Source organism: Limnothrix sp. FACHB-881, assembly GCF_014698135.1.
Lineage (GTDB): Bacteria > Cyanobacteriota > Cyanobacteriia > CACIAM-69d > CACIAM-69d > CACIAM-69d.
In genome coordinates, this window is sequence record NZ_JACJSN010000015.1 from 1 (window position 1) to 57,671 (window position 57,671).

Here is a 57,671-nt window from a genome sequence, read left to right on the forward strand (position 1 = left end):
ATCCCGAACTCGGTTGTGAAACGCTGTTACGGCGACGATAGTTGGGGGGTAGCCCCCTGCGAAAATAGCTCGATGCCAGGTTAATAATTGAAGAGAGGGGAGGGGGGTTCTAGAGCATTATCTAGAACCCCTTCCCTTGTTTCGCGATGTTTAATGAATGATGAGATTTGACCAATTTTGAGACTTTCTTGGTTCTCTTTAATAAGAAAATAAACTGAGCTAGTCTGTACCGTAGGCTGTAGCAGTCCCGGTCTGTGTTGTTCAGAGATGATTGATAATGTTATTACTCAGCGATCAGCAAGTTAAGCAATTAGGGTTGTTGCGTGCTCTAGTTGTTCGAGACTTGGAGGCTAAATATAAAGGATCAAGTTTGGGAAATTTGTGGACGATCGCCCATCAAATTTCCCAAATTTTTATTTATACCTATGTTTTTTCAATTGTTCTCAAAGTTAAGCTCAATCTCGTTGGAGTTGATTCAAATAGCTTTACGTTTGGTCTATGGCTCTACGCGGGACTATTGCCCTGGACTGCGATTACGAATGCGCTTGTTCAAGCGTCTACGGTTGTTTTAACCCAACCGAATCTAGTTAAGAAGGTTGTTTTTCCTTTGGGGTTACTACCCCTTGTTCCTGTACTATCTGCATTTATGGAGAGCTTTGCAGGGTTTCTTCTTTTGGTGGCGATGTTAGCAGTAAGTCACCAGGAACTACAGTTAACTTTAATTTTGATGCCGTTGATTTGGATTCCACAACTATTGCTGACGATCGGGCTGAGTTATTTGGTTGCTGGCTTAACGGTTTTTATTCGAGATTTAGCACAGTCTTTGCTGGTTGTGCTGAGTATGCTGTTTTATTTGACCCCAATTGTTTATCCACTCTCGGCGGTACCGGCTGAATGGCGTGATTGGTTGCTGTGGCTGAATCCAGCAGCGGTAGTCGTTGAAATTTACCGAGAGCTGGCGATTGTGGGGCAGATCACGCATTGGGGAGAATGGCTGGCAACGGTTGGCTACTCGCTTGCGGCCTATGGTGTAGGGCGTTGGGTTTATCGTCGGTTGCGTCCAGGGTTTGCGGATGTGCTTTAGGAGATGCTGGATCCGACCGGGCGAATGCATCAATGCTGAGTAGTTTCTGCTAAGGTGTTTGGAACCTGTAAATTTGCGGGTTACCGGATCTGTGTCGTGGCACGAAGATCTGGTGATTATCCTTGGTTGGAGTCTGACTGTCCTTAGCCCTAATGAACGATATTGTTATTTCGCTTCAGAGTGTTTCCAAATCGTTTCAGCGGTATGCAAGGCCGGTCGATCGCTTGAAGGAGTTGCTGTTACCGAATCGTCAGCAAGCGGATGTGTTTTGGGCGGTTAAAGATCTCAACCTTGAGGTTCCCCGAGGACAAACCTTAGGCATTGTGGGCCGAAACGGTTCCGGGAAAAGTACAACCTTGCAGATGGTTGTGGGAACGTTGCAGCCCTCCAGTGGTTCTGTGCAAGTGCAGGGGCGAATTTCCGCACTTTTGGAGTTAGGAAGTGGCTTTAACCCAGAATTTACGGGTCGGCAAAATGTATTTTTCAATGCTCAAATGTTGGGTCTGTCACGCCGAGAAGTAGAGGCAAAGTTTGACCAAATCGCTGCATTTGCGGATATTGGCGAATTTTTAGATGAGCCAGTCAAAACTTACTCGAGTGGCATGTTTGTACGGCTAGCATTTGCCGTTGCCATCCATTCGGATCCTGATATTTTGGTGGTTGACGAAGCTCTCTCTGTAGGAGATGAGGCTTTTCAGCGAAAGTGTTTTGCGAAGATTCATGCAGTGCGAGATGCAGGAGGAACGATTCTCTTTGTTTCTCATGGAGCATCGACAATTATTGAGTTGTGCGATCGCGCTATCTTGCTGGATCGCGGTGAATTGCTATTAGATGGTAATCCGAAATTAGTTGTTGATAAGTATCAAAAACTTAGCTACGCTCCACCCAATAAAGCTCAGGAGCTACGAGAAGAAATTCGGCGCTTAAACGGCTCAGAAGCTAATGTTTTTAGCCACAAAGAACTGACCATTATTGAAAGCATGGCAGCTTCAACGGATCTACTGCAACCGGTTGCGCCCCGGACTCCGCAGAAGCACCTGGGAACAACTCGGCTTAAGGCCTACTTTGATGCTCAGATGCAGCCGCCACAAACGATCACCTATATTTCTCGGGGCGCGAAGATTCAGGATCCAAAAATTACAACTTTAAATGGCGAGGTGGTGAACTATCTTGTTGGTCGGGATGAGTATCTGTACACTTACACCGTGAAATTTGAGCAAGATGTGACGCAAGTTCGCTTCGGAATGCTCATTAAAACTGTGAGCGGCTTGGAGTTAGGTGGCGCATCGTTGGTGGGGCGTAACTTTGCGATTGAGCAGGTGAAAGCTGGCTCGGTGGCCAAGGTCAAATTTCGATTTAAGTGTCTGTTAAATGCAGGTGCTTACTTTATGAATGCTGGAGTTTCTGGAACAATTGATGGGCATTTTGGTTATTTAGATCGCTGGATTGATGCGGCCATGTTTAAGGTGCAGGTGGAAGATTTTTCCCATGCTAGTGGCATTATTGATTGGGTAGTGGATCCTGATGTGACGGTTTATGCGGGGCCTGCATCTACCGTGACATTGCCGCTCAAGGCTTCAGAACCGTGAGGGTTTTGAAGGTTTAATTGGTTTAAGGATTGACATTTTTCTGAATCATTTAACCCATCGGGCAATTTGCATCCTACTGGAAGTATTGCCATCGTTTTTTTGATTCATCTGTTGATTTATTTGTTAATGGTTATGGCTCATTCGGGATCTGAAAATTTACTGCCCAATAACATGCCGCTGATTGTGTCAGGAATGCATCGATCGGGCACTTCTCTGATGACGGCGGTAGTGGGAGCGCTCGGTGTAGATTTGGGCGATCGCCTGTTAGATGGCGATATTCATAATGCCAAGGGCTATTTTGAGGATGTTGATTTCCTAGAATTTCAACGCCGAATTTTGCAGGAGCGATCGCCTGCGAATGATCTGGGTTGGCCAGATTGGGGCTGGACGGAAAGCGAGCAGCTCAATTTACAAAATCTGGATGCTTATCTGCCGGATGCTAAAGCTTTAATTGCCAGTCGATCGAGTCAAGGATTGTGGGGATGGAAAGACCCGAGAACAACGCTACTCTTAGATTTTTGGGCTGATTTATTGCCCAATGCTCGCTATCTGCTGGTGTATCGATTCCCTTGGGATGTGGCAGATTCAGTGTTGCGAGTCAATCATCCAACATTTGTGGCAAACCCCGATTATGCGCTACGAAGTTGGTATGTTTATAATCGATCGCTCCTGCGCTTTTATGAAAAACATCAAGACCAAAGTTTACTGATTAATGTCAACGCTTTTTTAGAAAACCCAGAAACTGGGCTAAAGCTACTACAAACTAAGCTGAACTTAGCTATTCAAGCAGATCAAGCTGAACCCGAAGTTCTTTCTCAAATTTTTGACCCTAAACTGTTTGCAAGCTTGGGTTGGGATTACCCGCTGGCGCGATCGCTCTATACAATTGCGCCGCGATACTTTTCACTCTTAAAAGCCTTAGATCAAGTGGCAGATCTATCCAGTTCTATGCCGAATTGGGTCACTGTTGCGCCCAGTATTGATGACAATCCACCGACTTATGACGGTGTACCGCCAGAACGTGCTGTGTTGGCCCTGCATGGTTGCTTGATTCAGAATAATTTTCGCCATCAACAGGAAATGCATCAACTATCTCAGCAGTTTGCGGAAAAACTAGATCAGACGCAAGCGGAGCTCAAAGCGGTTGAGCAATCTAAAGGTTGGCGGATACAGCAAGCTTTGAAACGTCTGAAAGCCAAGTTTATGTAGGGCGATTAGATCATGAACTCAGGTATGCCTCAACAGGAATTCGTGATTCCTTCGGTTGTTGAAAAGCCAGTGCTGTTATCTGTGGTGATTCCCTGCTACAACCATGGCGAATTTCTGAATGAGGCGATCGCCAGTGTGGAAAGCTGTGGCGGGAGTCATTGGGAAATTATTGTTGTGAATGATGGCTCAACGGATCCACTGACTCTTGAGCAACTCTCAGTTCTTAAAGCTCAGGGCTATCAAGTTATTGACCAGGAAAACCAGGGTTTATCGGCGGCCAGAAACTGTGGAATTCGAGCAGCAAAAGGTTGTTATATTTTGCCCTTGGATGCGGATAATTGTGTCAAGCTTCCATACCTGACTCGGGCGATCGAACTGTTAGAACAACATCCGGAAGTGGGTGTCGTTTATGGCAACCTAGAGCGATTTGGAGCCGAATCTGGGTTGGTGCAAGTGCCTCAATTTTCAGTGGATTTGCTGCTGCGCGGTAATGCGATCGATGCCTGTGCGGTGTTTCGTCGCTCAATCTGGTCAGACATTGGCGGTTATGACTCCAAAATTCCCGATCAATTGGGCTATGAAGACTGGGATTTTTGGCTTAGTATTGCTGAACGGGGCTGGCAGTTTTTGCACTTGGAAGCGGTGGGGTTTGCCTATCGTTGTCGCCCGGCTTCGATGGTCAGTGGTTGCAATATTCCCGAGCAACGATCGCGCCTGTTTGAATATATTTGTGCCAAACATGCCAAGCTTTACGCAACACATTTTCCTGCGGTATTTGCGGGCAAGGAGGCGGAAAGACTAGCGGCGGTGATTGAGTGTGAGCGGCTGCAAAATGACTTGTTGGATGCTCAAGAGGCGTTAACCTTAGAGCGCGATCGACTGCAACAGTTGCGCGATCGCCAAGTCAGTCACCTGGCTGAGTTAGCTGAGTTGCGAAAATCGCAATCGTTTCTGAAAGCGGAACTCGATCGCCTGCTTGTACATTGCGCGGCTCAGTCAGAGCAAATTCAAGCGCAACAAATGCAACTTCAGCAAATGTCTACCACCCTCGAATCAACCCGAATAACGGCACAAATGTCTTGGTGGCGGCGGCTCAAAAGACGGCTTAAACGTGGTCTAATGCTTAACTAGTTTTGGGTTAATTTTTGGTCAATTTTTGACCAATCAATTCTTTGAAGAGTCTATTCATTAACTCAAAGCTGATTGCCAGGTTGAAATCAGAAAAATTCCTAACTCATCAACCATTTCAGTCACAAGTAGTTTCAAGAAACTAGTTTAGTATGAAGCCTAGCTTTTTAATTATTGGTGTGCAAAAGGGAGGAACCACTTCTCTTTATCAATATTTGCTGCAACATCCTCAAATTCAATCAGCAGCAACTAAAGAAGTCCATTTCTTCGATTTGCAGTGGAACCAGGGAATTGATTGGTATCTGCAACAGTTTCCTGCCAATTCAGAACCTCATGAAATGACTGGTGAAGCCAGTCCCTACTATATTTTTCATCCTTTGGTGGCTCAACGGGCTTGGAAATTTGATCCAAGCTTAAAAATTATTGTTCTATTACGAAATCCAGCCGATCGCGCCCTGTCCCACTACTACCATGAGGTGCGGTGGCAGTTTGAATCTTTGGACTTGGAGGCGGCTTTGAATGCGGAATCGGAGCGCTTGGCCGGCGAACCTGATCGTTTTCTATCTGATCCAGCCTATCAAAGCTATGCCTATCAGCATTACAGCTATGTGGCTCGGGGACGCTACGCCGAGCAGCTCGAACCTTGGCGATCGCGCTTCGGATCTGATCAACTGCTGATTCTGAACAGTGAAAAATTCTACCAGCATCCCCAAGGAACCCTGGCGCGAGTTGTGCAATTCCTAGGATTGCCAGCCCATGAATTTTCAGGATTTACTAAATATAATGCCGGTGACTATCCCACTCCGGATCTCGTAATTTATGAGCGCCTTAAATCACGATTTCTTGAAGCCAATCAAGATCTCAAGCATTACCTAAAGCAGCATTTTCCAGAAACTTGGCAAGCTGAGTTTGCTAATCAATCAGATTGGTTAATTGAATAAGACCCCTTAAAAGCTAATCACCAGCTCAGAAATTTAAGCTCTAACATCATCTTGCTGCAAAGCGTGATTTTCAGGACTATTGCAGGCAAAATAGAAAGGTTGTCTTGCGATTTTCCCTGAGCGAACCGCAATGTCTAGCGCCTCTCCCTCTGACCAGACCAAAGCGCCCAAAATTATTGTTTTGGACGATGACCCAACAGGATCCCAGACGGTTCATAGTTGCTTGCTGTTAATGCGTTGGGATGTGGAAACCCTTTGTTTGGGGTTGGAGGATGCGTCGCCAATTGCATTTGTGCTGACTAATACGCGGGCTTTGACGGCGGAGGCGGCCGACGCGGTGACGCGGGAGGTTTGTCGTAATTTGAAGCAGGCGATCGCCCAAGTGGGGCTGACGGATTGGCTGGTAGTGAGTCGATCGGACTCAACCCTGCGTGGCCACTATCCCGTGGAGACTGACGCGATCGCGGAGGAGTTGGGGCCCTTTGATGCTCATTTCCTGGTGCCGGCCTTTTTTGAAGGGGGGCGCGTCACCCGCGACAGTGTGCATTATCTGAAGGTGAACGGTGTGGATACCCCCGTCCACGAGACGGAATTTGCCTGCGATTCGGTGTTTGGTTATCGCCACAGCTACTTGCCGGATTACGTGGCGGAAAAAACGGCGGGGCGCATTCCCGCAGACCATGTGGAGCGGTTTCAATTGGCCGATTTGCGCGGCGATCGGCTGACCCTGGAGCAGCGACTGCAAGCCTTGACCGGGAATCGATGCTGCGTGGTGGATGGGGAAGTGCAGGCTGATTTAAATCAGTTTGCGGCGGCCCTGTTGTCTCAGGCAAGCCAGGGGAAGCGATTCCTGTTTCGATCGGCCGCTAGCATCCTGACGGCCTTAGCGGCCCTGCCACCCCAGCCGGTGGCCGCTGAAGCGATGGCCCAGTATGTCCGAGACGGGCGATCGGGAGTGGCGATTGTGGGTTCCCATGTGCGCAAAACCACCGAACAGCTTCAGCAATTGCTGGCGGAGCCGGGGGTGGTGGGCATTGAAGTGCCCGTGGCAGAACTGCAAGGGCCCGATCGCGCTGCTATTGCCGCTAGCCTGTGCGATCGCGCGTTGACAGAGGTGCAGCGGGTGCGTGCTGATGGTAAAACACCTGTGATCTACACCAGCCGCCAGGAGCTGACCTTTGAGACGGTGGACATTCGCTTGGAATTCGGGCAAGCGGTCTCGGCCCTGCTGATGGCGATCGAGCGGGGGCTGCCGGAGGATATTGGTTACCTCATTAGCAAAGGGGGCATTACCTCCAACGACACCCTCAGCGACGGTTTAGCCTTGCGATCGGCTCGACTGCTAGGCCAGATCTTGCCCGGTGTTTCCGTCGTCAAAACCGCCGACCATCATCCCCAGTTTCCGAATTTGCCTGTGGTTTTATTCCCGGGCAATGTGGGCGATGCCAATGCGCTGGCATTGGTCTATCGCCGTCTCAGCCAAATTTAGTGCAATTTCTCGGTCTGAGCGATTGCTGTTCAATCACGGTTCAGTGACTGCTTAGGTGCTGTTCGGCTTTTGCGCGATCGGTCGCGCTAGCCCAGATTTCCTCGCCCATGACTGGCGATTGAAGGGGCCCGACCCACCAACAACGCCTCGGAGCACTGAAGTACAACAGAAAAAGAATCAGGAGGTTTAAATTTGCCTCAAAACCCTGAAATCTCTTTGAAATCCCCCGATCCCATCCTTTTGCAATTGCCATCGACGATGATCCGACTGAGGAGGACACCTTGACTGACAATCCACGGCTTGCCCTGATTGAACGGATCGCCACCGCGAGACGTGAGTGGCGCTGGGCTAATTCTGAGCTGGTGCATTTGGAAAAAGGGGTGAACGCTTGGAACCACTGGCGCTCTCGTCAGTCGGAGGCGAAACCCGACCTCAGTGGCATTGATCTGCGTGGTGTGGATCTCAAGGGGGTGAACCTGAGCCATGCCAAGCTAATTCGGGCAGATCTCTCGGGGGCAGACTTAACCGGGGCCAACCTGACCGGGGCGGATTTGGGCCAAGCAAACTTGACCCGGGCCAATTTGCAGGGAGCGATCTTGGTCGATACGGATTTGATTTGGGCCAAGTTGGTGGAAACCAATTTGCGCAAGGCTGATTTGCGGCGATCGAAGCCGATCGAAGCGGAATTTATCGGGGCTGACCTCAGCGAAGCGAGCTTGGCCGATGCCAAACTCAGCCGCGCCAGTTTTATGGACGCGGTGCTTTGTCGGACGGATTTCAGTCGATCAAAGTTGCTGGAAGCCAACTTTAGCGATGCCATCTTGGCCCAGTGCAGTTTTGCCGATGCCATTTTGATTGGGGCGGATCTGTGGCGTGCCCAGTTAACCGGCGCGAATCTGACCAGTGCGACCTTGACGGGAGCCAAGCTGAATAAGGCTGATTTCACCCGAGCGAATCTGTCTTCGGCGGATTTGACGGAGGTGGAAGCAAGGGGCGCAAGGTTCATGGGAACGGTGCTGACGGGGGCTTGCATCCAAGGCTGGGAAATTGATTCTGAAACGTCCCTCAGTGACGCGGTTTGCGATTATCTGTACCTGACGAGGGGCGATCGCCTGCCGGAAGGAACCCGATCGTTCATGCCCGGCGAGTTTGAGCAAACGGTTCGCAACGAGCTGATGGCGATCGAGTGGACGTTCCCCCAGGGAATTGACTGGTCTGCTTTTGTGAGTGCCTGTCAATCCGTGAGTGCAGTGAATCCCGACTTACAGTTGGGCTTACAGTCTTTTGAGCAGCGGGCCAGCGGAGAGCTGGTTGTGCGGCTGGATGCCACGGGGGCACGCGATCGGGCGGCGGTGTTCCAGCAACTGCGCACGGCCTATCAGGCGGCCCTGCCTTCTCCCAAGCCTTCCGCCAAGGGAGCACCCCCGGAACAGGAACCCAGTTGCCATAGCCTTTGGGCGATCGCTCAAACCCTGTCGCGGGTGCAGCATCTGCCCATGGTTCCCTAGGGGCGAGATCGGGGCGATCGATCCCTGGTTGCCCACTTCCCCGGGGCCGAAATGGAGAAACCACCCGCAGAACCCCCTTTGGGGCCAGGGGGTTCAACAATGGTTTGGTATCCTAGAGACGGCCATCTGTGCAGTCGTCCTATTTTTTCCATCGATTATTGTCAGAATGTTGCCCAGCGGATCTTGTTAACCTCCTAATCAGATCTGGTTGATGGCGCAATTGATGACCCGAATTGATGCAATTGGGCGCTGTGCCGCTTGCCTAATCCATCCGAAAGCCTGAGAATTTTGCAGCCTTTCTACGCATCCTGAAGCATTCCCAATGGCATCCATCCGCGAGCTACACCAACAACTCGTTCGCAAAGAGCGCTCGGCCGTCGAGATCGCCCGCGAAGCGCTTGACCACATTGCCCAGACCGAGCCACGGGTGAAGAGTTTCTTGACCCTCACGGCTGATTTGGCCCTGGAGCAAGCCCAGCGTGTGGATGCCAAAATTGCAGCGGGCGAGTCGATCGGCCCCCTAGCTGGCATCCCGATCGCCATCAAAGACAACATGTGTACGCGCGGCATTCGCACCACCTGCGCGTCCAAAATGTTGGATAACTTTGTGCCGCCCTACGAATCCACCGTGACCCAAAAGCTCTTCGATGCGGGCGCGGTGATGGTCGGCAAGACCAATCTGGACGAGTTTGCCATGGGCAGCTCCACGGAAAACTCCGCTTTCCAAGTGACAGCGAACCCCTGGGACTTGGAGCGTGTGCCTGGTGGTTCCTCCGGTGGGTCGGCGGCGGCCGTCGCAGCAGGCCAATGTCTGGTCTCGATCGGTTCTGATACCGGTGGCTCGATCCGTCAGCCCGCTGCCTTCTGTGGCGTGGTTGGCCTGAAACCCACCTATGGCCTGGTGTCCCGCTATGGGCTGGTGGCCTTTGCCTCTTCGCTGGATCAAGTCGGGCCCTTTGGGCGATCGGTGGAAGATACGGCCCTGCTCTTGGGGACGATCGCGGGGTATGACCCCAAAGATTCCACTAGTTTGAATGTGCCGATTCCCAACTATGCCAAGAGCCTGCTTCCGGATTTCCGCCCCAAGAGCAAGCTAAAGGTAGGGGTGATTCAAGAAACCTTCGGTGCTGGCCTGGACGCGGAAGTGGAAAAGGCCGTTGAAGATGCCCTGAAGGTGCTTCAGGAGCTGGGTGCTGAAATTGAGGTGGTCTCCTGCCCCCGATTCCGCTACGGGCTGCCAACCTACTACATTATTGCGCCGTCGGAAGCTTCAGCGAACCTGGCGCGTTATGACGGGGTGAAGTATGGTTTCCGGGCCCCCGGCGAGAACCTGCTCGAGATGTATGAAAAGACCCGCGCCGCCGGATTTGGCTCCGAGGTCAAACGACGGATTGCGATCGGGACTTATGCCCTGTCAGCGGGTTACTACGATGCCTATTACCTGCGGGCCCAAAAGGTGCGCACCCTGATTAAGCAAGACTTTGAGCGAGCTTTTGCAAGGGTGGATGTGCTGATTTCGCCCACGGCCCCAACCACGGCCTTCAAGGCGGGTGAAAAGACTGATGATCCGGTGTCCATGTACCTGTCGGATTTGATGACAATTCCGGTGAACTTGGCCGGCTTGCCTGCCCTGAGCTTGCCCTGTGGTTTTGATCGCAACGGGATGCCGATCGGGATGCAAATCATTGGCGATGTGCTGCGGGAAGATTTGGTGCTGGAAGTGGCTCATGCTTATGAACAGGCAACTCACTGGCATGTGAAACGACCGGAGATCGCCCCCGACTAATGACGCTTCGTTTAGCGGTTTTCGACAGACTCCATGGGCTATCCCCGATCGATTAACGATCCTTCGCGACCGGTTTTGCGTGCTGTGGTGTTAGTAGCCCATGGCAGTCGCGATCATCGTCCCCGTCAAGCGGTGGAGTTGTTGGCGAGTCGGCTTTCGGCAACGCTGGCGGCGGCCAACGTGCGATCGATTGTGGCTGTGGCCCAGTTGGAGGGGGCTAGCACGCCGCTGCATCAACAGTTAGTGGGGTTTGCCCAACGCGCGCGATCGGCCGGGGCAGTGCGGGTGGAAATCATTCCCCTCTTTTTGTCGATGGGAGTCCATGCCACGGTGGATGTCCCCGAGGAAGTGGCCTTGGCAACCCAGAGCATGGGGCCCCAATGGGGCGATCGATGGCAGCTCTATCCTCCCCTGGGCGTATGGCCCGGCTTAGATCGGGTCATGACGGAGGAGTGGCGCAAGGTTGCGGTGGAGTTGCCGCGCCGGGCTTGGGTGCTGGTGGCCCATGGCAGCCGGAACCCGCTGGGCAATCAATTGGTGGAACAGTTGGCGGAGCAACTGGGCATCACGCTGGCTTACTGGGCGATCGCCCCAACGCTGCTCGATCGGCTCACGGAGTTTGCCGCTGCCGGCCACCGGGCGATCGGCATCTTTCCCTATTTCCTGTTTGCCGGTAGTCTCACCGATGCCTTATTTGAACAGGTATATAGCTGGCAGCGCGATCACACCGATGTGGATGTGCAATGGCTGGAGCCGATCGGCCCGGCGGCCTCCTTGGTTCGGCTCATGGCCAGTCAGTTGCTCGACGACCTCAACGACTGAACGCTTTTCTTGGGAAAGCAATTCCTTGAGGAACAAAGTCCAAGCAACCAAAAACAAGACCAAAATGCGAAAAACAAAATCGGGCTAGCCACAAGGACTAACCCGATTGTTTGTTCAAAAAATAAATTGTCGAACGAGATTCAGTGGTCTGCCGGGTCACAAGGGGCCGTGACCCCTTGCAACCGAACATCCAAGCTGAGCGTTGGTGCGGGAATTAGCCGAGCAGGGCCTTAGCCTTGTCCAACACGTTCTCGACGGTGAAGCCGAACTTCTCCATCAACACGCCACCGGGAGCCGAAGCGCCAAAGGTGTCCGTCCCGATCGAAGCGCCGGCCGAACCCACGTAGCGGGCCCAACCGAAGGTCGTGCCAGCTTCCACCGACAACCGCTTGGTGACGGCAGCGGGCAGCACCGATTCCTTATATTCGGCGCTTTGCTCGTCGAACAGTTCCATGCAGGGCATCGACACCACGCGCACCTTGTGGCCGGCAGCGGTCAGTTGCTCGGCGGCGGCGACGCAGAGGCTGACTTCCGAACCAGTACCGATCAGGATCAGTTCGGGCGTGCCTTCGCAATCGGCGATCACGTAAGCACCTTGGGCCACCTTGTCAGCGCTGGAACCGGCCAGGTTGGGCAGGTTTTGGCGAGTCAGGGCCAGGGCACTGGGACGCTTGCGGTTAGCCACGGCCACCTTGTAAGCACCGGAGGTTTCCGTGCCGTCGGCGGGGCGCAGGGTCAGCATGTTGGGGATGATCCGCAACGAGGCGATCGTCTCCACCGGTTGGTGGGTCGGGCCATCTTCACCCAGGGCGATCGAGTCGTGGGTCAACACGTAGATCACACCGGCTTCCGCCAGGGCCGACAGACGCATTGCGCCGCGCATGTAGTCGGCGAACACCAGGAAGGTGGCGCAGTAGGGAATCAAGCCCGAGTTGTGCAGGGCGATGCCGTTGCAGATGGCGGCCATGCCGTGCTCGCGCACCCCAAAGCGGACGTTACGGTTTTCGTAAGCGCCCTTTTGGAAGTCGCCGGAGCACTTCAGCTCGGTCAGGTTGGAGTGGGTCAAGTCCGCCGAACCGCCAATCAGTTCGGGCAGCTTGGGGGCGATCGCATTCAGGCAAATTTCCGAATGCTTCCGGGTTGCCACCGCCTTGTCAGCGGGGGTGTAGGTGGGCAGATCCGCGTCCCAACCTTGGGGCAGTTCACCGCGCAGCAACCGCTCAAATTCAGCGGCATCGGCGGCGTACTGGGTCTTGTATTGGGCGAAGATGCTGTTCCACTCGGCTTCCAGGCTGGCACCGGTTTCGATCGCCTTTTTCGTCCAACCCTCAGCCACTTCGGCGGGCACTTCAAACTCGCCGTAGCTCCAACCCAAGCTTTCGCGGGTCAGCTTCACTTCGTCGGGGCCCAGCGCCGCACCGTGTACGCCAGCGGTGTTGGCTTTGTTGGGCGAACCATAGCCGATCGTGGTGGTGACCTTGATCAGGGTCGGCTTGTCGGTGACGGCCTTGGCTTCCTCGATCGCCTTCGCGATCGCGGCCAAATCCGTGTTGCCGTTGGTCACGTGGATCGTGTGCCAGCCGTAGGCTTCAAAGCGCTTGCTGACATCTTCGGTAAAGGAAATATCCGTGTTACCGTCGATCGAAATGTGGTTGTCATCGTACAGCGCGATCAGCTTGCCCAAGCCCCAGTGGCCAGCCAAGGAGCAAGCTTCACCGGACACGCCTTCCATGTTGCAGCCATCGCCCAGGATCACGTAGGTGTAGTGATCGACGATCTTGGCATCGGGCTTGTTGAATTTGGCAGCCAAGTGGGCTTCCGCAGCGGCCAAGCCCACAGCGTTACAAATCCCTTGACCCAGGGGGCCGGTGGTAACTTCCACGCCGGGGGTTTCGAAGTTCTCGGGGTGGCCGGGCGTGCGCGATCCCCACTGACGGAAATTTTTGATGTCTTCAATGGTCACGCTGTCATAGCCCGTCAGATGTAGCAGCGCATACTGCAACATACAGCCGTGGCCAGCCGACAATACGAAGCGATCACGGTTAAACCAGTTCGGATTCTTGGGATTGAAACGGAGGAACTGATTCCACAGCACATAGGCCATGGGAGCCGCGCCCATCGGCAGACCGGGGTGACCCGAGTTCGCCTTCTGAACGGCATCGATCGCCAAAAAGCGAATGGCATTAATAGACAGTTCGTCGAGGGATTGGGTAGCGACAGCCATACTTGCTCGAACTCGTTCGACTGGAGAAGGTGAGTGGGGGACAGCGATCGGCGCGCGCCGCGATCTCAAGAAACAGCTAAATCCCGGGGTGTAGAGCGCGCGTCGCAGTAGGCAGATGGACTACGACCGCCCGAGTTAGCCCCTACACTATCTCACCAGAGGGGAATGGGAGCAAGCAGACCGTGGAATTGCTACATGGAGAAGTCTTTGGGAGCCTGAGTGGGGCCCCGGAGTGATTAAAAAAGGTGTGATGACGGGGCGATCGGGACGGAAATTGACCCAGGCAGCGGGCGATCGACCAATTGATTAACCCGCTCAATTAACCCGCGAATTTTCTAACTCGCGAATTTTCATTAATTTGCATCGGTTAACCGGCGCTGATAACCGGTGCTTAAGCTGCGCCGTGCCTAAGCCGCCTTGGGGAAGCACTCAGGAACGTCTTCATGGCCGATCGCTTCAGTGGGTGAGGCTGTGGGTGGATGGATCGGGATGGGAGCTGATGGATTTGACGATGGATTTAGCGTTGAGGAGGAGGGTGGTGGGCCATGATTTTTCATGCAGCGAGATGATTCTTAATTGACTGGTAACCTTTGTTGTCATTTTGAGTTGTTATTTTGAGTTGCGATCGGGTTAGTTAATTTGCATCCCGTAGTGGGGGATACAACTTTTGGGTTGGCTTTTGCCTAGGGTATGTTTGAGGGTAAGCTAAACATACATGGCTTCTAGGGTTCCGGCAGCTTCCAGGTAATTCCAAAAGAATTTCAGATCGCTGTGACTGGTCCGAGAGAAGCAAGCTGATGGCTCAGTGGCATGACCAGTGGATTTATCCCCAATTCTCTGGCCTTGAAAACCAGCTTTGAGCATCAGCTACACGGCGGGATAAAAGCCCGGGAGGTCAAAGGCACATCGCGTGGATTGCCTGGAACCCCCGGGCTTTGTAGTTCGGATTTTCGGGAAGTTCGCGCAGGTGACCTCAGCCGAATGGAGCGATCGATTCGGCCCCATTTCCGTAGTCATTTGCAAACCCAAACCCCCATCGCGATCGATGAGTATTTTTGAACGTCCCAACTATCAGGGTGGCGAATCCGAAGCAAAACGTGCCTTGGATTTAGAAGCTCGGCTGCCCATGACCGGCTGGCAGCAGGAAGTAGATCAGGCCCTGCGGTTTGGTTTGGAAGCCGCCGACAGCATCAAAGACCGGACAATTTCGACCTTTTCTCGGGGAGAATTGCCGCACTATGCTGGAATTAATACCTTCATGAAAGCGCCCTATCTGGAAGATGTGAACCAGGTGGGAAATTATGACGTGGCCATTGTGGGCGTGCCCCACGATTCCGGCACAACCTATCGCCCCGGAACGCGGTTTGGACCCCAAGGAATTCGGCGCATTTCGGCTCTTTACACGCCCTATAACTTTGAGCTGGGCATTGATTTGCGGGAACAAATTACCCTCTGTGATGTGGGGGATATTTTCACAATTCCCGCCAACAATGAGAAGTCTTTTGATCAGATTTCTAAGGGAATTGCCCACATTTTTGCGTCGGGCGCGTTCCCGATTATTTTGGGTGGTGACCACTCGATCGGCTATCCCACAGTGCGGGGCGTTTGTCGCCATTTGGGGGACAAAAAAGTGGGCATTATCCACTTTGATCGCCATGTGGATACCCAAGAAACCGACCTCGATGAGCGGATGCACACCTGTCCTTGGTTCCACGCCACCAACATTCAGAATGCGCCGGCCAAGAACCTGGTGCAGTTGGGCATTGGCGGTTGGCAAGTGCCGCGCCAAGGCGTGAAGGTTTGTCGAGAACGGGCCACCAACATTCTGACCGTGACGGATATCACGGAAATTGGGCTAGACGCGGCGGTGGATTTTGCCTTGGAACGCGCCTTGGACGGCACCGATTGCGTTTATATCAGCTTCGATATTGACTGCATTGATGCGGGGTTTGTGCCGGGAACGGGCTGGCCGGAGCCGGGCGGGTTGCTGCCTCGGGAGGCGTTGTATCTGCTGTCGCGGATTATTCGCCAAGCGCCGATCTGTGGCTTGGAGGTGGTGGAGGTGTCGCCGCCCTACGACATCAGCGACATGACTTCCCTGATGGCAACGCGGGTGATTTGCGATGCGATGGCGAATTTGGTGCTGTCGGGACAGTTGCCGCGCCGGGAAAAGCCGTCCTATATCCATGAGGAAGCGCAGATTTTTGAGGATGGCTGGTCTTAGTTGCCCTGACGTTTTTGGGGACTGGTCATGAACTTCAGATATCTCGCCCAGTACCCGATATCTCAACCCAGTGCCAGACCTCTAACCCAGTTAAGGAATAGGTGCGCCCATGCATGAAGTCGATATGACCCGATCGCTCGTGTTGACGTTGCGGGATTGGTGGGAGTCCCAGCCCGATCGCCCGCAAATTTCGCGGGTACATCTGCGGGTGGGAGATTTCACCTGCGTGGAACCGGCGGGGCTGGTGTTTGCCTTCGATGCCTATCGAGAAGGGACATTTCTGGCGGCGGCGGAGTTGGTGGTTGAGTCGGTGCCGTTGGTGGCCTTTTGCCACGCTTGCCAAGCGGAATATCGGCCGGAGGTGGGGTTGCACTACGCCTGTCCCACCTGTGACGCGCCGATGGAGGATATTCGATCGGGTCGGGAGCTGAAAATTTCCCACATTGAATATCAGAACGCCCATCGGGAAACCCAAACCGATCGCTGGGCTGCGGCCTAGTGACGCTTCCGAGGGGATCGCTGCGGTGGCGGTGGCGGATCCCCTCCGGAGGGACGGCATTGAAACGGCTGATCCCAATCTGGTTTAACGCCAATCCACCCTGAGCGGCCGTTTCTGGCGATCTCGAATGCTGGCTATTGCTAGGTCTGGCTATTTTGGGGCGATCGGGCTTTTGATCCTGATTATTGGTTTTCCTTTTCATTGCCTGATTTCTTGTCATTTTCTTGCCTGATTTCTTGCCATTTTTTTGCCTGATTTCTTGCCATTTTTTTGTTGTTTTGCTGTCGTTTTGCTGTTGCTTGCCCTAGGAGTTGATCGCCATGCACCAAACCTTTGACGCGGCCTTGGAAATGAACCTGCTGCACGCGAACCAGGCGGGGGCAGACCACAACCGCGAGCATTTTGACGAGTGGGGAATCACTTGCCTGAATGTGATGAGCAGCCCCGGAGCAGGGAAAACCTCCCTGTTGGAGGCGACCCTGAGCGCGTTGCAATCGGAGTTGGCGATCGCGGTCATTGAAGGGGACATGACCACGGAACTGGATGCCGATCGACTGCGGCGGTGTGGCGTGCCGGTGGTGGCGATCAATACGGGGCGATCGTGCCATCTGGATGCGCGGATGGTTTCTGGGGGCATCCATCAGCTCAAGACGTTGGTGGATCCCCAAACGATCGATTTGGTTGTGGTGGAAAACGTTGGCAACTTGGTTTGCCCCGCTGAATTTGAGGTGGGTGAACATGCCAAGGTGGCGCTCCTGAGCGTCACGGAAGGGGAAGACAAGCCCCTGAAATATCCGGTGATGTTTCGGGAGGCCGATTGCTTGCTGATCACCAAAACGGATTTGGCCCCCTATTTGGAGGTGGATCTCGATCGAATCATGTCCAACGTGCGGCAAATCAACCCAGAGGTGGCAATTTTCCCGGTTAGCGCCAAAACCGGCGAAGGGTTAGCCGATTGGTTGAACTGGGTGCGCCAGGCCACGGGGCGATCGATCCAGCCGGCCACGACTCAACCGGGCGATCGGGTCGCCTCCCTGGCTACCGTCTAAAACCTTGCAGGGCAGTTCTTCGGAATTGCCCTGTGTTTTTTGGAGGGTAAGGATTGAGGCAATCTTGTTTGCTCAATTTCTAGCTCTGGAGCCGAGGGCCTTGAGTTCCCTCGTTTTGAGTCCCCTAATTTTGAATTTCTCATCTTTCTGTCCATTCACGAAAACCTCTGAAAGCCCCTGAAAGCCTATGAATGCCCTCAAGCTGAATGCCCTGAAACGTCGTCGATTGCTCAGTTGGTTGGGCTGTTTTTTGGCCGCCCTGTTTCTGTCTATTAGCTGTGCGCCCGCGCCTGACTCCGGTGGCAGTCCCAATGGCACCCCCGGCAGCACCACCACCCCGATCGTCCGAATGGGTTTTAGCGTTTGGCCCGGTTGGGTTCCTTGGCAGGTGACCCAAGAAGCCAAAATCTTCGATCAAAACCAAATCAATGTGGATTTGAAATGGTTTGACGGCTATTTAGATTCAATTAACGCCCTGAATGCGGGGCAGTTGGATGGCAATGCCCAAACCCTGAACGACACGATTAGTTCTTTGGCCGCTGGGGCCGATCAGGTGATTGTTTTAACCAATGACAACTCCACGGGCAATGACAAAATTATTGTCAGTGCTGAGATTAAAACAATTGCTGATTTGAAAGGAAAACGGGTTGCCGTTGAAGAAGGAACCGTTGACCATTTCCTATTGCTCTTGGGCTTGAAAAAAGCCGGCTTGGCTCCGGAAGATATTCAAATTCAGCCGTTGGAAACTGGCGCGGCAGCAGCGGCTTTTGTGGCCGGTCAGGTGGATGCGGTGGGCGTTTTTGCACCCTTCACCACGAAGGCCTTGGAGCGACCCGGCAGCCGTGAACTCTTTAGCTCTCGAGACTTCCCGGGAGCCATTTCCGATCACCTGGCAGTTAGCCGCAAGCTGGTGGATGAGCAACCGGCGGCTGTGCAAGCTTTGGTGGATAGTTGGTTTGCCACGCTGGATTACATTAAGCAAAATCCCGAGAAATCCTACAGCATTATGGCTCAACGGGCGGGAGTTTCCGTTGAGGAATATCGGGAATACGAAGCGGGAACCAAGATCTTTACCCTGGAGGACAATTTGAAGGCCTTCCAGCCGGGAAATGATCGCTCTTCGTTGGTGTTTGCTGCCCAAGAAATTTCGGACTTTTTAACCAGTTCTGGATTGGCAAAATCGAAGCCAAATCTGAACAAACTCTTTGACGATCGCTTCGTGAAGGCCTACGCCGCCAAACGCCAACCGGCAACCTAGGGCGAGCCTGTCATCTGCTGCCCGATCGCCCCTTTCATGGCCCTGCAAACTCACCCTCTTTCCTCAGACCATGACTTCCCATGTGCCCATTCCCCACAATCCGCCCCTAGTGCGCGATCCGGGGCCCGCTCGGATGCTGCGCCCCAGCACCTTTTGGACGATCGCCGATCCGATTCCGTCTCGGCTCAGTTGGTTGTTGATGGGGCTGTCGATCGGGGTGCCCTTGGTGCTGTGGTGGCTGCTGGCCAGCACGGGCTGGGTGCGACCCCTGTTTTTGCCCTCTCCGGCCCAAGTGGTGGGGGCGATCGGGCAGCTTTGGAACAGCGGCGCATTGCCCAAGGATATTCAATTTAGTTTGATGCGGATTTTGGGTGGGTTTGCCCTGGCCACGGTGATTGCAATCCCCCTGGGCACGTTGATGGGCACATTCGCCAGCATTCGATCGCTCCTGGAGCCGATCGTGGGCATTGTTCGCTACATGCCTGCCACCGCCTTCATTCCGTTGTTGATTTTGTATTTTGGCCTCGGAGAAGTGCCCAAAATTCTCTTGGTTTTTATTGGCACACTCTTTTTCAACACCTTGATGGTGATGGACTCGGTGAAGTTTGTCCCCAAGGAAATGATTGAAGCCACCTATACCTTGGGCGGCAACCGATTACAGGTACTTTTTCAAGTCATTTTCCCTTACATCACCCCCGGAATCATCGATACCTGCCGGGTGAATATGGCGGCGGCTTGGAACTTGGTGATTGTTTCGGAATTGGTGGCGGCTACGGAGGGCTTGGGGCGGCGAATTAGCGTGGCTCAACGCTTTCTGAAAACCGACGAGATTTTTGCGGGCTTGATTGTAATTGGTTTAATTGGCTTGGCGATCGATATTTTGTTTCGGATGTTTTTGCGCTTTTCCTGTCGATGGGCGGTGAAATAATCCCACAGATGAAAAAACAGTCATCCCTCGATCAAGCTAATTTGAACTGAGCGCGGAATCAATGGGCACAGTAATCGCTCGATCAAATTGATTGGAATTGATTGGAATTGAACGCGGAATTTATGAGCACGGGATCAATGAGTACGGAATCAATGAGCAATGCATCTAGAAGTCAAGCATTTGTATAAGCAATTTGTCACCCATCGCGGCCCGGTGGTCGCCCTCAAAGATATTAATTTGCATGTGGAAACGGGTGAATTTGTCTGTGCGGTGGGTGCGTCCGGATCGGGAAAATCCACCATGCTGCGAATTGTGGCGGGGCTGGAGCAACCCACGGCAGGGGATGTGTTGGTGGATGGGCAGCCGGTGACGGGGCCGGGAGCCGATCGGGGCATGGTGTTCCAAAGCTACACGCTCTACCCCTGGATGACCGTTGAGGAAAATATTGGTTTTGGGTTGAAGTTGCAGGGGGCCCCGATCGCCGATCGCTACGAACAGTCCCGGTACTACATGGATGTGGTGGGATTGTTGCCCTTTGCCAAGGCCCTGCCCAAGGAGTTGTCCGGTGGGATGAAACAGCGGGTGGCGATCGCCCGGGCCCTGGCTTCCCAGCCAAAGATTCTGCTGATGGATGAACCCTTTGGGGCGCTGGATGTGCAAACCCGCGAGTCGATGCAGGGGTTTCTGCTGGAGCTGTGGCGCAATACGGGCACTACTATTTTGACCATCACCCACGACGTGGAAGAGGCGGTGTTTCTGTCGCAGCGGGTCTATGTGATGAGTGCGCGGCCGGGCACGATTCGCCGAGAGTTATCGATCGAGCTACCGGCGGAGCGGGATGAGGCCCTGCGGCGATCGAGCGCTTTTCAGGACTATCGCTACCAAATTTTGGATCTGTTGCGACAGACGGAATCCGCCGCCCCAGAACTGACGGCCCCACCTCAGTCGGCCTAGGTTCTAGGCGACGGGGTGCGCTCTGGGCTAATTAATCCCCAAATTTGGGCAGGTTTGGGCAGATTTTGGCCGCCACACCATGTTCAAGACTCATCCACAATCCGAAAGCCCAGGATGCCCATGCCTAAAACCCCAACAAAGTAAACCATGACCGCCAGCACCGGACTCAGCTCCCACAGGAAATGCGTCAAGGCATAAAGCAGCGGAGTGAGCAGCAGCAGCGCCAAGAAAATTTCAGGAAGCTTCAAATAATCCATAGACCAGATCGTTACCTATCGTCGCAACGTCGTTCAACCAGACTAATGCAACTCTGTGGCGGATCAGGATTTCCGCACGGGTGTTGTTCGATTGTGCCAGTGGCTCTCTGGGGCTTGAGCGGGCTGGCGGTGAACTGATGGGTTAAATAACTGATGGGTTAAATGATTTTGGATATTTGGTGCAATGCCTGGTGCGATGAATGCCTGGTGTGATTAATGCTTGGTGTGATTAATGCTTGGCGTGATTAATGCTTGGCGCGACAATCGCCAAACCAGCGACGCTTCCAGCGGGATGTGGGTTCAAGGGGCGATCGCGCCTGTTCTTGGTTTTTGCGATCGAGGATCGTTGCCGCATCGTCGGTCAAGTGGGGATCGCGGTAGGGCACGGCGGCCTTGGTTTGCAAATGTTCTTGTTCTTGGGCTGAAAGGGGCGGTAAATCTAAGGGCACAAAGGCCGCCACAGTTCCCGGCCAGCGCCGGCCAAAGGGAACCGTAGCCCCCAATTGCAACCCCGCCGCCAATAGGGCCGATCGCACCGCCGCCGCGCAGGAATAGGTGGTCAAGCGGCCGTCGGGAGCCAAGCAGCGGCTCACCATTCCCAAAAATTCCACCGTCCACAGTTGCGGACAGCGGGGCGGTGAGAAGGGATCCAAAAACACCGCATCTGCCCGAAAACCCCGATCGAGGACGGGCCGTAAGGTTTGCCGCGCATCCCCCCACAGCAGTTGCCCGCGAAATTGGGGGGGTGATGATGGGCCGGTGATTAATTCCGGGGTGCTGAATTTTGGAGTGACCGAGGCCGGAGCCGGCCAAGCAGCTTGCCCCTGTTCTGCCAGATCGGTCAACAATTGGGCGATCGCCCCGAGGATGGGTTCCGCCAACCCCAACGCTGCCCCAGCCGATCGCGCCGTGGCCAACAGGTAAGGCAAAGCCGCCCTTGTGGCCACTGGATCCAGTTCCAGACCCACCCACTCCACCGCACAGGCCGGATTGAGGGCCCAGAGGGCGGTGAGGGCGGCCGCCGTGTTGTAGCCCAAGCCATAGCAGACATCCAGAATCCGAATCACCGGTTGACTGGTTGCCCGTTGGGGTAAATGGGTGGGTTCCACAAACTTACTCAGCGCCTCTTGCCAGGCCCCTTGGCGGCTGTGGAAGGTTTCGCCAAACCGCTCTGAGCGAAAGGTCACAGACCCGTCCGCTGTGGGTTCGATCGACAAATTGCCATTTTCAGCCGAAACCCAATCGATCGCCCCTTCAACCACCCTGGAATTCATCCTGCTCGATTACCGATTTCGCAAGTCAACGCAATCCGCTAGGGCACAAAGCGCCGCACCGTTTGCATCAGCTCATCTGGATCGACTGGCTTTCGTAAATAGGCATTGGCCCCCAACATCGTGCCCCAGGTTTTGTCTACGTCCGTTCCCTTCGTGGAACAAATCACAACGGGAATGCTTTTGGTGGCTTCGCTTTGCTTCAGTTGCCGACAAATTTCAAAGCCACTTTGACCGGGCAAAATCACATCGAGAACAATCAAGGCGGGCTTTTGGGTGTCCAAAACCTTCTGGGCTTCTTCCCCGCTGCCCACGGCCACCACCGTCAAACCAGCGTCTTGCAGATATCGAATCATCACGCCGCGATCGGTCGGGCTATCTTCAACAACCAAAATCGTTTGCATAGGGAGAAGGCTGAGAGGAGGAGTTTGAAAGGATGATGCTTCGTTAACTTGGAGTCAACCCTGAGCGTCAACTCCGAGTCAATTCGTCGTCAACTTGGGGCTAACTTGGGGCTAACGCTGGACTAATTCTGAGTCAATTTTCGGTCAATGCTGAGTCGAAAAACAGAGCCAATCCAACAGAGCAAACAGCGGTGAACAGAATAGATAGACTAAGCAGAAAAGCATTAGTCAAGCAGCAAATTTGAATTGCTAACGCTTGAATGGCGATCGACCCAATGATGATCGACCCTCATCCCAATTGGAGAGCAAATCTCCATCGTGCATTCTAAGCGTTTACTGCGAGGGGTCAAGGGATTGATTCACGATGGAAACCTGAGTCATTTCATGGCCCAGAATGGGGCGAGAATCGCGAACCTTCTGCCTTTTCAGGCATCGGAAATTGCTTGGCGGTGGAGTCAGCATGGGACATGGGGGGCGAAACAACAGCAAAAATCGAGGGGAGATGGGGGCGAGACCGTGCCAAATCGGTTCAAAAATTTCAAAAAACAGAGATTTCAGGCATTAATCGACCGAAAGTGCTGAAAAGCGAGCTTTTTGGCTCCAAATGAGCAATTTTTAGCCCGTTTTGGGGTTCAAGCTGGCAGCCGTTGCCCCAGCGGGACTATTCACCGGAGCGGTGGCGGCGCTCAGATATTTTTGAATTAGGGTCAAAATTTTTTCGGTTTCAACGGGTTTGCTGACAAAATCCGTGGCTCCCACCACTTTGGCCCTGACGCGATCGATGATGCCGTCACTACCGGTCAGGATGGCGATCGGGATATCCCGAAACAGGGCCACCCGCCGAATTTGGGCACAAATTTCGTAGCCATTGGCCACGGGCATAATCAAATCCAGAAAGATCAGTTTGGGCTTGCGCTCCAGCAGCACCGTGAGCGCCTGGGTGGAATCCTGGATGCAAAGGGGAACATAGCCTGCCTGTTCAATGATTTGGCTCATGGCTGCGCAAACCTGGGGGCTGTCGTCAATGCAGGCGATGGTGGCGGCGGTGGCGGTGGTGGCAGCGGCGGGGGTGGGGACTGTTTGGCGGCGATCGCTCGATCGACCGTTGCCCTCTGCTCCCGGCGTGGGAAGCACCACCAAGGATGGCAAGTCCTCGATCGGGTGCAGATCAATAATGTTGCGGCGAATATAGGGAACCAGCGATCGGGTAATGGTGGGCACGTCCTTCCGCATCAGCACCGCCAGATCACGGACGGTGCGTTGGCCATCGATCGCCAAGGCCAGTTTTTGATAAACCTCCGGGGCCAGCCGTTCCCGCAACTGATCCGTGCTGCGAATGGCCAAGGCCCAGTCGGGATGAAAATCACCCAGTTGGGCTTCTTGCCAAGCAGCCCAGGCCTGGGCCGCTTCCGTAATTGCCGCATGGCTTTTCACTGTCACCGAAGCCATCTTCAGCACGTCCAGGGGGTCGTAGGGTACTTCAGTTCCCACTTGCACCACGCCGCCGGTTTGCCAAAGCAGATCGAACACCGCTTCGGCAATCACCCCATTCACCACCTGGCAAAACAGTTCCTGGGACAGAACACGACGGTGCAACAACACCATCAACAAACTGTAGTTTTGGGCCGCAAAGGCATCCCCTTCCCGCAGTGCAAAGCGCTTTTGTTTGATGCTGGGACAGACGGCCTGCAACAGGCGCAGGGTGCGGCGGTTATCGCTTTTGCCGTCATCGACCCAAAACAAACGACCGAGACAGAAAAAGAATGACCAACGCTGTTGATTGCCTTTGGTGGGAACTAGGGTGATTTGGCCGGTGAACTGTTGTTGTCGATAGCGATCGAGCGATTCATTCAGGGTGTTGGGGGTCGCATCGTCTGGAGTCATGGTCAAAGTTGGGGTTGGCGGGCCAAGCGCACAGGGGCGATGTTATGGAAGAGTCACGCGGTTATGGTTGGTCTCATGCACCCGATCGAAATTGACGATCAGAATCGAAATTATAAAAATTATCGAAAATTAACGATTCAGATGGTCAAAATTGACGATCACGATTGATTTCACGATCGAGCAATGAATTGAGCTGGCGTTTGCCGGTCTGTTTTGCTGATGTTTCAACTGGCTGAGCCTGGGGAGCCGGAAGCTGTTGTGCCCATGACGGCGTTGGCTTGGTCGAGGGCCTGGGGCAGGCTGAGCAAGAAGAGGGTGCGTGGGGTGGTGTCTGGAGACAGCACGACGGCACATTGGGCCAAGTGAGCCAGGGGCGATCGCTCAAAGCGGGCCGGCAACGGCAGCACCTGATCGCGCGGCAGGTCGATCGAGTCCGGTGGCGAATCCGTGGGCAGTCCACAGAGCGTGTTTCCCGATCGGGCAATCACGAGAAATTGGCCCATGCCCTTGGGCGATCGTTCCGGATAATCCAACAGCAGAGCCAAGTCCAGCACCTGAATGAGCTGACTGTCGATGTAGACCAAGCCCGATCGACTCCAATCACCATTGTCCAGCGGCGGACAGTGCGTCACCTTCAGCACCACCGCCATCGGCAGCGCGAACTCATACCCACCGGAGCGAAAGCAAATGGCCCGAATGGTGGGTAACTCTCGAGCACGGGAGCGGCCGGAAGCCGCCGTGGGCCCCGTCAAATTAGTTGACAGCATCGTTCCGTTCTTCTCCGTTGCGCCATCGCCTTGGGGTCTAAAGACTCGATCGCCCAGTAGTCAACCCCCATCACCCGTCGCCCGATCGAGATTCCAAAGGAATCATGATCGATTGCGGCTTGGGCGATTGGTTGGATTGATCACGATCTTGACCAACGATTAGGAAATCCACCGCTAGCCCTCTCAAGTCAGGCAATCTTGAGTTAACCAATCCGGTCAACGTTGCTTAACTATTCACCCTACTTTTACCCTACCCAAAACAGCAATCAATTAAATCGCCTTTTGAGATAGAAATTTGCCAGCCCCTAGCCCTTCCTGGGCAGCTTGGGTTAAACCAGGAATCGCTCGCATTTGACCAGAATCTTGGCGTGAATGGGTTGACTGGTGAGCGCTTGGGATGGATCAGACTCCTACCGCGAACTGTTGAGAAAAGTCTGCGTAGTTTGATGTATGCAATGATGCCAACTTGACCATGATTCACCGAAAAACTAAGAAAGGCACATGCAAAACCAGACCTAAATGCTCAAAGGTAAAGTTTTGAAAATTGCAATGTACCCCAAAGCAAAATCGGCTGTGATGAATTATTGTGGCTGATTTTTTGGGCTGATCTCCTTGGAATTTTCCGCAACCATTTCTCCTCACTTTCGTAGTTGATTTGAATCGGTCAGCATCAACCAGCATCAACTGGGAGTAGCTTGGAGCGGTTTGGATTGATTTTTGCCTGATTCGGGCGAGTTTGTCAGAGCAAGCGATGAGCCTTTAAGTCCATTCTAGGCAGATTCTTGATCGAGATACAAGCACCGAGAACCGCGACAGAATCATGGCAAAATTTCAAAAAACCGTTGAAGATTGCACAAAATCAGCCAATAGTAACCGTATGGCTCCCTGAACCTCTGGGGAGAGGCCAGGGCAGCCCAGGACGAGGCTGGCGGTGCGGCCTCACGATCGACTCCAGCGCGATCGAGTGGGGCTGGGCTGGTCATCTCCGAGATTATTTCTGAATTTTAAGTATTAAAAATAACGTTAACTTTCTCCGGGCTGAGTCCTGTGAGGAAGTCGATCAACCCAGGGAGTTAATCGAGGCGATCGGTTGAAGCGATCGACCCAGGCGATCGGTTGAGGCGGTTAATCCGCCATGAGTCCACGGGGCTGCACCCCAACCGATCGGCCTCAGGATGTCATTCTCAGGATGTCATTTCCTAGGCATCGGGGCCCAAAATGCTGACCAATAGGGCTTTTTGCACATGCAGCCGATTTTCAGCCTGATCCCAAACCCGTGACTGAGATCCCTCGATCGCCCCATCGGTGATTTCCTCGCCCCGGTGTGCGGGCAAGCAATGGAGCACGATCGCCTCCGGATCCGCCTTTGCCAGCAGATCTTCATTGAGCTGATAGGGAGCAAATAGGCTCTTGCGGGCTTCCGCCTCGTCTTCTTGGCCCATGCTGGCCCACACATCGGTGTAGAGCATTTGGGCCCCGGCCGCCGCCGCGATCGGATCCGTGGTGACCACAACACTGGCGCGATCACCCGCCAACTCGATCGCCCGCTGCACCATTTGTCCATTGGGTTCATAGCCCGGCGGCGTGGCAATCCGCACATTCACCCCCGCCATGGCACAGGCCATCATCAAGGAATGGGCCACATTGTTGCCATCACCCACATAGGTCACCGTCAGGCCCGCCAAAGTGCCAAAGGCCTCCTGCACCGTCAGCAAATCTGCCAAGGCCTGACAAGGGTGGGCCAAATCGCTGAGGGCATTAATGACCGGCACGCCGGAATAATCCCGGAAGGTTTCCAAGTCCGCTTGGTCAAAGGTGCGAATGGCCATCACATCCAAGTAGCGCCCCAGCACCCGCGCCGTATCCTCCAGGGGTTCCCCTCGGCTCACTTGGGTCACCATCGGGTTCAGGTCAATCACTTGGCCACCCAGTTGATACATCGCCACCGTGAAGCTAACGCGGGTGCGGGTTGACGCTTTGGAAAACAGCAGACCAAGCACTTTGTTGCAAATGGGCGTGATCGTCCCAGCTTTGAGCTGTGCTGCCAGAGACAGCAACGCTTCTAATTCATCGCGATCGATATCCGCCAGACTCAGGAAACTGCGCCCTTTAAGTTGTGCTGGGATGGCATCCATAAAACGATATTCCCAAGAAATTTGGAGTTGGGTGATGGGGCTTGGTACGGGGCTGTTGTGATGGGGCGATCGGGCCAGGGCAAGCAGCCAACAGCCCAGGAGCCACGGCCAACCCAAGGGGCTGGCTCCTGCTGTGCCGTCACCAAGGGCCAGTCTCCCGATCGAGCCGCGTCCCGGAAAGCTCCAATCCTACTACTAGGCGTTGGTGGAAACAGCGTCGAAATGCACTGCTTTTCGGGGCTGTCATCTGAAATATGGACTGCGATCGCCTGTTTTGCGATTGCCGGTTTAAAGAAAACTCCATTCGCCAAAGAGATTGTGGGTTGTGCTTTGGATCTCCGCTTGGTGACCATAAAAGTCCACAACCTTTTGGGTCATGTGGGCGGCCCGCTCAGCAATGGTGGAAGCCAAATGGAGGGTCACGATGGCACAGGCCGCATCGCCGCCATAGAGCCGGGCCCGCAACGTGTTGAACCCAATGGCGATCGCGGAAACGTCCGTGGCTGTGGTCACATTGGCGGAACTCAGCTCGCCACTGAAAAAACTAATTTCGCCCAAAATCGTGGGAGCCGACAGCACATTCAGTTCCCGTTCACCCAAGTCAGTGTTTAAGGTGATGCGAACCTGACCGCTGGATAGGAAGAAGATGTGGCTGCCGGGTTTCCCCTGGTGAATGATGGTGCGATCGGCTGGGATGGTTCCCGACTGGCAGGAGGAGAGAAATCGCTGAAACTGTTCAGCGGTCAGGTCTCGGAATGCAGGAAAATCGCGAAAATTCATCTTCGCTCACTCGGCGGCCCCTGAAGATTTCCCATAGTCTATCCCGGGGGCCAAAGGGGCAAGGCTACGGTTGCGACCGTTCAATTGAGCGGTTTTTGACCCGCAGCCTGTGGATGGGCCAGTGGGCCTGTGGGTTGCGGGTCGTTAACTCGCTAGTTAATTTGCTAGTTAACTCATGGATGGTTAACGGTTGGTTGTTAACTCATGGATGGTTAACGAGTGGTGATTAACGGTTGGTGGTTAACGGGTTGCTAACGAAACGATCGCGTGCTGGGTCAGCCCTTGGCCGCCAACTGCTCGATCGCCCATTGGGCCCGCAGCCGCACCACGAGATCCGTATCAGCAGTCGCTCGATCGCGTAACAAACCTAACACGCGATCGCCCAGCGTCGGTTGCGATTGCGCCAGCCCCTCCAGCCCCGCGATCGCCGCATAGCGCACCACCCATTCCAAATCCGTTGCATTCACCGTCAAGACCGCCAAAACCCGATCGCGTGCCATTGGCACTTGCTCCGCCGCCATTCGTGCCCAACGCAACGCCCCCAACCCTTGGGCCGCCGCCCGCCGCACACTGGGGGCAAAATCCGTTTCAGCCGCCGCCAACAACAGTTCCAAAGCCCGAGGGTCGGCAATTTGGGCCAGCGCTCGCAAGGCCCAAGCCCGCGCCGTGTAGTTATAGCCATCCACCTGGGCCAAAATTGGCTCCACCGCCGTTTCCCCCAGGGCCACCAGCCCTTCCACCGCTGCCACCGCCGCTCCGGGGTTGTTGTATCCCAGCACGGCCATCAGGGTAGGAATCGCCGCCGGATCCTGGGCCGCCGCGAGCGATCGCACCGCGCCAACCATCTTGGCCACCGAGTCCGCCTCATCCACCGCCCGGATGAGTTGCGACAGATCAGGAGACAAATCCGAAGACAGCTCAGGGGAAGGGGCGATCGACATGGGTATAGCTCCGTTGGAATTGAGTAACTGTTGTTTTGAGTGACTGTTTTTTAAAAATTGGGATTTTTTGAAATTGGGATTTTTGAAAATTGGCTTTGAAATCAACAACTTGAAATCAACAAAGAGCCAATGGGGACGTTTTTAAGCCCCTTTCAGGGCGATCGCCTCAATCGCCGCTTGACCCAGCCTTGCTGATGCGATCGATCAACCAAAGATTGGCCGTCAAGTTGCAAAAATGGGCAAACATCCCGTGCGTGTTTCCCAACACCACAAACACATCCAACGCTTGAATAAAGCGACTCGGATCCACAAAACCCAAATTAAACGGACTGCTTTGCATCAATAGCTTATTCGTGAGCTGGCCCGTCACGGCCTCCGCCCCCACCAGGGCCAACCCCAGACCAAACAGATTAATCAAAACCCCCAGCCGGAGCCGCTTGAGGGTATCGGCCTTGGATGGTCGGGCGTTTTTCGGGGACTGGAGCCGCCGCGCATGTTGCGTGTTGGTGAAGGTGTAATAGATGCTGGCCAGCAAAGTCAGCATCGCCACCACGGCCACCGCCAACCCTCCGATCGAACCCGGGCCCGGCCCCACCGGAACTGCACCGGGCGTGGGGCTGGTGCGCGCAAACAGCATGGGCGTGGTCAGCAACAGCAGAATACTGCCGATCACCCCAAGAAAAATTTGGATCCAAAAGCTGATGGTGCTGGTGCGACCCATCAAGCGGGCAATGCGTTCAACTTGGCTAACCACGGTGGGCTGGGAGCGGACACGACTGATCACCTTAACATGCTCGATCGCGCGGCCCCGAGTCCGATATGCTGATGGGAGCTGGGTTTGTAACTAATTGTTGCAGTTGTTGCCAGAAACGCCACCAGCCCAGCGCCTTCCTCATACCCCATCGCCCCACATCCCGTCACTCGCCATGTCCAACGATGTCGTTGTCTCGTCCACGCTGTTCTTGACGGTGTTGATGTTAATCGGCCTGGTCTTCTTCATCCGCGCTTCCGCCAAAGACCGCACGGAACTGGCTTGCTACATCCCCGAGACCATTCCGGAAACCGAACTGCGTGATCGGCTCCGAGGCTACTTCTCAGGGCGATCGTATCGCTTGGTGAATCGGGATGCAGACAACGATCGCGTCACCTTTGAAGGCCTGGTGGCCGCCAGTCCCACCCTTGCCATTTTCCTTAGCATCCTTGCGGCCGGCGGGTTGCTTTGTCTGGGACTCGTTTTGTCCATGACCATTCCCCAAATCCAGAATGCTGGATTAGCCCTAGTCCTCCTGGCCCCGGCCGCCGGTTGGTTCTATCAACGCAAAGCCCAGCGCACCGAACAAGTGCAATTGCAGCTCGAAACCAATGATCAAGGGGCGATCGCCCGGCTCTGGGTCAAAGCCCACCGCGACGAACTCATCGCCCTCGAAGCGTCCCTCGGCCTCGAACCCACCCGACCCGCCAGCCACTAACCCAATCATGCAAAGCTGGGCTGGGTGCTGGGCAGAGCCAAAGAAACGTTTGGGCAACACTCAGCAATCGTCAAGGATGCAATTAACAATCGACTGAAACCCAGTCTAAAAGTCGGCTAACTGACTAATCAGATCACCCCTCCGAAAGGTTGCAGACAATTGCTGCAAAGAGAGGGCGGAAGCTGAATAAAGACGGTGAATTGCATCCTCAATATTTTTGACACTGCGATCAAAATATTCGGATCCCTGATTTTGAATTAGCTCCTGTACTTTAAAAAAGTGCTGATGATTTAAATCATCCACTCGCTGTAATTTCAAATCTTGTAAAAGATACTTCCCCATTTGCATGGCAATAAAACAAGAAGCATAACGCACAAAATCCGGGTCACTACTTGCCGGTTGGCGACGACGATGATCTGCAATCCTATACAGCAAAGTAGCACTTATAATCTGTGTGCCATTTAAGCTGCCAGTAAAAATTCGATTATAAAGTTTTCCAAAATGCTCACGAGTAGAAGATTTTGCCTGATGAGGGGCTTTTCTCCAAACAGCTAAAACGGCTGCGGCTGCTTCCGATGAAGTAATATCCTGCTGAGTTGGGCGCTCTGAGCTGCGTTTTCTTAAATAACGATAACCCAGTTGCGCAATATCCAGCTCTAATTGCGCTTGACGCTCATCATTTGCCTTCAGGTCTCTCAAATCAACCGGATTCTGGTTATTGGTAGCGAAGGTGATTTTCTGAACTAAATCAGTGTTGAAACTAGATAATTGATAAAGGCGAATCAAAATATAGGCATTCGCTGAGCGAGCCTGGTCGAGTGGTAGCTGCTGTTGTGCATTGACCCATGTTTTATAAATGGTCATGCAAGTTTGACCACCATTGATGATTTGTAGATTTTGAATCCGTACCTGATGATCACTACCTTGTAGAGTGTTGTATTCAAATTTATCGCAAATTAGCGTTAAACCATTGTTATAGAAATAGAGATAGCTGGCGTTGGTTTCAATGGTTTGGCGAATGCCGTCATTGACTCGATTGTTTTGGAGTCCCAAATATCGGCGAATATTACGCTCAAATAACCGCTCTCCATGGCGATCGACCAAAGTGGCAATCTCGCTAATGGCGACTCGCCCCACTAAGATGCGGTTGAATTCAATATCCTCAACCAGAATTTTTCCCGAAAGCTGGAGCGTATCATTAACGGGCTTCTTGGATTGCTGTAATTTAATCAGGCGATCGGGGTTGAGGTGCTCCCACTCCACTTGATCGCCAAATCCCGCAATTTGAATCAGGCGATCGGTCTGTTCATTCCATCGCAACCCGTTATTACAGGCGATCGCCCGTACTTGAGGAATATAGCCATCCCGAATCAGGCTTCTAATTTCTTCGACTTTGGCTTGGAGTCGGCGATTCAGGCTCTGATTTAAATTAATACTCGGATCAAATAAATACCGAATCGCATTAATTAAGCCCTTGATCCCTTCTTCGGGAAAATGGCTGGTTCCATCCAGTTTCTGTTTATATTTACCCTGGAACAGAGAAACCGTGAATTCACCATCCTGCTCTTCAGAAGCATAGATCGCATCCACTCCAAAATCTTGCCCTCCATCCACAATGCAATCAAGCGTGGCTAGGTCGTCAAGATCTAGGATTGATCGAACACATAGGTGGATGAAGGCTAAGGATTTCAGTCGCCCTCGATCGCCCTGTAAATTGAGATCGAGCTGTGCCTGCAACTCGGGTTTTAAGCGTTCCGCTAGGCTCTCGACCTGCTGATCAATAATCGAAGCCTTAATATCCATTGATCTTGACAAGACTTTGGATCAAACATTGTGGATCAAACAAAGATTGGATCGATCTATAGAGTCCGATCCAATCTCTATTCAAACTCAAGCGACTAGGCGATCGCTACACCACAAAATTCACCAGCTTGCCAGGGACGACGATCGCCTTTTTTACCTCCTGACCAGCAATGTGCTTTTGGGCCACATCGCTGTTGAGGGCGAGCTGTTCTAGAGTGTCCTTGTCGGTGCCTGCCGGGACTTGGATTGTGCCGCGCGTTTTGCCCTTGATTTGAATCACGATCGTCACCTCATCGGCCACCAACGCGGATTCATCCAAGGCGGGCCAAGTCGCCGCATGAACCGAGCCGGACTGCCCGATCGCCCCCCACAATTCTTCGGTTAAATGGGGCGCAAAGGGAGCCAGCAACAACACCAGGGTTTGAATCCCTTCCGCAAAAACCGGCGTGGTTTTGTTGGCGTAGTCGTTCAGGGCGTTGCTGAGTTTCATCAACTCGGAAATCGCCGTGTTCAACTGATAGTCTTCGGCCAAATCTTCCGACACTTCCTTGATGGCGATGTGGATGGCGCGGCGCAGGTCTTTTTCGGCTTTTGGATCGGGGGCGATCGCCTCGCCGGCCTGGGCTTCCAGGGAGTTGCTGACCAACCGCCACACGCGATTCAGGAAGCGGAATTGCCCTTCCACATCCGCATCGTCCCACTCCAAATCCTTCTCCGGCGGCGCTTTGAACAGCACAAACATTCGCGACGTATCCGCGCCATATTTGGCCAGCACGCCCTCGGGATCAACACCGTTGTATTTGGACTTGGACATTTTTTCGTAGACCGACACGAGCGGATCGCCCGTGGCCGGGTCTTTCGGCTGGCTGGGATCGCTGAAGTCCACATCGGCCGGGGCGATGTATTTGCCCGTGGTCGGGTTTTTGTAGGCCATGGCTTGCACCATGCCTTGGGTCAGCAGGCGGCTGAAGGGTTCATCGAAGTTCAGCAAGCCGCGATCGCGCAGCACTTTCGTGAAAAAGCGCGAGTAGAGCAGGTGCAAAATCGCGTGCTCAATGCCGCCCACGTATTGATCGACCGGGGCCCAAGCGTTGGTCTTGGCCGGGTCGAAGGCGGCGGACTCGTTGCGCGCGTCGGGATAGCGCAGGAAATACCAGGAGGAATCGATGAAGGTGTCCATGGTGTCCGTTTCCCGCTTGGCTGGTGTGCCACAGGTGGGACAAGGCACGTTCACCCAGTCGTCCAGCTTGGCCAGGGGCGAGGGGCCGCGCCCGGAAAACTGCACATTGCTGGGCAATTCCACCGGCAATTGGTCATCGGGTACGGGCACTGCGCCGCAGTTGGGGCAATGGACGATCGGGATCGGCACACCCCAATAGCGCTGGCGGGAAATCAGCCAATCCCGCAGACGGTATTGCACCCTGGCTTTGCCCCAGCCTTGGGCCTCGGCAAATTCGGTGATTTTGGCCTTGGCTTCGGAGGAAGGCGTACCGTCAAATTGCCCCGAATTCACCAACACGCCCGTTTCCGTGTAAGCCGCCGTCAGGTCTGCGGCCTCGGCCGACGCGCCCGCTTCCGGTACGATCACCACCTTCAGGGGCAAGCCGTTGTTTTTGGCGAATTGGAAGTCCCGCTGATCATGGGTGGGCACGCCCATCACCGCGCCTGTGCCGTATTCGTAGAGCACGTAATCGGCAATCCAAATCGGAATTTCTTCGCCGGTAAAGGGGTTCAGCGCCGTGCCGCCCGTGGGGATGCCGCGCTTGGGTTTGTCGTCGGCGGTGCGATCAATCTCGCTTTGAGCCGAAATTTCCTGCACGAAAGCTTCCACGGCTGACTGGCGATCGGCCGTCGTCACCTGTGCCACCAAGGGATGCTCGGGGGCCAACACCACGTAGGTCACGCCATAGACCGTATCGGGGCGGGTGGTAAAGACGGTGATTTTGGTGTCGGCCAGGGCGGCATTGCCAACGATCGGGAAGTCCAGCAAGGCTCCGGTGGATTTGCCGATCCAGTTAGCCTGCATGGTTTTCACCCGTTCGGGCCAGCCGGTCAGCTTGTCCAAATCCGTCAGCAATTGTTCGGCGTAGTCGGTGATTTTGAAGAACCACTGACGCAGCAACCGTTTTTCGACCAACGCGCCCGATCGCCAGGATTTGCCCTCGCTGTCTACCTGTTCGTTAGCCAAAACGGTTTGGTCGATCGGATCCCAGTTCACTGTGGCTTCCTTTTGATAAGCCAACCCAGCGGCGAAAAATTGCAGGAAAATCCACTGCGTCCAGCGGTAATAGTCCGGGCGGCAGGTGGCCACTTCCCGCTCCCAGTCGTAGGAGAGGCCCAAGCGCTGAAGCTGACCCTTCATTTGGGCGATGTTTTGCTCCGTCCAAACGGCAGGATGCACGCCCCGATCGATCGCCGCGTTCTCAGCGGGCAAGCCAAAGGCATCCCAGCCCATCGGGTGCAACACCTGGTAGCCCTGCATCCGTCGCACCCGGGCGATCGCATCGGTGATCGAATAGTTGCGGACATGGCCCATGTGCAAATTCCCTGAGGGGTAGGGGAACATGGACAGGGCGTAAAACTTTTTGTGCTCCTGGGGGCGATCGGCTAGGTCAGGCGTGCGATCGGCGTTTTGCTCGGCCCAAACGGCTTGCCACTTTGCTTCGATTTCGTTGGGGTTATAGCGAGCGTCCACGGCGATCGATCCTCCTGGGGGCAACGGTTGGCGATTCTATACTGTATCGCAACTCACTGGCCTCACTGGTTTCAACCCGCTGTCTCTGGGGGGCGGTGCTATGATCGCTAATAGTTCACGATGCATAGATTGGTTTCAAACCATTAAAAACTATGGAAGCTAATCTTGTCCCCTCAGAACCAGTATTAGACGATCAAGTTCTAGAAGAAATTTCTGAGGCTAAATCTGCCAGCTCAAATGGAAACTCAGAAGCTGACATAGAAGGTGATGTTGATGATGGAGTTCCTCCTACCTACTATCCAATAACTAGCTATGGCGCAGATTACCCTATTGATGGATTAGTCAAGAGGCTAAATCGAGGCGACATTATTATTCCAAAATTTCAGCGATCATATATTTGGAAAATCGATCAAGCTTCTCGATTAATCGAATCCTTTTTACTTGGACTTCCTGTTCCTGGAGTGTTTCTAGCTCAAGAGAACGGAACTAATAAGTTAATTGTTATTGATGGTCAGCAAAGACTAAAGAGCTTGCAATACTTTTACAATGGTCAGTTTCCTGAAAATCCTGGCTCTGATCGTTATGTTCCTTTTATGCTATCGGGTAAAATTTCTCCTCATTTTTTAGGTAAGACTTACGAAACACTCAGTGCAGTTGATCGACGAAAGCTCGATGATTCAATTATTTCTGCCACCATTGTTCGACAAGAAGGAAGCATGTATGAAGACAATGAACAGGCTAGTATCTACCAAATCTTTGAGCGACTAAATGCAGGGGGGAGTCAGCTATCTTCTCAAGAGGTTCGAGCTGCTGCCTATCAAGGAAAGCTTAATGAACTCCTATCCGATTTAAATGGATATGAGCAGTGGCAGAAAATTTTTCAAGGCAAAAAGTCAGCAATTATCCCAGACTTAAGTAAAAGAATGAAAGATCAAGAATTGATTCTCCGATTCTTGGCACTATATTTTGATTTACAAAATTACAAAGAATCCATGAAGGACTTTCTAAACTCTTTTATGGAAACACATCGTTCTCTCGATAAAGGTTACACTGACTTTCAAATGAAGGTAATCTTTACAAGAACAGTAAATTTGGTGTATTCCAGCATTGGAGAAAAAGCCTTTCGCCCTCGACATGCTCTTCATGCTGCTGTGTTTGATGCAGTTATGGTTGCATTAGCGAAGCAACTGGATAAATGTCCTATTCAGGACTTAGAGGCTCTAAAAGAAGCCTATGAGAACTTGTTGTCTAGTGAAGAGTTTCGGCGAGTTAGTATCGATTCCAAGCAAACGACGAGTTCTGAAAATGTTCGTAAGCGAATTGAACTGGCAAATCTGGCTTTTGAGAATATTCCCTAGTCACCATGCCATCATCATCCTATCGAAACTTTCATCAGGGAAAAGATCGCATCGATTCGTTAATTCAGCGAGCAAAGTCAGTTGACAATTTACAAATCCAGAGCGATTTAGCTTGTTGCATTTGTGTTCGTATATCAGGACTGATCGAGACGACTGTTCAGGAATTTTATATTGATTATGCAGAGTCAAAGGCAGCCCCTACTGTAGCGAAATATGTCAGCCATAAATTGAGGCGCTTCCAAAATCCTGACATGAATAGCTTAAAAGAATTAGCCAAGGAATTCAGTGAAGAATGGAGTAAGGAATTAGAAAACATAGATCAAGAAATTCAAAACGCGGTTACGAGTATCGTAAAAACTAGACATAGCATTGCTCATGGTGCTGATCAAAGAATCACCTTGGGAAAGGTTGAAGCATATTATCAGCAAGTAATAAAAGTTCTGCTAGTCATTCAACAACAATGCGATATTATTGAGGGCTGAATTAATACTTTGGGCTAGTAGATTTTTCGTTCATAGGATTATTGCCATGCTCCCTTCAAGATCTGTCGTTACCCAATCTACTCACGATCTCCCTCTTGAGCATCCGGCTTGCACCGATGCGGAGTTTATGGCGTTGGGACGCGACGGCCATCGTCATGAATGGGTTAATGGGAAGCTAATTGATATGGGTAATTCTGGTGCCAAGCATGGGTACTTAGCGATTATTTTGAGTGCGGCTTTGTTTACGGTGGTGGCGGCTCAAAAGTTGGGCGCGTTGTTTGATTCCAGCACTGCCTTCAAGATGAAAAATGGCAACAAGCGATCGCCCGACATTTCTTTCTTTGCCAAGGAGCGGCTTCAGGGATTAGATGACTTACCGATCGGGTTCTTGGAGGGTGCGCCGGATCTGGTGGTTGAAATTCTCTCGCCGACCAATACGATCGAGGAAATTGACGAGAAACTCATTGAGTATTTTGAAAATGGTGCTCGACTGATCTGGGTGATTAATCCGCGTCAAAATCATGTGTTGGTGTATCGATCGGCAACAGAACCCGATCGCCTCCTGAAGTTGACCGATCGATTAGACGGCGAAGAAATCATTCCTGGGTTTTCGTTATCCGTTTCTCAGCTTTTTCAGTCCCGTTCTTTTTAGAGCTGATGACTATTTTAGTGGCCGGTAATTTACCTACTCTGCCCCAGGCTGGACGATCGGATCAGCGGTTGCTGATGCCGGGAATCAGTTGGCAGCGCTATAGTCATTGGCTTGATCACTTGGGGGATGAATCGGGCTTACGGCTGTTGTATTTGGATGGGATCCTCGAAATTTTTATGCCGTCGCCAGAGCATGAATTAATCAAAAAGGCGATCGCCCGATTGCTGGAACGCTATGCCGAAGAAGTGGAAATTGATCTTCATGCCTATGGCTCCACAACGTTTCGGCAATCATCGAAGGCGGCGGGCTTAGAACCCGATGAATGCTATTGCGTTGGTATGCTGAAAGCCCAGCCGGATTTGGCGGTGGAGGTCAACTTAACTAGTGGTGGGCTAGACAAATTAGCGATCTATCGGGCGATCGGGGTGCCAGAGGCCTTGATTTGGCAAGACCAGCAACTAACGCTCTATAACCTGCGGGGGGATGAGATCCAAATTGCCGATCGCAGCGCATTTTTTCCCGCTTTGGAAATTTCGCAGTTGGCACAATTTATTCAGCCCCAAAATCAACCGGCGGCGATTAAAGCCTTTGTGAATTGGGTGCGATCGGGAACTGAGAATCCAAGGGCAAATTAGCGCCAGGGAATGGATTGGGTTTGGACTTTAAACCAAGCCCAGGTCGGCCGCCACTCGGTGAGCACAGGCGAACCCGGAGAAAGCCACCGCGTTGAGGCCTTGGCCAGGAAAAGTGCTGTCGCCCACGCAATAGAGATTTTTAACGGCGGTGCGGTTAAAGGGCATGGTGAGCAAGCCGGGAAGCTTGCGCCGGGGGATCGGCCCATAGGAACCATCCACTCGGCCCAGGAAGCGGCGGTGGGTGCGCGGAGTGCCAATTTCGATGTAGTCGATCGCCGCGTCTAACTGAGGCACGATCGGGGCGAGGCGATCGCACAGTTCTTGTGCTCTTTGTTCCTTTTGAGCTTGGTAGTCTTCGGGGCTGAGATTGAGCCAATCGCTGATCCAGCAAGGGGTAAACACATGCAGGATGTGGTGATTGGGCGGGGCCAAGTCTGGATCAAGCAGGGTGGGAATTGATACAAACACCGTGCCGTAGGCGGCTTCCATCTGTTCCCAATCCTTGACTAGGATGTGGTGGCAGTCTGTGCCAGCGGGCAGGGCATCGGCGCGCACACCCATGTGGACGCTGAGGAAGCTGGGGGATTTTTGATAGCGCTCTTGCCAACGATTTTCGTCCAGGGGTTGATCCCGATCGAGCAGTTGGCCGAAGGTATCCCAGCGGGTGGCGTTGGAAATCACCCGTTTGGCCCGCAACAGTTCGCCCGAAGCGAGCTTCACACCCACGGCGCGGCCCCCTTCCGTCACAATTTGGGTCACCCGTGCTTTGTATTGAATTCGGCCGCCGTGGGTTTCCAGCCCATCCACCAGCTTTTGGGCAATTTGACCCACGCCGCCTTTGGGATAGTTAATGCCGCCGTAGTGGCGATCGCTGAAAACCATGCCTGCGTTGATGGCTGGGGTGAGATCCGCCGGAACCACTGACCAGCAGTAGCATTCGATATCAATGAATTTCAGTAGTTCCGGATCGCTGATGTAGCGTCGGGCGATCGCCCCGACATTTTGGGGTAAATATTTCACCAAGCCCAAACAGGCCAAGGGATTTTGGAAAAAGACCCGCATGAGGTAGCGCAGTTCTTCGAGCGACAGCAGCTCCATCGCATTCAGACAGTTAAAGATCGTCCAGCACTCGTCATAAAACTGGCGAATGCCTTGGCGCTCGTGGGGGAATCGATCGCCCAATTCCTGCAAAAACTGTTCGTAGTCCCGATGTACTTTCACTTCCAACTGGTTGGGAAGGTGATAGTGAATTTGCACGGGGTCAGGAATGGTTTCGATCGTTTGGCCCACCGCTGCCAGAGCGCGGGTTAGCAAGTTGGTTGTGCCCTGTTGCCCAAAGCCAAAAATCATCGATGCGCCCACGTCGAAGCGGTAGCCCTCGCGCTCAAAATAGCCAGCGCTGCCGCCAGGGATGAGGTAGCGCTCTAACACCAGCACCTTGGCTCCCTTGGCGGCCAATTGGGTGGCCGTGACCAATCCGCCAATGCCGGAACCAATGATGATCGCATCCCAATCACGGGGTGAGGGATCGGTTTGCAGGGCGGTGGTGGTCGGGGCGATCGAGGGCTTATCCACGGCGGTCATGGCGACGGAAAGGGCGAAACAGCAACGGCAAGGCCCAGGGGCGCGGCCATGTTTGAGTGTAGCGTTCTCGTTGCGCGGCTCCAACCCGATCGCCCAGAGATGCCGCTGCTGCTGGTTTTCTCGGGTCGATCGGGCAATAGGTTCAACGCAATCACCCAAAGCGATCCATTACCCAAAGTGATTAATCACCCAATCCATTACCCAACGTGAATGCTCTGCTGAATTGCTGGGCGTTCAAGGATTCTGGTCATTCAACACCGGAGGCCGATCGGGGTGTTGCCTCTGGGGCATTGTGGAGTCGATCGTGGTTGGGGTGTGCCAACGGTTTTTCAGGATTTATTGCAAGAGTTTGTCGATCAAGGTGGAACCTGAATCGCCGGGCTGGGTTGAAGTGATGGGGGCGATCGGGTCTCGGTCTTAACCGGAAAATAACCAAAAAAAAGGACTAATCCGCAATTGCAGACTAGCCCCACCCGCCGTTTACTAGAGAGAAGAACACGCTCAATACAATAGCGGCTACTAGGAATCTTTGTCAACTCTCTTGCAAGAGATTCTCATTAGAATTCTTTTCTGACCCCATGCATCCCCCGATCGCCCCGCAATCGCCCCACCACCGATCCTTGCTGGGTGTTGCTTGTATCGATCTCGTATCGATCTCGCGCAATCCAACCAGTACCCGGCAAGCCCGTCCCAACAACCGGGTAAAATCAACCTGAATCTGCCCGTCATCCTAAAATTTCCAGTCGCCGAATTGCGGCCCTTGGCCGTTGTCGGCAGCTTCAGGCCGGGTTGATGGCTCCTTAAACCTTTCCCTTCGCTCTTCCCATGCCGTTGCAACTTCGCGTTTACGTGCCACCCCATGCCCTCATTCAGCATTGGCTGGGTGTGGTGCGCGATGCCCAAACGCCGCCGACTTTGTTTCGCAGTGCGCTGACGGAGTTGGGGCGTTGGCTGGCCTATGAAGCGGTGCGCGAATGGTTGCCCACGGAAACGGCAGAGGTGGAAACGCCTTTGGGAACTTGTCCGGCAACGTTTATTTCGCCCGCCACTCCGATGGCTGTGGTGCCAATTTTGCGAGCAGGGTTGGCGTTGATGGAAGGGATTTTGCCAGTAGTGCCCTTGGCCAGTGTTTATCACTTGGGTTTGGTGCGCAATGAAGAAACCCTGGAGCCATCCTGCTATCTCAATCGGTTACCGGCCCAGTTTCCGGCGGAGGCGCGGGTGCTGATCTCAGAGCCGATGTTGGCAACGGGTGGGTCGATCGAGGCGGCCATGAAGGAATTGACCCAACGGGGCCTCACGCCGGAGCAAATTCGGATTATTTCGATCGTGGCGGCTCCTCCGGCCTTGCAACGTCTGAATCAGCAATTCCCAGGCTTGGTGATTTACACGGCGGCGATCGATGAGTCCGTGAATGATCACGGTTGGATCGTGCCTGGGTTGGGCGATGCGGGCGATCGCGCCTTTGGAACCTTCTAGAGTGGTTTTCTTAGGGGGTTTTTCAGGGGTTTTTCAGGGGTTTTCGTCGCTTCAGCATCGGTCTCTGCCGTGTCTCATCGATCGCCTTGATTAGTTTGATAGGTCTGATCAACCTGCCGATCGCGATGAAGGCCATTCCCCGGATCATTATTTCCAGCATTACTTTCTGAGTACAAGTCTGAGCACAAGCAACATTCTCAACGCAGGACGAGTTATGGCAAATCGAGAGGGTTTTGGTAGTGGATTTTTTTGGGGGGCCCTGTTGGGGGGCGCTGTGGGAGGCCTGGTGGGGGCTGCCCTGGCCTCGCGCAACTCCGATGAGGGACTGGAAGAGCTGACGGAAAAGGGCGATCGGGAAGGGGCCGAGCTGCCGCCGCGTCCCCGCCGTCGCCCCCGGTTGGCCGCCAGCGAAAGCAGTGAAGCCCGCATGGAAACGGCGCGCCAAGGCCTGGAGGACAAGATTGCCCAGTTGAATGACGCGATCGACGATGTGCGCCGTCAATTGGGTAGCCGGAATGGTCGTCCGGGCCCAGATGCAAGGGACAAGCCCCTCAAGCCCGAAGAGTCCTAGGGCCTGTCGTCCAATCGCCTGGAACTCTGATTCCACCGTTGGCAGATCGGAGGGGACAAGATGCTCAAGCCCCCTGTTACGACGATTGGGGCCTGGGCAATTCATCATTTCTGAGAACGCGCTGGCCCGGGCTGGCCAGCTCGATCGACCGCCTTGGCCACTTTGGGCACAGAAATTTAACCAGGGCCCTTGGCAAATCAAATAAACATGCTATAGTAACTGGGCTATCGGGGCGTAGCGCAGCTTGGTAGCGCACCACTTTGGGGTAGTGGGGGTCGTGGGTTCGAATCCCGCCGCTCCGATTTGCAAACAGTTTCCATGAAAACTCTTCAGCATGAACTGTTTTGCGAAAGTCCGAAAACCCCGATCTGAGAGCCATTCCACTCCCAGATGACTAACAGTCCACAAGGTAAAAGGTAGCGATCTTCGCTGCCTTTTTTGTTGGGCAGTTGATGTTGGGTTGCGGTCAAGGTTGAGCATGTTTTGACCGGGTGGATATGGGCCGGGCGGATTCCGGCTTGATGATTTTTTGACCCATTCGGTTGGTTATGGATGTGCCCTTGTCTTCCTGTGCTTTGACCCCTTGGATTTTGCGCGATCGCCCTTGGACTTGGGGCGATCGCACCTATTTGATGGGGGTGCTGAATGTCACGCCCGACAGTTTTAGCGATGGGGGGCAGTTTGACCAACTGGAAACGGCGATCGCCCAGGCCCACCAACTGGCGGCTGACGGGGCCGATTGGTTAGACATTGGCGGAGAATCGACGCGCCCCGATGCCCAGCCGGTTTCTGCCCAGGAAGAGATCGATCGGGTTGTGCCGGTAATTGCGGCCCTGCGGCGGGGGTGGCGGGACTTTGCGCCGTTGGATTTACCCATTTCGATCGACACAACCAAAGCGATCGTGGCCCGCGCGGCGATCGAGGCGGGAGCCGATGTGGTGAATGATGTGTCTGGGGGCTTGTATGACCCGGAACTGCTGCCCACGGTGGCAACCTTGGGTATGCCGGTGATTTTGATGCATTTGCGTGGCACACCCCAAACCATGCAGCAGCTTACGGATTACAGTGATTTTGCGGGTCAGGGTGGGTTGGGTGAGTTGCCTGATCAACACTTGCCCGATGTGGTGATTGCCGTGCGATCGAGCTTGGCGGAACGGGTGGCGGCGGCGATCGAGGCGGGGATTCCGGCGGCCCAAATTGCGATCGATCCGGGCATTGGCTTTGCCAAAACCGCTGAACAAAACCTTGCCCTCCTGCGGCATTTGCCCAGCTTGCGATCGCTCGGTCACCCCCTTTTGGTGGGCCCCTCCCGCAAGAGCTTCATTGGCAAAATTCTGGAGCAACCGGATCCGAAGCAGCGGGTTTGGGGAACCGGGGCGGCCTGTGCGGCCTGTGTGGCTGGCGGGGCCGACTGGGTGCGGGTGCATGATATTCAGCAAATGCGCGACGTGGTACGAGTGGCAGACGCGATATGGCGTGGGTGGCAATTGGGCGAGGGATAGGATTTCAGCAATGGTTTAACCGCTGGCGGATCTGGGGGGTTGGGATCTGCTGGGTTTTGGTGATCGGGTGTGGGTGGCTGTGGGCAGCCAGTCCTGCGCAGGCGGCTTCGGTTGATCGCCCGGCCTTGACCCTGGAGGTTTTGCGCGATCGCCTGGAACATCCCCAACTGTTGGATGGCAAGCCCGCGATCGACCTCAGCCAGAGTGCGATCGACCTGCGCAGCGACAATGGCAACTTTCGGGAAGCCTTTTATCAACAGGTCGCCAGCAAGTTGCAACAGGAACGCCTGGGCCTCGACTTGCGCGGATCCAGCATCCAGGGCGATTTGGATTTGGCTCGGTTGGGCCTGCGTGCGCCGCTCTATGGCAAGGCCCTGTCGCCCTTGCTGACCCCCACGGAACAGGAACAACTGGGGCGCGATCGACTGCGACTCTTGCACCTCAGCCGATTGTCCCGATCGCTGTTGCTCGATGAAGGTAGCCCCCTGGATTGGCAAATTTCCGTCTTTCGCGGCCCGATCGTCCTTGAAGGTCTGCAAATTAGTGGTTCACTGCGCCTAGCCAACACCTATTTTTTGGAACCGGTGGAAGCCAGGGGCTTGAGCTTGGGCGGAGCCTTGGTGGGTTCCCTCAGCCGCTTCAGCCAAGGGGCCCGCTTTTCCGGTTTAGTGGCCCAAAGTGCCCAGTTTCGGAACAGCCTATTCACGGGCGAAGCGCGGTTCGATGGGGCTAAATTTGCCGGAAATGCTAGCTTTCAGTCCAGCACCTTTGAGCGGGGAGCCAATTTTTATCGATCGCAATTTCAGGCGATCGCCAACTTCAGCAAAAGCCATTGGAATGGCAGCGCCGACCTCACCCAAGCCGACTGGCAAGGCGAAGTGCGGTTTGATGGGGCCAGTTTTGCCAGTTCCTTTTATGCGATCGACAGCCTATTCCACGGCGAAAGCTCCTTTCGGAATGCGCGGTTTGCCAAACCCCTGAACCTGCGCGGGGCCACCATTCTGGACGAAGCCGACTTCACCAGCGCCAGCTTTGCCCCCGGAGCCTATATCAACGTGTCCGGGCTGGACTTTGACAGCGACCAAGCAAAACTAATTGGCTCCCCCGGGGAAATTGGGCGCATTTTGTCAGTACCGGTTTTGCAGGGCAATGAAACGGTTTTGCGAACCCTGGTGCGGAACTTTCGGCGGGTGGAACAGATTGCTGATGCCAACCAAGTGGATTACACCCTGTTTAAATTGCGGCTCAAGACCCTGCAACAGCGGCTCACGGGGGTGAACCTGAACGCGGCCAAGCCAGCGGTGTTGGTGTCGATCGGGTTTTCGCCCACCCAAGCCCAGGCGATCGCCCAAGCCCGCGATCGGCAACCCCTGCGCACCGTGGCGGAAATGCTGTCGATCGAGGGCGTTGACCTGGCAACCTATGTGAAAGTGCGCGATCGGGTCACGGCCGATCGCACCAGCACCCCCCTCTCCTGGGGCACGATCGCCCTGCAATGGCTGGGAACCAACCTGTTGATTTTGCTGAGTCGGGCTGGCACCAGCGCCGGCCTCGTGTTGGGGGTAGGGTTGGTGGCTATGACCTTTTTCGCCCTTTGGTTTTGGTTGGTCGATCGGCTTCGCAAGTTGCGCCCCCAACCGATCGTGCCCACCTGGCCCGAAACCCTCTGGATGGGCGGCAGCGCCGGACTGTTGTTCAGCCTGGGTTTAGCAACCATTTTCCAAACCAGCGATCGACCTTGGTGGACGCTGGCCAGCATTGCCATCTCGATCGGCCCCGTCCCGATCGCCCTGCTGATCAAGCTCTATTGGCGCGGCCGGTTCCATGACCTGATGGATGTGAGCTACTTTGTGGAAAATGGTGAAATTCGGCAAGTGCAACTCCCGATCGCCCGTTTACCTCTCATGCCGCGCTATCACTTCTTTCGGGAACGATTCATGCCTCTCCTTTGGAACCGGCGTTGGGCCTGGCTGAATTATTACGACCTCAGCGCCATCAATCTTTTTCGGATTGGGTTTAGCGATGTGCGGATGCGAGATGAGCATTTACCCGCCGAAATTTCACTGGTAGTTTGGTATCAATGGACTTTGGGCTTAATGTATATTGGTCTGCTTTTGTGGACGCTCTCCCGAACTATTCCGGGTCTGAACTTACTCATTTATTTTGGCTAGTTTATATCGATGAACCTTGAATGACTTTGGCTGATTCTTGTTGATTAGATTAGATGAATATCTAGGCTAATTGAATTGGATTAATTGAATTTTATTGATGACGACTTAATGGCGACTTGATGGCGATCGGGGGCGTGGGGTTGCATTGTTTCATCATGACCTTTGAATGAATCTCAAGGTGCTTTAAAACAAAATGCTTTAAGTGATATAATTCATGCGTTCATTATAGCCGCTTCAATTGTGGATATTCGAGAACTCAGCTTTCAATCGCGCAAGCCCCTTGGCGCTGTACCTGCCCGGCGCGATCGACTGCGAATCATCGGCAGTGCCACCCCGATCGAGACCCTCTACTCCCTCGCAAGATTCTGCAAATTTCGGCTCAATCAGTGGGTGACCAACGATCAGTCCAGCCTCGCCCTGATTTCCGAAGACCGGGGACAGGCCGCGAACTTATTAGCCTGTTTGCGGCAGTTTTGCGAAACCTCCTCAGAACCTTTGGAAATTGAGATCCTCAAGAGCGAGGCGATCGATCTGAGCGAACCCAGATATCAGAACTGGCTGTTTCAACTCTGTAATTATCGGTTGTGCAGCATTTTCAAAACCATTAATCTCCATAGCGCCAAGAAAGTTCAAGAAACTCGCAAACGAATTTATTCCAACGAACCGCCGATGCAAATTCGGGATCCCCAAGGCCGAATCATTGCCGAAGCGAGACGATATCTAACCTTTGATTTTTGGCAAAATTCGACGAGATTTCTCTTCCTAACCTTGCACTTTCGGAATGAATACCAATCCATTGGCACAATCGACCAATTCGATTGGCAGCAGTTTCCGCCCAAACAGCGCCTGATTCATACTTACGATGGCAAAAGTTGCCAATTTCTGGGTGTTGCACCGATCACCATTGGTCAACCCCTCGCAGAATTAGGCAACCAAAGCCTATTGGACTATCACCGCGATCGGCAAAATCTGGCCCCAGAATTGGCCGCACAACTGGATCCCAATCAACCCGCCGTTGCAGTGGGCTATCCGCCTCGCTACCAACCACTTCATCATCTACCGCAACTATTAAAACGAATCTATGCCCGTGAAGATTTACCCAGTAAATCGCTGAATCATTGCATTTTGCCACTGGCTAAGCGTCAGGAATTGATGCAAAGAACCATCGACCTTTTAAACAAACGAGAATTTATTTGTGGTGATCGAATTGAATTTGATCCCAGCCCTTGGCAGCCCGATCGCCTCACTCAATTGACCGCTGGTTCCATGGCCAGAAACCTATCCTTTGGAGCAGATCCACAACAGCCCGATCGACCAATCCTCGTAGACGAAGCTTGGCGTGGTTGGAAGCAACGTGCCCTTCACCAAAAACCAGCAGAAATTCGGACGCAAGTGCTGTATCCCCAAGCCTGGGAAGCAGAGGTGAAAAAGTATATGTCAGCCTTAAAAAGTCGGTTCCAAGAATTTGGAATTACACTCACGAGGGCTGGCGATCTACGTCCCTACGATCCGCAAAATTCCCTCTCCCTACGTCAGGTTTGCCAGAACTTGCCCGTGAATGCTGATGACCTAATTTTTGCTTTTGTCCCCAACGGAGCAGACCCAATTTACAACGCCCAAGTTAACCCCTACTTCACCTTAAAAAGAATCCTCAATCAACAGAGTTACTGTTCGCAAATGGTGACGCGCGAAACCATGCGCCAAATCAACAATGATGGGCGCGATCAAAACGTGGTGTTCGGCATTTTGGCAAAACTGGGTTACGCTCCCTGGCAGTTGCACCAAGTGCCGGGAACTGCCCAAGCTTTTGTGGGGCTAGATTTGGGCCGCAAAGAGGAACGGACAATCGGGGCTTCTGCCTTTGTGGTCAACCGCCAAGGCCAGGCGATCGGCTGGTCAAGCGCCTCCATGCAGCGGGGCGAAACCTTCAGCGAAACCAGCCTGCGCAATATTTTGCTCGACTTATTTGGTGCATTCACTGAGCAAAGCGGTGAACCCCTGCGCCACGTGGTAATTCATCGCGATGGAACCGTCAAAAACAGCGAATTAGCTACCCTGCAAGCCCTAGAAGCCGAATTGCGACCCCATGGGTTGGAGCAATTGGAGGTGGTGGAAGTGGTGAAGGATGTGTTGGCGCGGGCGGCGGTGCGGGCGATCGACCCCAACACCAACCAAGAACAGTGGCAAAACCCCGATCGAGGTTGGGCTTGGGTTCACAACGATCATGAGGCGATCGTCCTCACAACCGGTGCTAAACAGGCCAAAGTTGCCCCCAACGCCAGTCCCCAGCCCCTTTTGGTGCGTCGCCGCCATGGCCAAACGGACATCCTGACGATCGCCGCCCAAATCTATTGGCTCAGCGAAATGCACATCGGCAGCACCCAAGTGATTCGCCTGCCGATTACCACTTACTACGCCGATCGAATTGCCGAAGTTGCCCTCAAGGATTGCCTTCCAGCCGATGTGCGCTGCGAACGCCGCCTCTATTTTGTTTAGAGGATGTTTAAAAAGTATTCTTTGGCACGAGCAAGCGCCAATAGTCATGGAAGGGGCTTAAGCCCCTTGTTTAAGTCGATCACTGGGGTGTACAGAGTAGCAATTTTGGCTTTTCAGACATCTTCTTTAGGTTTGTTTTTCGTTTAGGTTTGTTTAGGGAATATCAACCCATTCAAAGTCATTGGGGACTGACCTAAACTAACGTTAATCCAAGCCTCGATAGAGTTGCTCAAGGGGGAAGGTTAAATTAATACTTTGAAGCGTAATTCGATCCCCTGTTCCATAGATCACCGCTGTCCAAGTGTTGTCCGGTTGGCGGCGGCGGCATTCCACCCAGCGCTGATCCTGATCAATGAGAACGTATTCCTCTAGGTCTGGGATTTGCCGATAATCCTCGAACTTTTGACCCAGATCAAAGACTCGCGTGCTTTGGGATAGGACTTCGACGATCAATTTTGGGTGGCGTTTGATGTAGCGGTCGGCGCGATCGCGGGGATCGCAGGTCACGAAGGCATCGGGGTAATAGTAAAACTCATCTTTGTAGTTGACCTTGACCTCGTTGTAAACACGGCACGGCGTATTTTCTAGATGACGGTCAATCAGACCCAGTAGCTTGATTGCAATCTGTGAGTGGGCATCGCTGCCGCCTGCCATCGCGTAGACGAGGCCGCGACGGTATTCGTGGCGGGTGGGACTATCGCGATCGATGATTAGGTATTCGTCAGGGTTGATGTAGTTTGGAATGGCGATCATGGCAGCCTATAGAGTCGTTGTGGTGTTCGGCGTGGGCGATCGGGTGATGCTTGAAAGTATTTGGCCGGCAGTGGCGATCGGGGATTTATACCGAGGAAAAAATATTTGAAATTGGCGATCGCAGTCTTAATTAAAGGCTGATGCTATTTTGATTCTGACTGATCAAAAACCAAAAGCACGTCGATCGGGTGGATCGGCGTGCTTTTGTGAAAACGGGATGGACTTCGGCAAGAAGCCCCAAAACGGTGCGGTAATGGTACTGCTGATGCTGGCCAGTTCGTTGCTTACCAGCTCGACTTGACCACACCGGGCAGCAAGCCTTGGTGAGCCATTTCGCGCAGAGCATTCCGGCACAGACCAAAATCGCGGTAGTAGCCACGGGGACGGCCAGTTAACCAGCAGCGGTTTTGGTGGCGGTTCCGGGCGCTGTTGCGGGGCAGGCGCTGAATTTGGCGATGCAGGGCCAGCTTTTCCATCGGATCCTGGGCGGATTCAAACTGCGCCTTCAGATCGGCACGCTTGGCGGCATATTTAGCAATCAGGCGATCGCGCTTCTTTTCGCGCTCGACCATGGACTTTTTAGCCATTGCGGTGTTTCTGCTTGTTGACTAAGGGTTGGACTGTCGAAACTCGACAGGGGCTAATGCTTGAGACCGCTGGACTGCACAGCCCTAAACAGATGCTGGGTCTTGGCGGCAAAAAAGGGTATAAGCAAGCATCCTATTGTACGGCAAGGCGACCGATCGCGATCAACGGGTCATGATCAACAGGTTGTGATCTACTGATGGGCGGGATTAACCCGATCGGGGGGTGGTGGCTTTGGGTGGCGGCCGGCTCCAGGGACTGACCGATTCGCAACTCCGCGATCGCCCGGCCCAGTTCCCAGCGTTGGGCATGGGCCACGGCTTTTAGGTAGTGGAATTCGGGCACTCGGGGAGCCAAGGCTAAGGCTTGTTGGATGGCGGGCCAGGCGGCATCGGTTTGAAATTCATAAAGCCGCACCACGGCCAAGTAGGCCTGAGCCCAAGGGTTGCGTGGTTCCGCTTGGGTGATTTGCTCGAAGGTGGCGATCGCGCCGCTGGTGTTTTGATCCAACACTTGGGCCAAGCCGAGGGCATAGCGCCAACCGAGCCGATCGGGCTGTTGACTGAGGCGATAACGGAGGGTCAGTTCCGCTTGGGCCACGTAGGTTTGATTGGGATTGTATTGGTTAATCCGGCCAATGGTGTTGAACACGGATTCCAAGCCCGATCGCCCCGATCTCAATTGCAATCCCAGCAGCCGCAGTTGGGCCACGCCGTCCAGTTCGGGAGCCGGTTGGGCCGGGGCGGCCGGGTCAATCACCACGGTGGCTTCTGTGGGAATCGCGATCGGCTGGGCCCGATCGCCCAATTGGGGATCGTTGGGCAACAAACTCGCCCAAAGACGATACCGACCGGGGGCCAAGTCCGGCGGTAAGACCATCGCCGATCGATCCCAAACCTCCCAGGCCTGGCCGGCGGACGGGGGAAGAGGGGTCATTAATCGGCCGCGACCAATGGCCCGATCGTCAATCCAACCGGTGCGACCCGCCGGGCGATCGGGTGTGGGTTCCCGCTGCCAGGTCAACAGGGCCAAGCCCCCTTGCAGTTGGGCCGCCGGGCCCTGCCAACGGTAGGTGACCGGCGCAACTTGGCCCGGGGGCAGCCGCTTCGGCAGTTGGGCCATGAGCTTCAAGGGAGCCGGATTGGCCAAGGGGGTGACCGTCACCGATGGGGATCGCCGCTGCCAAAGTTGCCATTCGGAATCCGCCGCCACGGGCCAATGTTCCACCAACTGCAACTCGGAACTTTGGCGCAGGGTTTGGCTGGTGGCCGCTTGGGCTTCTCGTCGTCGTCGGCCGCGCATCGATCCCTGGTCACCAGTTTTCAGCAAATACCAATCGAGCGATCGGGCATCTTGGGCCACGGCCTGCGGATCAGTGCCCACCTGCCGGCCATAAACCTGAAAATTTCGGGCGGCTCCAAAGAAATTGAGGTTGTGTTGATTCAGTTCGGCGGTGGAGGGCAACACACCCACGGTGGATTGCAAATGGGGCGCGCGATCGATCACGGCCTGCACCACTTGGGCATGGGGCAAGGCGGGCCCCCATTGCACCACCCGCATCGGCCCGGGAACCAAGGGAGCCACCCCGGCGGCCGTGGGCGGCAACCAACTGAGCACCGACAGCAACACCGTCAGCCCCAACAGGCTCCACCGCACCCGCGCTCCCCAAACCAGCCAGCCTCGGGCCAAGACGATCGCCCCCACGGGCCAATAGGGCAAAACGTAGCGCCAGTCTTTGTTCACCAGCAAGGAACACAACAGATAGGCTCCGAGCCAAAAGCCCAACGTCCAGAGCCACCCCCGGCGATCGTCCTTGGGGACTGGTGAACTGGGCCAGGGCCGATCGGGCCAGGCCAGTTGTTGTTGATATTTCAGAAAGGCCAAACAGCCCCCCGCGATCGCCAGGCCCAGCAGGGGCCAAGACAGATGTTGCGGAAAAAGCTTCAGGTAATAAATCCAAGCATCAAGGGTGTTGAGGGCCGGGTCACCCTCCACGATCGCGGAATCCACCGTGGCCCGCTTGCCGCCACTGAGCACAAAGAGCCAATTCGCCTGATACCAAGGAGCCGCTACGATCCAAGCGATCCCCAGGGCCAACAGGCCTTGGGTGACCCGTTCCCAGCGCGATCGCCAGAGGGCAACGGCCAGCAATCCCGCCCAGGGCAACCCCAGGAAGAAAACCACCGGTTGCTTGGTCAGCAGCCCAGCTCCCAACAACAGCCCCAGCCCGATCGCCCACAGCCAATGGGCCAAACGTCCGCGCCAGGGGCCAAATCGGCCCCCCGTTGCCCAAAACACCAGGGCCGCAAAGGCCGCCGTTACCACGGTCACCAAGGGGAATTCGGTGAGATAGTCCAGCCGCACGCGCCACAGACCGGGCATCACACTACACAGCAGGGCGGCCCACCAGCCCGTGGTGCGATCGAACAATCGCCGCCCGATCGCATAAACCGACCCCAGCAACAGCAGCGAACAGGCGGAATTCAACGCCGTCGCAGCATCGGCCGTGGGGCCAAACAGCCATAAAAACGGCACGGTGATGATTGCCACCAGGGGCGGCACTTTGGGGGAGAGTCGCCAAAAATCCACCCACCAGGAACCAGACAACCACTGGGGATCCCGCAGGGCATCGGCATAGGTCAGGGCCGCCGTCAGATATTCCGCTTGATCCCAGGCGGGGGCTGATTGGTCGATCGCGAACCAAGCCCGATCGACCAGCAACACCAACAGCCACAGACCCAGCAGCTTGGCCCAATCGGTCTGCCACCAACCCTGCCACCAGCTTTGCCAATGGTCTGGATTGAGCCAGTGGTGAAACCTGTGAATTCTGAACCCGTGAACCTTGAACCCGCTGCCTAGTTGGCCGGCGCGATCGCCCAAATCTTGACCCATGCTCAAAATGCTCTCCCAAAACCAAAGGCAGGGGATGATCAGCCGATCCCCTGCCCCCATCGGCGGGCCCAACGCAGTACCCGATGGACTTTCTCTGTCCCATGTTCGATCGTCGTTGGTTGACCCGCCACTTCCGTTCTCAGTTTTATATCCGTGCTCGATTACCCTTCCGGCATCGGATTATATTCATCACTTGGCTCAGTGGCCCCGATCGCCCCTTGATCTTGGTTAATGCAACCTCCCCGATCGGCTACAAATTTACAAACTCGGCTCCAGAGACGCGCCCTCGTGCCTGGGCTGCCATAGGAAAACAGCACTCGATCACCCAGCGGATTCATTTCAATCCGCACACCGCAAGTCGAGCAAGTCTGCACATTAGCCATAGGGGATCTCCTCGCGCCAAAATCTGGCATAGGGCGGCACTCGTGAACCGATCCCCAAGGCAATTGTCGGGGATCGGCACAAGTTCCATACACCATAGCGCGCCAATTTAATTTGGCAATTGGCCCAGGCAAATCACTCGATTCGGGGAACCTAGACTCTATTTGGCAATTGGCCCAGGCAAATCAGCCGATTCGGGGAACACAGCAGCAACGACTTCAGCGGTTCCTACAGCGGTAAATCCATGGTGGAATTGGGGGCATTCATGGGAGCGTTGACCGTTGGGTCGATCGCCCCGGGCCCAGGGCTAGCCGGTTGCGTTGCGGCCGCTGTTGGTTGGGGCTTGGCCGTGGCTCGGGTGTTGGCGGAGCGGCTGGCTTGGGCCCGCAGTTGCAAGAGTTCCGGCATGGTGACGAAGCGGTAACCCTGGGCTTTCAGTTGCCGAATGATGATGGGCAAGGCTGCCACCGTGTTGTGTCGATCGCCCCCGCCATCATGCATCAGCACAATATCGCCCGGGTGCATAGTCCGCATCACCCGATCGACAATGGTGGCCGCCGAAGGTCTGCGCCAATCGCCCGTATCCGTGCCCCACAGAATTGTGGCGTATCCACGACCTTGGGCGTAGGTATCCATCCCATTGTTCAAAACGCCACCCGGCGGCCGATAAAGGCGAGCCACCTGGCCGGTTTTGGCTTGGATGATGGCGGCGGTTTGGTCAATTTCACGGGCCGCCGCCGCCGGAGCATGGCGATGGTAACCATGGGACCAGGTGTGATTCGCGAGCACATGACCTTCCCGGGCCACGCGCTGCCCGATCGTCGGGAAGGCTTGGAACATGCGACCAATCACAAAGAACGTGGCCTTCACGTCTTCCTGTTTCAAAATGTCCAGCACCTGATCGGTGTAACGGGGGGCTGGCCCATCGTCAAAGGTCAACGCCACCACCTTCTCACCGCTGGCCAGGCGTTGATCCCGCACCAGTTTGCCCACAAAAGCTTGGGGCAAATTTCCCAGAGCCATCAAAATTTCCTGCTCTTGGCTGGTCACTTGCTGGCGAAAGTTACCAATGCTGCGATCGAGCGCTTCACCCAGGGAAAGGGGCGGAGCCGATTGAGAGGCCACGGCGGAATTGTCCAAGGCGGTTTTCAGCGAAGCATTGTTGGTCGTCCAGGCGTAGCTGCCTCCCAACACCGCCGCACAGGTCACCAACGCCAACAGCCACCATCGCCAAGAAAACCGCGATCGCTGATTGAAGTTTTGCCCCACCTTACTGGAACGATAGCCATGGGCGGCTTGGGATCGCGAAGAGCCAGATCGTTTAGAAAACAGCCGAGTCATAGGGGCAACAGGAAGAGCCGGAAGGGTAGGAATAGCGGTTGAGAAAACATCGCGGAGCAACGGAACTAACCGACAGACTCACGATGAACGAGGCAAGTTGAGGGTTGATGCGGTCAGGGGACGTGAGCAATAGGTATCGGTGGTTATCAGTTGCTAAAAATTAAGGGTTCTAAATCCATAGAATTGAATGATGAATAGAGCGAAATTCCGTTTAGTTCAAGAAAAGCTTTTGAAGGTGAAACTGCAATGGTGTGAAAAATGACATGAAGAACAGCAAAATTCAGACAAAATTAGAAATTTGACCAACTCCTAAGCATTTTGAATGGGTTATTTAGAGGCAAATATTTAGGGTGCATGGGAATGCTACTTCGCCTTTCAGCAAACTCCCCATCAGTTTTACCCGATCGCGCCGGTTATGCCACCTTGATTGCATAACCCGATCGCTCGGTGCTGAAAACCGGATTGTTCATGGAGATTTTGAACAACGGCTTTGAACAGCGGCTTTGAACAGCGGTTTGGAATAGCCGGGGGCGGGGTGAGCGATGATTGCGGCCTTGGCACGATACAGCGCAAGGTAGCAGAAATTTTGGAAATTGAGGGGGAAATTCTGTCCCTAGCGCAAAATACCGTGGCCGACCGTCATGGACTGGCTAGATTTTTGACTCAGCGCCTGGTTAATGCCTGGTCAAGGCCTGGTCAATGGTTAACGGGGGAGTTAAACGAAGGGTGGCCCATTTGGGATGCGGTTTGAGTCTGTGGAAGAGCCTTCACGCTAGGGTTCCAGCGTTGCGGCGAATCTGTTCGATCGCCCCAATTAACCGGGTCGCAACTCGATCGATCGTGGCGAAGTCATGGAAGCGACCCAACCCAAACCGCAGCGTTGTGGTGAGAGGGCCCGCCGACTGCCCGAGCGCCTTGAGCACATGGGATTGGCGGCCGGTTTCCGATTGGCAAGCGGAGCCAGAAGACACAGCGGCGATCGACTGAATGGCTTTCAAAACGGCTCCGTTGGGCAAGCCCTCGATCGTGACGTTCAAGTTACCCGGCAGGCGGAGGCTGGGGTGGCCGTTGAGTTCCAGGGCCAAACCCGGCGCGGTGGCAAAGTAGGTTTGCAATCGCTCCCAAAGCCGATCGCGCAGCATTTGCAGTTGTTCTGCTTCAGTGGCCAGGTGCTCCATCGCCAGCTCGATCGCCCGGCCAAACCCAACAATTTGCGACACGGGCAAAGTTCCCGCCCGCAGCCCCCGTTCCTGGCCGCCGCCGTGCAATTGGGGAGCCAAGGCCACGCGGGAGTTGCCCCGCCGTACGTACAGGGCCCCAATGCCCTTGGGCCCATAAACCTTGTGGGCCGTCAGGGACATGAGATCGATCGACTGGGTTTGTACATCAAGGGGCACTTTCCCGATCGCCTGGGCCGCATCCGTGTGAAACAGCACGCCCCGATCGCGACAGAGGGCCCCAATTTGCTCGATCGGCTGCAAAACACCAATCTCATTATTCGCCACCATCACCGACACCAGCACCGTTTCCGGCCGCATGGCTTGGGCCAGGGCCTCCAGATCCAACAAACCCAGGCGATCGACCGGCAAAACCGTCACCTCAAACCCCAGGGACTGTAAATAGCGACAGGGATCCAGCACCGCCGAATGCTCTGTGGCCACCGTAATCAAGTGCCGCCCTTTGTTGAGATAGGCCTCGGCCACGCCCTTGATGGCCAGATTGTTGGCTTCCGTTGCACCGCTGGTGAACAAAATCTCCTCAGGGCTGGCGTTGATCGCCGCCGCCAAAGTAGCCCGGGATCGATCGACCGCGGCCGCCGCGGCCCAACCGTAGGCATGGTTGCTGCCTGCGTTGCCAAAATAGTCCGTTAAAAAAGGCCACATGGCCTCCGCCACTCGGGGATCGATCGGGGTCGTGGCATGACAATCTAAATAAACCAAATTCGCCATCTTGGGCCAGGCGGCTTTGGCAAGTGGGAGCTGCTGTAGTTTAGTCATCGTCCATAATTGCGTTCATATCAAAATTGCGAGTTAAACGCCGCTCCACCCCATTCAAGCGCAAGACTAGGAAAGCCATCAGGGCCCCCAGGGTGGCCACTCCTAACAAGCCGCAGCCCGCCGCGAACCCCAATCCGGCTGAGACCCAAATGGCTGCTGCTGAGGTCAATCCCTTCACCTTCTCTTCGCTGCGTTTGGTGCGTAAAATTTCCCCCGCGCCCAAGAAACCCACCCCGGTGGCCACACCTTGGGCCGATCGGCTAATGGCATCAATATTCGCCCCCATTTCCGCCGGAATAATGGCAAACAGGGCAGCTCCCAAACTCACCAGCATATGAGTGCGCATTCCGGCGGGCTTGTGTCGCAACTGGCGATCGATCCCAATGGCTCCCCCCACAAACAGAGCCAGCCCTAAACGAATCAACAAATGGAACCAGGAGGGATCGGGGGGAAGATTCATCAGAAGTTGAGGAGAAGTTCAGAATCGGCGGTATTTTAAGGAGCGGTTTGGCGGTGACCGTTTGGTAACGGCCCGAGGCGGGGGCCATAGGGCCAATCAAGGGCGAATTAACAGGCAGCGAATGACGGAAACGATGGCGCAATTCACGGGCGATCGGGCAGCGGACGATGGGACAACGCCGACGGCAGCACCGACGGCAGCACCAAGAGCAATACCCACAACAGTACCCACGACAACACCACTAACAGCGCCAGTCACGGCAAAAATAACGCCGCAGATGGAACCTTTGCCTTGCCCCCAGGACAGCGATTCGACTTCGGGGCAGAATTTGGCAGACTCCATGAATTTGGCACAGAGGGAGCCAACGCATTCAATACCCACGTATTCAACACCCAAGTATTCAATACCCAAGCATTCAGTATCCTGTGCGATCCCCTGTGCGATCGCCCTGGGGGGCAACTTGGGCGACGTGGCCGCCACCTTTGAGCGGGCCTTGGCGGCTTTGGATGCCACACCGGGAATTCAAGTCACGGGTCGATCTCGCTGGTATCGCAACCCGCCGATGGGCCCGCCCCAGCCGGACTTTCTGAATGGTTGTGCCCTGTTGAAGGTCGCCCTCAGCCCAGAGGCCTTGCTCGATCGGCTACAAGCTCTGGAAAACGAGGCAGGGCGAGTGCGGACAGTGCATTGGGGGCCGCGCACCTTGGACTTGGATCTGTTGCTTTATGGCGATCGGGTGATGCAAACGCCTCGGCTACAAGTGCCCCATCCGGGATTGGGCGATCGAGCATTTTTTGCGGTTCCCCTGGCGGAAATTGCCCCCGACTGGGTGGAACCGCTCACGGGCCGGGCGATCGCGCAAATCGTCCAAACGCTAGACTGTTCAGCAGTCATTCCCCTAGCCTAACTCACGATTCATCCGTCCTATGCCCCTTGGAACCGAACTCGCCCACAAACTCCGCGATCGCCTCACCTATCGTGGTCGTAAGTTTGCCTTTGAGGTTGCCCAATTGCGGTTACCCAACGGCGCAGAGGGGGAATGGGAATGTATTCGCCATCCCGGCGGGGCCTTGGCCGTGCCGGTCACGAACGATGGGCAACTGGTGTTGGTGCGGCAATATCGCTTCGCCATGCAAGGGCGCTTGTTAGAGTTTCCGGCTGGAACCGTGGAATTGGGTGAAGATCCGGCGGAAACCATTCGGCGGGAAATTGAAGAAGAAACGGGCTATGCGGC

At 54.4% G+C, this 57,671-nt stretch carries 48 protein-coding genes, 1 tRNA gene and 1 riboswitch (1 of these 50 running past the window's edge); of the genes, 28 read left to right on the top strand and 21 right to left on the bottom strand.

Translation table 11 applies throughout. The features are described 5' to 3' along the window. Positions 1-277 precede the first annotated feature (277 nt). The 9 genes from H6G52_RS13475 to H6G52_RS13515 all read left to right on the top strand — a co-directional run bounded on the left by H6G52_RS13475 (position 278) and on the right by H6G52_RS13515 (position 11,556). Positions 278-1,084 (top strand): ABC transporter permease, encoded by an 807-nt coding sequence (locus tag H6G52_RS13475; protein WP_190528991.1) that lies wholly within the window; start codon positions 278-280, stop codon positions 1,082-1,084. Positions 1,085-1,236: 152 nt separating this feature from the next. Next, positions 1,237-2,673 carry an ABC transporter ATP-binding protein gene (locus H6G52_RS13480; protein WP_190528993.1) on the top strand — a complete coding sequence of 479 codons (1,437 nt, stop codon included), beginning with the start codon at positions 1,237-1,239 and terminating at the stop codon, positions 2,671-2,673. A 99-nt stretch (positions 2,674-2,772) separates the two neighbouring features. Beyond that, positions 2,773-3,882, top strand: coding sequence for a sulfotransferase family protein (locus H6G52_RS13485; protein WP_190528995.1), 1,110 nt, complete (start codon positions 2,773-2,775; stop codon positions 3,880-3,882). 12 nt (positions 3,883-3,894) lie between these two features. After that, positions 3,895-5,013 (top strand): glycosyltransferase, encoded by a 1,119-nt coding sequence (locus H6G52_RS13490; RefSeq protein WP_199312411.1) that lies wholly within the window; start codon positions 3,895-3,897, stop codon positions 5,011-5,013. Positions 5,014-5,162: 149 nt separating this feature from the next. Continuing rightward, positions 5,163-5,951, top strand: a complete 789-nt coding sequence (locus tag H6G52_RS13495; RefSeq protein WP_190528998.1) for a sulfotransferase domain-containing protein — start codon at positions 5,163-5,165, stop codon at positions 5,949-5,951. Between the two features lie 130 nt (positions 5,952-6,081). Continuing rightward, on the top strand, positions 6,082-7,440 hold the full coding sequence (locus tag H6G52_RS13500; protein ID WP_190529000.1) for a four-carbon acid sugar kinase family protein: 1,359 nt from the start codon (positions 6,082-6,084) through the stop codon (positions 7,438-7,440). A 281-nt stretch (positions 7,441-7,721) separates the two neighbouring features. Then, a complete protein-coding gene (locus H6G52_RS13505) occupies positions 7,722-8,948 on the top strand; it encodes a pentapeptide repeat-containing protein (protein ID WP_099535202.1) in 1,227 nt (408 codons plus the stop codon). A 322-nt stretch (positions 8,949-9,270) separates the two neighbouring features. Next, positions 9,271-10,734: an Asp-tRNA(Asn)/Glu-tRNA(Gln) amidotransferase subunit GatA gene (gatA, locus tag H6G52_RS13510; protein ID WP_099535200.1), complete on the top strand. Its 1,464-nt coding sequence runs from the start codon at positions 9,271-9,273 to the stop codon at positions 10,732-10,734. A 33-nt stretch (positions 10,735-10,767) separates the two neighbouring features. Next, positions 10,768-11,556 (top strand): sirohydrochlorin chelatase, encoded by a 789-nt coding sequence (locus H6G52_RS13515; protein WP_190529002.1) that lies wholly within the window; start codon positions 10,768-10,770, stop codon positions 11,554-11,556. Positions 11,557-11,770: 214 nt separating this feature from the next. Here the strand turns inward: H6G52_RS13515 and tkt are convergent, their stop codons facing one another. Next, positions 11,771-13,780 carry a transketolase gene (tkt, locus tag H6G52_RS13520; protein WP_190353987.1) on the bottom strand — a complete coding sequence of 670 codons (2,010 nt, stop codon included), beginning with the start codon at positions 13,778-13,780 and terminating at the stop codon, positions 11,771-11,773. Between the two features lie 711 nt (positions 13,781-14,491). Beyond that, positions 14,492-14,676, top strand: a riboswitch (guanidine-I (ykkC/yxkD leader). Positions 14,677-14,825: 149 nt separating this feature from the next. Here tkt and H6G52_RS13525 point away from each other — a divergent pair. Together H6G52_RS13525 and hypA are read left to right on the top strand one after the other, a co-directional pair. Further along, complete coding sequence (locus H6G52_RS13525) at positions 14,826-16,004, top strand: agmatinase family protein (RefSeq protein ID WP_099535192.1); 1,179 nt, start codon at positions 14,826-14,828, stop codon at positions 16,002-16,004. Between the two features lie 109 nt (positions 16,005-16,113). Next, the gene (gene hypA / locus H6G52_RS13530; protein ID WP_190529004.1) at positions 16,114-16,503 is read left to right on the top strand and encodes a hydrogenase maturation nickel metallochaperone HypA; all 390 of its coding nucleotides are present in this window, start codon (positions 16,114-16,116) and stop codon (positions 16,501-16,503) included. A gap of 182 nt (positions 16,504-16,685) precedes the next feature. Here the strand turns inward: hypA and H6G52_RS13535 are convergent, their stop codons facing one another. Continuing rightward, positions 16,686-16,832: a hypothetical protein gene (locus H6G52_RS13535; protein ID WP_190529006.1), complete on the bottom strand. Its 147-nt coding sequence runs from the start codon at positions 16,830-16,832 to the stop codon at positions 16,686-16,688. On the opposite strand from H6G52_RS13535, the gene hypB reads away from it, so the two are divergent. From hypB to H6G52_RS13555, 4 genes are all read left to right on the top strand, one after another. Beyond that, positions 16,824-17,552, top strand: coding sequence for a hydrogenase nickel incorporation protein HypB (gene hypB, locus H6G52_RS13540; protein ID WP_190529008.1), 729 nt, complete (start codon positions 16,824-16,826; stop codon positions 17,550-17,552). The genes H6G52_RS13535 and hypB overlap by 9 nt on opposite strands. Positions 17,553-17,763: 211 nt before the next feature. Continuing rightward, complete coding sequence (locus H6G52_RS13545) at positions 17,764-18,810, top strand: ABC transporter substrate-binding protein (protein WP_190529110.1); 1,047 nt, start codon at positions 17,764-17,766, stop codon at positions 18,808-18,810. Positions 18,811-18,880: 70 nt separating this feature from the next. Beyond that, positions 18,881-19,738 (top strand): ABC transporter permease, encoded by an 858-nt coding sequence (locus H6G52_RS13550; RefSeq protein ID WP_190353990.1) that lies wholly within the window; start codon positions 18,881-18,883, stop codon positions 19,736-19,738. A gap of 159 nt (positions 19,739-19,897) precedes the next feature. Beyond that, on the top strand, positions 19,898-20,692 hold the full coding sequence (locus H6G52_RS13555; protein ID WP_190529010.1) for an ABC transporter ATP-binding protein: 795 nt from the start codon (positions 19,898-19,900) through the stop codon (positions 20,690-20,692). Positions 20,693-20,775: 83 nt separating this feature from the next. Here H6G52_RS13555 and H6G52_RS13560 read toward each other — a convergent pair whose 3' ends face one another. The 9 genes from H6G52_RS13560 to H6G52_RS13600 form a co-directional block, all read right to left on the bottom strand. Next, positions 20,776-20,949 (bottom strand): hypothetical protein, encoded by a 174-nt coding sequence (locus tag H6G52_RS13560; RefSeq protein ID WP_158234544.1) that lies wholly within the window; start codon positions 20,947-20,949, stop codon positions 20,776-20,778. Between the two features lie 245 nt (positions 20,950-21,194). Then, on the bottom strand, positions 21,195-22,223 hold the full coding sequence (locus H6G52_RS13565; protein ID WP_190529012.1) for a tRNA (5-methylaminomethyl-2-thiouridine)(34)-methyltransferase MnmD: 1,029 nt from the start codon (positions 22,221-22,223) through the stop codon (positions 21,195-21,197). A 38-nt stretch (positions 22,224-22,261) separates the two neighbouring features. Further along, positions 22,262-22,624 carry a response regulator transcription factor gene (locus H6G52_RS13570; protein ID WP_099535178.1) on the bottom strand — a complete coding sequence of 121 codons (363 nt, stop codon included), beginning with the start codon at positions 22,622-22,624 and terminating at the stop codon, positions 22,262-22,264. Positions 22,625-23,239: 615 nt separating this feature from the next. Then, positions 23,240-24,508, bottom strand: coding sequence for a response regulator (locus H6G52_RS13575; protein WP_190529014.1), 1,269 nt, complete (start codon positions 24,506-24,508; stop codon positions 23,240-23,242). A gap of 224 nt (positions 24,509-24,732) precedes the next feature. Then, positions 24,733-25,275, bottom strand: coding sequence for a chemotaxis protein CheW (locus tag H6G52_RS13580; protein ID WP_190529016.1), 543 nt, complete (start codon positions 25,273-25,275; stop codon positions 24,733-24,735). Positions 25,276-26,474: 1,199 nt separating this feature from the next. Continuing rightward, positions 26,475-27,410 (bottom strand): ornithine carbamoyltransferase, encoded by a 936-nt coding sequence (argF, locus tag H6G52_RS13585; protein ID WP_190529111.1) that lies wholly within the window; start codon positions 27,408-27,410, stop codon positions 26,475-26,477. A 288-nt stretch (positions 27,411-27,698) separates the two neighbouring features. After that, positions 27,699-28,190: a Crp/Fnr family transcriptional regulator gene (locus tag H6G52_RS13590; protein ID WP_099535169.1), complete on the bottom strand. Its 492-nt coding sequence runs from the start codon at positions 28,188-28,190 to the stop codon at positions 27,699-27,701. Between the two features lie 275 nt (positions 28,191-28,465). Continuing rightward, positions 28,466-29,131: a HEAT repeat domain-containing protein gene (locus H6G52_RS13595; RefSeq protein ID WP_190353995.1), complete on the bottom strand. Its 666-nt coding sequence runs from the start codon at positions 29,129-29,131 to the stop codon at positions 28,466-28,468. Between the two features lie 166 nt (positions 29,132-29,297). Then, entirely contained in the window at positions 29,298-29,915 is a 618-nt protein-coding gene (locus H6G52_RS13600; protein ID WP_190529018.1) for a DUF3611 family protein, read from the bottom strand. Positions 29,916-30,057: 142 nt separating this feature from the next. Here H6G52_RS13600 and H6G52_RS13605 point away from each other — a divergent pair, with 142 nt between their 5' ends. Further along, a complete protein-coding gene (locus tag H6G52_RS13605; protein WP_099535163.1) occupies positions 30,058-30,600 on the top strand; it encodes a cofactor assembly of complex C subunit B in 543 nt (180 codons plus the stop codon). Between the two features lie 105 nt (positions 30,601-30,705). On the opposite strand, the gene H6G52_RS13610 is transcribed toward H6G52_RS13605, so the two are convergent. Then, the gene (locus tag H6G52_RS13610) at positions 30,706-32,403 is read right to left on the bottom strand and encodes an AIPR family protein (protein WP_190529019.1); all 1,698 of its coding nucleotides are present in this window, start codon (positions 32,401-32,403) and stop codon (positions 30,706-30,708) included. Between the two features lie 106 nt (positions 32,404-32,509). Continuing rightward, positions 32,510-35,098 carry a leucine--tRNA ligase gene (leuS, locus tag H6G52_RS13615; protein WP_190529021.1) on the bottom strand — a complete coding sequence of 863 codons (2,589 nt, stop codon included), beginning with the start codon at positions 35,096-35,098 and terminating at the stop codon, positions 32,510-32,512. Positions 35,099-35,250: 152 nt separating this feature from the next. Here leuS and H6G52_RS13620 point away from each other — a divergent pair, with 152 nt between their 5' ends. The 4 genes from H6G52_RS13620 (at position 35,251) to H6G52_RS13635 (ending at position 38,225) form a co-directional block, all read left to right on the top strand. Further along, entirely contained in the window at positions 35,251-36,456 is a 1,206-nt protein-coding gene (locus H6G52_RS13620; protein ID WP_190529023.1) for a DUF262 domain-containing protein, read from the top strand. Between the two features lie 5 nt (positions 36,457-36,461). Next, on the top strand, positions 36,462-36,938 hold the full coding sequence (locus tag H6G52_RS13625; protein ID WP_190529025.1) for a HEPN domain-containing protein: 477 nt from the start codon (positions 36,462-36,464) through the stop codon (positions 36,936-36,938). A gap of 127 nt (positions 36,939-37,065) precedes the next feature. Next, on the top strand, positions 37,066-37,590 hold the full coding sequence (locus tag H6G52_RS13630; protein ID WP_370567709.1) for a Uma2 family endonuclease: 525 nt from the start codon (positions 37,066-37,068) through the stop codon (positions 37,588-37,590). A gap of 5 nt (positions 37,591-37,595) precedes the next feature. Continuing rightward, positions 37,596-38,225: a Uma2 family endonuclease gene (locus H6G52_RS13635; RefSeq protein ID WP_190529029.1), complete on the top strand. Its 630-nt coding sequence runs from the start codon at positions 37,596-37,598 to the stop codon at positions 38,223-38,225. A gap of 27 nt (positions 38,226-38,252) precedes the next feature. Here the strand turns inward: H6G52_RS13635 and crtH are convergent, their stop codons facing one another. Beyond that, on the bottom strand, positions 38,253-39,809 hold the full coding sequence (gene crtH, locus H6G52_RS13640) for a carotenoid isomerase (protein ID WP_190529113.1): 1,557 nt from the start codon (positions 39,807-39,809) through the stop codon (positions 38,253-38,255). Positions 39,810-40,634: 825 nt separating this feature from the next. Between crtH and upp the strand changes: the two genes are divergently transcribed. From upp to H6G52_RS19135, 6 genes are all read left to right on the top strand, one after another. Then, positions 40,635-41,288 carry a uracil phosphoribosyltransferase gene (gene upp / locus H6G52_RS13645; RefSeq protein WP_099535149.1) on the top strand — a complete coding sequence of 218 codons (654 nt, stop codon included), beginning with the start codon at positions 40,635-40,637 and terminating at the stop codon, positions 41,286-41,288. 214 nt (positions 41,289-41,502) lie between these two features. Next, entirely contained in the window at positions 41,503-41,859 is a 357-nt protein-coding gene (locus H6G52_RS13650; protein ID WP_190354001.1) for a hypothetical protein, read from the top strand. Positions 41,860-42,087: 228 nt separating this feature from the next. Next, positions 42,088-42,161, top strand: a tRNA-Pro gene (locus tag H6G52_RS13655). Between the two features lie 246 nt (positions 42,162-42,407). Beyond that, positions 42,408-43,361 (top strand): dihydropteroate synthase, encoded by a 954-nt coding sequence (folP, locus tag H6G52_RS13660; RefSeq protein ID WP_190529031.1) that lies wholly within the window; start codon positions 42,408-42,410, stop codon positions 43,359-43,361. Between the two features lie 59 nt (positions 43,362-43,420). Next, the gene (locus H6G52_RS13665) at positions 43,421-45,532 is read left to right on the top strand and encodes a pentapeptide repeat-containing protein (RefSeq protein WP_370567710.1); all 2,112 of its coding nucleotides are present in this window, start codon (positions 43,421-43,423) and stop codon (positions 45,530-45,532) included. A gap of 240 nt (positions 45,533-45,772) precedes the next feature. Next, the gene (locus H6G52_RS19135; protein WP_190529035.1) at positions 45,773-48,028 is read left to right on the top strand and encodes a Piwi domain-containing protein; all 2,256 of its coding nucleotides are present in this window, start codon (positions 45,773-45,775) and stop codon (positions 48,026-48,028) included. A gap of 204 nt (positions 48,029-48,232) precedes the next feature. Here the strand turns inward: H6G52_RS19135 and H6G52_RS13675 are convergent, their stop codons facing one another. The 7 genes from H6G52_RS13675 to H6G52_RS13705 all read right to left on the bottom strand — a co-directional run bounded on the left by H6G52_RS13675 (position 48,233) and on the right by H6G52_RS13705 (position 56,437). After that, positions 48,233-48,781, bottom strand: a complete 549-nt coding sequence (locus tag H6G52_RS13675) for a Uma2 family endonuclease (protein WP_190529037.1) — start codon at positions 48,779-48,781, stop codon at positions 48,233-48,235. Positions 48,782-49,065: 284 nt separating this feature from the next. Beyond that, positions 49,066-49,368: a 30S ribosomal protein S14 gene (gene rpsN / locus H6G52_RS13680; protein WP_099531687.1), complete on the bottom strand. Its 303-nt coding sequence runs from the start codon at positions 49,366-49,368 to the stop codon at positions 49,066-49,068. Positions 49,369-49,501: 133 nt separating this feature from the next. Further along, a complete protein-coding gene (locus H6G52_RS13685; RefSeq protein WP_190529039.1) occupies positions 49,502-52,258 on the bottom strand; it encodes a glycosyltransferase family 39 protein in 2,757 nt (918 codons plus the stop codon). A gap of 161 nt (positions 52,259-52,419) precedes the next feature. After that, positions 52,420-52,641 (bottom strand): hypothetical protein, encoded by a 222-nt coding sequence (locus H6G52_RS13690; RefSeq protein WP_099531689.1) that lies wholly within the window; start codon positions 52,639-52,641, stop codon positions 52,420-52,422. 226 nt (positions 52,642-52,867) lie between these two features. Beyond that, positions 52,868-53,980, bottom strand: coding sequence for a polysaccharide deacetylase family protein (locus H6G52_RS13695; protein WP_190529041.1), 1,113 nt, complete (start codon positions 53,978-53,980; stop codon positions 52,868-52,870). A 767-nt stretch (positions 53,981-54,747) separates the two neighbouring features. After that, on the bottom strand, positions 54,748-55,977 hold the full coding sequence (locus H6G52_RS13700; RefSeq protein ID WP_242026385.1) for a cysteine desulfurase family protein: 1,230 nt from the start codon (positions 55,975-55,977) through the stop codon (positions 54,748-54,750). Then, positions 55,970-56,437 (bottom strand): MgtC/SapB family protein, encoded by a 468-nt coding sequence (locus H6G52_RS13705; protein WP_099531692.1) that lies wholly within the window; start codon positions 56,435-56,437, stop codon positions 55,970-55,972. The genes H6G52_RS13700 and H6G52_RS13705 overlap by 8 nt, the downstream gene beginning before the upstream one ends. A 340-nt stretch (positions 56,438-56,777) precedes the next feature. On the opposite strand from H6G52_RS13705, the gene folK reads away from it, so the two are divergent. Together folK and H6G52_RS13715 are read left to right on the top strand one after the other, a co-directional pair. Further along, complete coding sequence (gene folK, locus H6G52_RS13710) at positions 56,778-57,344, top strand: 2-amino-4-hydroxy-6-hydroxymethyldihydropteridine diphosphokinase (protein WP_190529043.1); 567 nt, start codon at positions 56,778-56,780, stop codon at positions 57,342-57,344. 19 nt (positions 57,345-57,363) lie between these two features. Further along, positions 57,364-57,671 carry the 5' portion of an NUDIX hydrolase gene (locus H6G52_RS13715; protein ID WP_190529044.1) on the top strand. The gene runs 250 nt beyond the window's last position, so only the first 308 of its 558 coding nucleotides appear in the window; its start codon is at positions 57,364-57,366; its stop codon lies off the right edge, out of view.

What these genes read in the sequence shown, in the direction of transcription:
- H6G52_RS13620 (WP_190529023.1), top strand. Translation starts at nt 35,251, where the DNA reads ATGGAAGCTAATCTTGTCCCCTCAGAACCAGTATTAGACGATCAAGTT.
- H6G52_RS13550 (WP_190353990.1), top strand. Translation starts at nt 18,881, where the DNA reads ATGACTTCCCATGTGCCCATTCCCCACAATCCGCCCCTAGTGCGCGAT.
- H6G52_RS13515 (WP_190529002.1), top strand. Translation starts at nt 10,768, where the DNA reads ATGGGCTATCCCCGATCGATTAACGATCCTTCGCGACCGGTTTTGCGT.
- hypA (WP_190529004.1), top strand. Translation starts at nt 16,114, where the DNA reads ATGCATGAAGTCGATATGACCCGATCGCTCGTGTTGACGTTGCGGGAT.
- H6G52_RS13490 (WP_199312411.1), top strand. Translation starts at nt 3,895, where the DNA reads ATGAACTCAGGTATGCCTCAACAGGAATTCGTGATTCCTTCGGTTGTT.
- crtH (WP_190529113.1), bottom strand. Translation starts at nt 39,809, where the DNA reads ATGACCGCCGTGGATAAGCCCTCGATCGCCCCGACCACCACCGCCCTG.
- H6G52_RS13570 (WP_099535178.1), bottom strand. Translation starts at nt 22,624, where the DNA reads ATGCAAACGATTTTGGTTGTTGAAGATAGCCCGACCGATCGCGGCGTG.
- upp (WP_099535149.1), top strand. Translation starts at nt 40,635, where the DNA reads ATGCCGTTGCAACTTCGCGTTTACGTGCCACCCCATGCCCTCATTCAG.
- H6G52_RS13495 (WP_190528998.1), top strand. Translation starts at nt 5,163, where the DNA reads ATGAAGCCTAGCTTTTTAATTATTGGTGTGCAAAAGGGAGGAACCACT.
- H6G52_RS13590 (WP_099535169.1), bottom strand. Translation starts at nt 28,190, where the DNA reads ATGAATTTTCGCGATTTTCCTGCATTCCGAGACCTGACCGCTGAACAG.
- H6G52_RS13580 (WP_190529016.1), bottom strand. Translation starts at nt 25,275, where the DNA reads ATGCTGTCAACTAATTTGACGGGGCCCACGGCGGCTTCCGGCCGCTCC.
- H6G52_RS13705 (WP_099531692.1), bottom strand. Translation starts at nt 56,437, where the DNA reads ATGAATCTTCCCCCCGATCCCTCCTGGTTCCATTTGTTGATTCGTTTA.
- folK (WP_190529043.1), top strand. Translation starts at nt 56,778, where the DNA reads ATGAATTTGGCACAGAGGGAGCCAACGCATTCAATACCCACGTATTCA.
- tkt (WP_190353987.1), bottom strand. Translation starts at nt 13,780, where the DNA reads ATGGCTGTCGCTACCCAATCCCTCGACGAACTGTCTATTAATGCCATT.
- H6G52_RS13575 (WP_190529014.1), bottom strand. Translation starts at nt 24,508, where the DNA reads ATGACTCCAGACGATGCGACCCCCAACACCCTGAATGAATCGCTCGAT.
- H6G52_RS13700 (WP_242026385.1), bottom strand. Translation starts at nt 55,977, where the DNA reads ATGACTAAACTACAGCAGCTCCCACTTGCCAAAGCCGCCTGGCCCAAG.
- H6G52_RS13690 (WP_099531689.1), bottom strand. Translation starts at nt 52,641, where the DNA reads ATGGCTAATGTGCAGACTTGCTCGACTTGCGGTGTGCGGATTGAAATG.
- H6G52_RS13650 (WP_190354001.1), top strand. Translation starts at nt 41,503, where the DNA reads ATGGCAAATCGAGAGGGTTTTGGTAGTGGATTTTTTTGGGGGGCCCTG.
- H6G52_RS13525 (WP_099535192.1), top strand. Translation starts at nt 14,826, where the DNA reads ATGAGTATTTTTGAACGTCCCAACTATCAGGGTGGCGAATCCGAAGCA.
- H6G52_RS13685 (WP_190529039.1), bottom strand. Translation starts at nt 52,258, where the DNA reads ATGGGTCAAGATTTGGGCGATCGCGCCGGCCAACTAGGCAGCGGGTTC.
- folP (WP_190529031.1), top strand. Translation starts at nt 42,408, where the DNA reads ATGGATGTGCCCTTGTCTTCCTGTGCTTTGACCCCTTGGATTTTGCGC.
- gatA (WP_099535200.1), top strand. Translation starts at nt 9,271, where the DNA reads ATGGCATCCATCCGCGAGCTACACCAACAACTCGTTCGCAAAGAGCGC.
- H6G52_RS13630 (WP_370567709.1), top strand. Translation starts at nt 37,066, where the DNA reads ATGGCGTTGGGACGCGACGGCCATCGTCATGAATGGGTTAATGGGAAG.
- H6G52_RS13475 (WP_190528991.1), top strand. Translation starts at nt 278, where the DNA reads ATGTTATTACTCAGCGATCAGCAAGTTAAGCAATTAGGGTTGTTGCGT.
- H6G52_RS13605 (WP_099535163.1), top strand. Translation starts at nt 30,058, where the DNA reads ATGTCCAACGATGTCGTTGTCTCGTCCACGCTGTTCTTGACGGTGTTG.
- H6G52_RS13625 (WP_190529025.1), top strand. Translation starts at nt 36,462, where the DNA reads ATGCCATCATCATCCTATCGAAACTTTCATCAGGGAAAAGATCGCATC.
- H6G52_RS13635 (WP_190529029.1), top strand. Translation starts at nt 37,596, where the DNA reads ATGACTATTTTAGTGGCCGGTAATTTACCTACTCTGCCCCAGGCTGGA.
- rpsN (WP_099531687.1), bottom strand. Translation starts at nt 49,368, where the DNA reads ATGGCTAAAAAGTCCATGGTCGAGCGCGAAAAGAAGCGCGATCGCCTG.
- H6G52_RS13675 (WP_190529037.1), bottom strand. Translation starts at nt 48,781, where the DNA reads ATGATCGCCATTCCAAACTACATCAACCCTGACGAATACCTAATCATC.
- H6G52_RS13560 (WP_158234544.1), bottom strand. Translation starts at nt 20,949, where the DNA reads ATGGATTATTTGAAGCTTCCTGAAATTTTCTTGGCGCTGCTGCTGCTC.
- H6G52_RS13695 (WP_190529041.1), bottom strand. Translation starts at nt 53,980, where the DNA reads ATGACTCGGCTGTTTTCTAAACGATCTGGCTCTTCGCGATCCCAAGCC.
- H6G52_RS13565 (WP_190529012.1), bottom strand. Translation starts at nt 22,223, where the DNA reads ATGAATTCCAGGGTGGTTGAAGGGGCGATCGATTGGGTTTCGGCTGAA.
- H6G52_RS13555 (WP_190529010.1), top strand. Translation starts at nt 19,898, where the DNA reads ATGCATCTAGAAGTCAAGCATTTGTATAAGCAATTTGTCACCCATCGC.
- argF (WP_190529111.1), bottom strand. Translation starts at nt 27,410, where the DNA reads ATGGATGCCATCCCAGCACAACTTAAAGGGCGCAGTTTCCTGAGTCTG.
- H6G52_RS13480 (WP_190528993.1), top strand. Translation starts at nt 1,237, where the DNA reads ATGAACGATATTGTTATTTCGCTTCAGAGTGTTTCCAAATCGTTTCAG.
- H6G52_RS13610 (WP_190529019.1), bottom strand. Translation starts at nt 32,403, where the DNA reads ATGGATATTAAGGCTTCGATTATTGATCAGCAGGTCGAGAGCCTAGCG.
- hypB (WP_190529008.1), top strand. Translation starts at nt 16,824, where the DNA reads ATGCACCAAACCTTTGACGCGGCCTTGGAAATGAACCTGCTGCACGCG.
- H6G52_RS13500 (WP_190529000.1), top strand. Translation starts at nt 6,082, where the DNA reads ATGTCTAGCGCCTCTCCCTCTGACCAGACCAAAGCGCCCAAAATTATT.
- H6G52_RS13595 (WP_190353995.1), bottom strand. Translation starts at nt 29,131, where the DNA reads ATGTCGATCGCCCCTTCCCCTGAGCTGTCTTCGGATTTGTCTCCTGAT.